The 56,475-nt window shown below is 54.6% G+C and carries 58 protein-coding genes; 35 read left to right on the top strand and 23 right to left on the bottom strand.

Annotation, left to right across the window (positions count from 1 at the left end; all coding sequences use genetic code 11):
- Positions 1–308 precede the first annotated feature (308 nt).
- Together WC598_RS13720 and WC598_RS13715 are read left to right on the top strand one after the other, a co-directional pair.
- On the top strand, positions 309–458 hold the full coding sequence (locus tag WC598_RS13720) for a hypothetical protein (RefSeq protein WP_372962072.1): 150 nt from the start codon (positions 309–311) through the stop codon (positions 456–458).
- A 30-nt stretch (positions 459–488) separates the two neighbouring features.
- The gene (locus WC598_RS13715; protein ID WP_372962071.1) at positions 489–644 is read left to right on the top strand and encodes a hypothetical protein; all 156 of its coding nucleotides are present in this window, start codon (positions 489–491) and stop codon (positions 642–644) included.
- 51 nt (positions 645–695) lie between these two features.
- Here the strand turns inward: WC598_RS13715 and WC598_RS13710 are convergent, their stop codons facing one another.
- The 12 genes from WC598_RS13710 to WC598_RS13655 all read right to left on the bottom strand — a co-directional run bounded on the left by WC598_RS13710 (position 696) and on the right by WC598_RS13655 (position 13,058).
- Positions 696–1,856 (bottom strand): TIGR04083 family peptide-modifying radical SAM enzyme, encoded by a 1,161-nt coding sequence (locus WC598_RS13710; protein WP_372962070.1) that lies wholly within the window; start codon positions 1,854–1,856, stop codon positions 696–698.
- Between the two features lie 139 nt (positions 1,857–1,995).
- On the bottom strand, positions 1,996–3,684 hold the full coding sequence (mcrA, locus tag WC598_RS13705) for a coenzyme-B sulfoethylthiotransferase subunit alpha (protein ID WP_372962069.1): 1,689 nt from the start codon (positions 3,682–3,684) through the stop codon (positions 1,996–1,998).
- 2 nt (positions 3,685–3,686) lie between these two features.
- Complete coding sequence (mcrG, locus tag WC598_RS13700; RefSeq protein ID WP_372962068.1) at positions 3,687–4,454, bottom strand: coenzyme-B sulfoethylthiotransferase subunit gamma; 768 nt, start codon at positions 4,452–4,454, stop codon at positions 3,687–3,689.
- A 7-nt stretch (positions 4,455–4,461) separates the two neighbouring features.
- Positions 4,462–5,097 (bottom strand): methyl-coenzyme M reductase I operon protein C, encoded by a 636-nt coding sequence (gene mcrC / locus WC598_RS13695; RefSeq protein ID WP_372962067.1) that lies wholly within the window; start codon positions 5,095–5,097, stop codon positions 4,462–4,464.
- A gap of 2 nt (positions 5,098–5,099) precedes the next feature.
- A complete protein-coding gene (gene mcrD / locus WC598_RS13690) occupies positions 5,100–5,570 on the bottom strand; it encodes a methyl-coenzyme M reductase operon protein D (protein ID WP_372962066.1) in 471 nt (156 codons plus the stop codon).
- Positions 5,571–5,586: 16 nt separating this feature from the next.
- Positions 5,587–6,900 carry a coenzyme-B sulfoethylthiotransferase subunit beta gene (gene mcrB / locus WC598_RS13685; protein WP_372962065.1) on the bottom strand — a complete coding sequence of 438 codons (1,314 nt, stop codon included), beginning with the start codon at positions 6,898–6,900 and terminating at the stop codon, positions 5,587–5,589.
- A gap of 576 nt (positions 6,901–7,476) precedes the next feature.
- Positions 7,477–7,938: a hydrogenase iron-sulfur subunit gene (locus WC598_RS13680; protein WP_372962064.1), complete on the bottom strand. Its 462-nt coding sequence runs from the start codon at positions 7,936–7,938 to the stop codon at positions 7,477–7,479.
- On the bottom strand, positions 7,938–10,067 hold the full coding sequence (locus WC598_RS13675; protein ID WP_372962063.1) for a 4Fe-4S dicluster domain-containing protein: 2,130 nt from the start codon (positions 10,065–10,067) through the stop codon (positions 7,938–7,940). The genes WC598_RS13680 and WC598_RS13675 overlap by 1 nt, the downstream gene beginning before the upstream one ends.
- A 10-nt stretch (positions 10,068–10,077) precedes the next feature.
- Positions 10,078–11,001, bottom strand: a complete 924-nt coding sequence (hdrB, locus tag WC598_RS13670) for a CoB--CoM heterodisulfide reductase subunit B (RefSeq protein ID WP_372962062.1) — start codon at positions 10,999–11,001, stop codon at positions 10,078–10,080.
- Positions 11,002–11,007: 6 nt separating this feature from the next.
- On the bottom strand, positions 11,008–11,589 hold the full coding sequence (hdrC, locus tag WC598_RS13665; protein WP_372962061.1) for a CoB--CoM heterodisulfide reductase subunit C: 582 nt from the start codon (positions 11,587–11,589) through the stop codon (positions 11,008–11,010).
- Positions 11,590–11,594: 5 nt separating this feature from the next.
- Positions 11,595–12,770: a 4Fe-4S binding protein gene (locus WC598_RS13660; RefSeq protein ID WP_372962060.1), complete on the bottom strand. Its 1,176-nt coding sequence runs from the start codon at positions 12,768–12,770 to the stop codon at positions 11,595–11,597.
- 21 nt (positions 12,771–12,791) lie between these two features.
- Positions 12,792–13,058, bottom strand: coding sequence for a 4Fe-4S dicluster domain-containing protein (locus WC598_RS13655; RefSeq protein ID WP_372962059.1), 267 nt, complete (start codon positions 13,056–13,058; stop codon positions 12,792–12,794).
- A 276-nt stretch (positions 13,059–13,334) separates the two neighbouring features.
- Here WC598_RS13655 and fhcD point away from each other — a divergent pair, with 276 nt between their 5' ends.
- The 10 genes from fhcD (at position 13,335) to WC598_RS13605 (ending at position 22,912) form a co-directional block, all read left to right on the top strand.
- Positions 13,335–14,219, top strand: a complete 885-nt coding sequence (gene fhcD / locus WC598_RS13650; protein ID WP_372962058.1) for a formylmethanofuran--tetrahydromethanopterin N-formyltransferase — start codon at positions 13,335–13,337, stop codon at positions 14,217–14,219.
- Between the two features lie 89 nt (positions 14,220–14,308).
- Positions 14,309–15,265: a tRNA(Ile2) 2-agmatinylcytidine synthetase gene (locus WC598_RS13645; RefSeq protein ID WP_372962057.1), complete on the top strand. Its 957-nt coding sequence runs from the start codon at positions 14,309–14,311 to the stop codon at positions 15,263–15,265.
- Positions 15,249–16,145, top strand: a complete 897-nt coding sequence (mmp11, locus tag WC598_RS13640) for a methanogenesis marker protein 11 (protein ID WP_372962056.1) — start codon at positions 15,249–15,251, stop codon at positions 16,143–16,145. Before WC598_RS13645 ends, mmp11 begins: the two co-directional genes overlap by 17 nt.
- Positions 16,127–17,095, top strand: a complete 969-nt coding sequence (locus WC598_RS13635) for a radical SAM protein (RefSeq protein ID WP_372962055.1) — start codon at positions 16,127–16,129, stop codon at positions 17,093–17,095. Before mmp11 ends, WC598_RS13635 begins: the two co-directional genes overlap by 19 nt.
- Entirely contained in the window at positions 17,092–18,363 is a 1,272-nt protein-coding gene (locus tag WC598_RS13630) for a thiamine pyrophosphate-dependent enzyme (protein WP_372962054.1), read from the top strand. Before WC598_RS13635 ends, WC598_RS13630 begins: the two co-directional genes overlap by 4 nt.
- Complete coding sequence (locus WC598_RS13625; RefSeq protein WP_372962053.1) at positions 18,344–19,471, top strand: homocitrate synthase family protein; 1,128 nt, start codon at positions 18,344–18,346, stop codon at positions 19,469–19,471. The genes WC598_RS13630 and WC598_RS13625 overlap by 20 nt, the downstream gene beginning before the upstream one ends.
- Positions 19,468–20,679, top strand: a complete 1,212-nt coding sequence (locus WC598_RS13620) for an aconitase/3-isopropylmalate dehydratase large subunit family protein (RefSeq protein WP_372962052.1) — start codon at positions 19,468–19,470, stop codon at positions 20,677–20,679. The genes WC598_RS13625 and WC598_RS13620 overlap by 4 nt, the downstream gene beginning before the upstream one ends.
- On the top strand, positions 20,679–21,149 hold the full coding sequence (locus WC598_RS13615; protein WP_372962051.1) for a 3-isopropylmalate dehydratase: 471 nt from the start codon (positions 20,679–20,681) through the stop codon (positions 21,147–21,149). Before WC598_RS13620 ends, WC598_RS13615 begins: the two co-directional genes overlap by 1 nt.
- Positions 21,146–21,943, top strand: a complete 798-nt coding sequence (locus WC598_RS13610; protein ID WP_372962050.1) for a hypothetical protein — start codon at positions 21,146–21,148, stop codon at positions 21,941–21,943. Before WC598_RS13615 ends, WC598_RS13610 begins: the two co-directional genes overlap by 4 nt.
- Complete coding sequence (locus WC598_RS13605; RefSeq protein WP_372962049.1) at positions 21,944–22,912, top strand: isocitrate/isopropylmalate dehydrogenase family protein; 969 nt, start codon at positions 21,944–21,946, stop codon at positions 22,910–22,912.
- Between the two features lie 46 nt (positions 22,913–22,958).
- Here the strand turns inward: WC598_RS13605 and WC598_RS13600 are convergent, their stop codons facing one another.
- A complete protein-coding gene (locus WC598_RS13600; protein WP_372962048.1) occupies positions 22,959–23,441 on the bottom strand; it encodes a YkgJ family cysteine cluster protein in 483 nt (160 codons plus the stop codon).
- Between the two features lie 136 nt (positions 23,442–23,577).
- On the opposite strand from WC598_RS13600, the gene WC598_RS13595 reads away from it, so the two are divergent.
- From WC598_RS13595 to WC598_RS13570, 6 genes are all read left to right on the top strand, one after another.
- Positions 23,578–23,949, top strand: coding sequence for a hypothetical protein (locus WC598_RS13595; protein WP_372962047.1), 372 nt, complete (start codon positions 23,578–23,580; stop codon positions 23,947–23,949).
- Positions 23,950–24,359: 410 nt separating this feature from the next.
- Positions 24,360–25,700 (top strand): hypothetical protein, encoded by a 1,341-nt coding sequence (locus tag WC598_RS13590; RefSeq protein ID WP_372962046.1) that lies wholly within the window; start codon positions 24,360–24,362, stop codon positions 25,698–25,700.
- 10 nt (positions 25,701–25,710) lie between these two features.
- Entirely contained in the window at positions 25,711–26,391 is a 681-nt protein-coding gene (locus WC598_RS13585; protein ID WP_372962045.1) for an ABC transporter ATP-binding protein, read from the top strand.
- Positions 26,388–27,596, top strand: a complete 1,209-nt coding sequence (locus WC598_RS13580; protein ID WP_372962044.1) for an ABC transporter permease — start codon at positions 26,388–26,390, stop codon at positions 27,594–27,596. Before WC598_RS13585 ends, WC598_RS13580 begins: the two co-directional genes overlap by 4 nt.
- 1,444 nt (positions 27,597–29,040) lie before the next feature.
- On the top strand, positions 29,041–30,627 hold the full coding sequence (locus tag WC598_RS13575; RefSeq protein WP_372962043.1) for a PKD domain-containing protein: 1,587 nt from the start codon (positions 29,041–29,043) through the stop codon (positions 30,625–30,627).
- A gap of 499 nt (positions 30,628–31,126) precedes the next feature.
- Positions 31,127–31,519 carry a hypothetical protein gene (locus WC598_RS13570; RefSeq protein WP_372962042.1) on the top strand — a complete coding sequence of 131 codons (393 nt, stop codon included), beginning with the start codon at positions 31,127–31,129 and terminating at the stop codon, positions 31,517–31,519.
- Between the two features lie 173 nt (positions 31,520–31,692).
- Here WC598_RS13570 and WC598_RS13565 read toward each other — a convergent pair whose 3' ends face one another.
- On the bottom strand, positions 31,693–33,669 hold the full coding sequence (locus tag WC598_RS13565) for a protein kinase (protein WP_372962041.1): 1,977 nt from the start codon (positions 33,667–33,669) through the stop codon (positions 31,693–31,695).
- Between the two features lie 52 nt (positions 33,670–33,721).
- The gene (locus WC598_RS13560) at positions 33,722–34,489 is read right to left on the bottom strand and encodes an FHA domain-containing protein (protein ID WP_372962040.1); all 768 of its coding nucleotides are present in this window, start codon (positions 34,487–34,489) and stop codon (positions 33,722–33,724) included.
- Between the two features lie 352 nt (positions 34,490–34,841).
- Here WC598_RS13560 and WC598_RS13555 point away from each other — a divergent pair, with 352 nt between their 5' ends.
- The 7 genes from WC598_RS13555 (at position 34,842) to WC598_RS13525 (ending at position 40,723) form a co-directional block, all read left to right on the top strand.
- Positions 34,842–35,000, top strand: a complete 159-nt coding sequence (locus tag WC598_RS13555; protein WP_372962039.1) for a hypothetical protein — start codon at positions 34,842–34,844, stop codon at positions 34,998–35,000.
- A complete protein-coding gene (locus tag WC598_RS13550) occupies positions 34,997–37,204 on the top strand; it encodes a glycosyltransferase family 39 protein (protein WP_372962038.1) in 2,208 nt (735 codons plus the stop codon). Before WC598_RS13555 ends, WC598_RS13550 begins: the two co-directional genes overlap by 4 nt.
- A gap of 93 nt (positions 37,205–37,297) precedes the next feature.
- Entirely contained in the window at positions 37,298–37,723 is a 426-nt protein-coding gene (locus tag WC598_RS13545) for a GtrA family protein (RefSeq protein WP_372962037.1), read from the top strand.
- Between the two features lie 339 nt (positions 37,724–38,062).
- Positions 38,063–38,638: a DUF2179 domain-containing protein gene (locus tag WC598_RS13540; RefSeq protein WP_372962036.1), complete on the top strand. Its 576-nt coding sequence runs from the start codon at positions 38,063–38,065 to the stop codon at positions 38,636–38,638.
- A 60-nt stretch (positions 38,639–38,698) separates the two neighbouring features.
- Positions 38,699–39,166: a peptide-methionine (R)-S-oxide reductase MsrB gene (msrB, locus tag WC598_RS13535; RefSeq protein WP_372962035.1), complete on the top strand. Its 468-nt coding sequence runs from the start codon at positions 38,699–38,701 to the stop codon at positions 39,164–39,166.
- A 54-nt stretch (positions 39,167–39,220) separates the two neighbouring features.
- Complete coding sequence (uvsE, locus tag WC598_RS13530; protein ID WP_372962034.1) at positions 39,221–40,129, top strand: UV DNA damage repair endonuclease UvsE; 909 nt, start codon at positions 39,221–39,223, stop codon at positions 40,127–40,129.
- Positions 40,130–40,165: 36 nt separating this feature from the next.
- A complete protein-coding gene (locus WC598_RS13525) occupies positions 40,166–40,723 on the top strand; it encodes a manganese efflux pump MntP family protein (RefSeq protein WP_372962033.1) in 558 nt (185 codons plus the stop codon).
- A gap of 161 nt (positions 40,724–40,884) precedes the next feature.
- On the opposite strand, the gene WC598_RS13520 is transcribed toward WC598_RS13525, so the two are convergent.
- Entirely contained in the window at positions 40,885–41,910 is a 1,026-nt protein-coding gene (locus WC598_RS13520) for a CorA family divalent cation transporter (protein WP_372962032.1), read from the bottom strand.
- A 293-nt stretch (positions 41,911–42,203) separates the two neighbouring features.
- Between WC598_RS13520 and WC598_RS13515 the strand changes: the two genes are divergently transcribed.
- From WC598_RS13515 to WC598_RS13505, 3 genes are all read left to right on the top strand, one after another.
- Complete coding sequence (locus tag WC598_RS13515; RefSeq protein ID WP_372962031.1) at positions 42,204–42,956, top strand: hypothetical protein; 753 nt, start codon at positions 42,204–42,206, stop codon at positions 42,954–42,956.
- A 204-nt stretch (positions 42,957–43,160) separates the two neighbouring features.
- The gene (locus WC598_RS13510) at positions 43,161–44,246 is read left to right on the top strand and encodes a hypothetical protein (protein ID WP_372962030.1); all 1,086 of its coding nucleotides are present in this window, start codon (positions 43,161–43,163) and stop codon (positions 44,244–44,246) included.
- Positions 44,236–44,718, top strand: a complete 483-nt coding sequence (locus WC598_RS13505) for a YkgJ family cysteine cluster protein (protein WP_372962029.1) — start codon at positions 44,236–44,238, stop codon at positions 44,716–44,718. Before WC598_RS13510 ends, WC598_RS13505 begins: the two co-directional genes overlap by 11 nt.
- A 184-nt stretch (positions 44,719–44,902) precedes the next feature.
- Here WC598_RS13505 and eif1A read toward each other — a convergent pair whose 3' ends face one another.
- Positions 44,903–45,238, bottom strand: coding sequence for a translation initiation factor eIF-1A (eif1A, locus tag WC598_RS13500; RefSeq protein WP_372962080.1), 336 nt, complete (start codon positions 45,236–45,238; stop codon positions 44,903–44,905).
- 181 nt (positions 45,239–45,419) lie between these two features.
- Between eif1A and WC598_RS13495 the strand changes: the two genes are divergently transcribed.
- Together WC598_RS13495 and dinB are read left to right on the top strand one after the other, a co-directional pair.
- A complete protein-coding gene (locus WC598_RS13495; protein ID WP_372962028.1) occupies positions 45,420–46,595 on the top strand; it encodes a hypothetical protein in 1,176 nt (391 codons plus the stop codon).
- A gap of 1 nt (position 46,596) precedes the next feature.
- Complete coding sequence (gene dinB / locus WC598_RS13490; protein WP_372962027.1) at positions 46,597–47,727, top strand: DNA polymerase IV; 1,131 nt, start codon at positions 46,597–46,599, stop codon at positions 47,725–47,727.
- A gap of 46 nt (positions 47,728–47,773) precedes the next feature.
- Here dinB and WC598_RS13485 read toward each other — a convergent pair whose 3' ends face one another.
- Positions 47,774–48,514, bottom strand: coding sequence for a hypothetical protein (locus tag WC598_RS13485; RefSeq protein WP_372962026.1), 741 nt, complete (start codon positions 48,512–48,514; stop codon positions 47,774–47,776).
- A gap of 56 nt (positions 48,515–48,570) precedes the next feature.
- Positions 48,571–48,951 (bottom strand): Fic family protein, encoded by a 381-nt coding sequence (locus WC598_RS13480; RefSeq protein ID WP_372962025.1) that lies wholly within the window; start codon positions 48,949–48,951, stop codon positions 48,571–48,573.
- Positions 48,952–49,118: 167 nt separating this feature from the next.
- On the opposite strand from WC598_RS13480, the gene WC598_RS13475 reads away from it, so the two are divergent.
- The 3 genes from WC598_RS13475 to WC598_RS13465 all read left to right on the top strand — a co-directional run bounded on the left by WC598_RS13475 (position 49,119) and on the right by WC598_RS13465 (position 50,649).
- Positions 49,119–49,631 carry a DUF6125 family protein gene (locus WC598_RS13475; RefSeq protein WP_372962079.1) on the top strand — a complete coding sequence of 171 codons (513 nt, stop codon included), beginning with the start codon at positions 49,119–49,121 and terminating at the stop codon, positions 49,629–49,631.
- 137 nt (positions 49,632–49,768) lie between these two features.
- Positions 49,769–50,047, top strand: a complete 279-nt coding sequence (locus tag WC598_RS13470; protein ID WP_372962024.1) for a DUF1294 domain-containing protein — start codon at positions 49,769–49,771, stop codon at positions 50,045–50,047.
- Between the two features lie 116 nt (positions 50,048–50,163).
- Entirely contained in the window at positions 50,164–50,649 is a 486-nt protein-coding gene (locus WC598_RS13465) for a cytidine/deoxycytidylate deaminase family protein (RefSeq protein WP_372962023.1), read from the top strand.
- Between the two features lie 666 nt (positions 50,650–51,315).
- Here WC598_RS13465 and WC598_RS13460 read toward each other — a convergent pair.
- Both WC598_RS13460 and WC598_RS13455 read right to left on the bottom strand, forming a co-directional pair.
- Entirely contained in the window at positions 51,316–51,498 is a 183-nt protein-coding gene (locus WC598_RS13460) for a CxxC-x17-CxxC domain-containing protein (protein WP_319376743.1), read from the bottom strand.
- Positions 51,499–52,015: 517 nt separating this feature from the next.
- A complete protein-coding gene (locus tag WC598_RS13455; protein WP_372962022.1) occupies positions 52,016–52,522 on the bottom strand; it encodes a hypothetical protein in 507 nt (168 codons plus the stop codon).
- Between the two features lie 140 nt (positions 52,523–52,662).
- On the opposite strand from WC598_RS13455, the gene WC598_RS13450 reads away from it, so the two are divergent.
- Positions 52,663–53,079 carry a tellurite resistance TerB family protein gene (locus WC598_RS13450; RefSeq protein ID WP_372962021.1) on the top strand — a complete coding sequence of 139 codons (417 nt, stop codon included), beginning with the start codon at positions 52,663–52,665 and terminating at the stop codon, positions 53,077–53,079.
- A gap of 57 nt (positions 53,080–53,136) precedes the next feature.
- Here WC598_RS13450 and WC598_RS13445 read toward each other — a convergent pair whose 3' ends face one another.
- On the bottom strand, positions 53,137–53,859 hold the full coding sequence (locus WC598_RS13445; protein ID WP_372962020.1) for a hypothetical protein: 723 nt from the start codon (positions 53,857–53,859) through the stop codon (positions 53,137–53,139).
- 947 nt (positions 53,860–54,806) lie between these two features.
- On the opposite strand from WC598_RS13445, the gene WC598_RS13440 reads away from it, so the two are divergent.
- Positions 54,807–55,220: a hypothetical protein gene (locus WC598_RS13440; RefSeq protein ID WP_372962019.1), complete on the top strand. Its 414-nt coding sequence runs from the start codon at positions 54,807–54,809 to the stop codon at positions 55,218–55,220.
- Between the two features lie 239 nt (positions 55,221–55,459).
- Here the strand turns inward: WC598_RS13440 and WC598_RS13435 are convergent.
- Positions 55,460–56,475, bottom strand: a 1,016-nt coding sequence (locus WC598_RS13435; protein WP_372962018.1) for a hypothetical protein, incomplete at its 5' end; no start/stop codon positions are given.

Below are 56,475 nucleotides of genomic sequence, written 5' to 3'. Positions count from 1 at the left end.
ACCCGTCCACGCTGCATTTCGCGTGGAACCCCCGGCGTGAATCCCTGTTCCCGCCCGCTACCCGAAAATGAGTAGGGAAGTCCGCCGGGTCCGACCGGGTGGGGGGGTCTCCCGCATACCTCCCCCCTGCTGGGGGAGGGGGGTCCGGTTGGTTTTGAAAAAAATGTGAGGGGGGGTAGGCCGGGGACCCCCCCCTCTTTTTCCCGGATCGCGACCGGTGCTCCCGGGCAATGGATGTGAGTGGCGCCCTCACTCTGAAAACTATACCATTAAGTGGGGACACGGAACACATTCAATTGGATCGATCTATGGCAGTCAAATCCAGAAAACAACCAAACGAGTCAGACGCTCCGGAATCCCCCTGCGGGAGCAATTGTCCGGATTTTGAGGAAAAGATCTGTCCCGGCGAGGACAGCGGGTGTGCCATCTACTGGCGGTTTACCCAGGGCCTCAAATAAAAAACGGGAACCTGCACCCCGGTCCCCCGCATGAAACAACCGGACCCGGCCGGGTGCTCCCGTCCGGAAAATAACGGTTTTTATCGGTCCGGTAATTACCGGGCGATCATCATCATCCTGCACCACCGGCTCATCATCGATGTGATTCCGTCCGAAGAAAAAAGAGCCGCATGGATGGGCTTGTGAAGAGGGATACCGGGCCGCTTTTTTGTCCTGTGCCCGGAGTCCCGGCGCCGCTCACTTCTCCACGATAGCCCGCATCAGCGCCATCACGCCGGGCTTGGACGGTTTCTTTGGCGCCGGCATCCCGAACCCGCCCATCCCCGGCATCGGGGCCTCGAACATCTCCTTGTTCAATCGCTCGTTGAGCTCATCGAAGATCCGCTTGTAGGCCGTACAGTGGGGGTCTACCCCGTCGAGCGCTCCTCCCGAGGGGGCAATCGCGTTGTACGGGCATCCCCCCCGGCAGTACCGGATGTGCGCACAGTCCTTGCAGGCCGTATTCACGTATTCCGCAAACGCCGTCATCCTCCGGCCGGGTCCGGACTGCATCAGCTGCTCCATCGTCGGACGGTCCCGCACGTTCGCCATCACCCACTCGGGCATCCCCACGAAGCGGTAACAGGGATAGATGCTCCCGTCGGGTCCCACGGCAAACGTGCTCCCCATGCAGTCCACGTACGTGCAGACCGATCCCCGCCGGGTAAAGACGCACCGGCAGAGATCGTTGATGTTCATCACTTCAACGCTCCCGATATTGTCGAGCGCCTTGTCGAGCAGGAAGACCAGCAGCTCCCCGTACTCGGCCGGCTCAAGCGCCCACTCCTTCGGGTTCTCGGAGCGGAGCGATGGCAGGGCCGGGTGGAGTTTTAAGACGAACCCTTTCTCCTTGAAGAACCTGAAGATCTCCTCCCGGTGCTTCACTGACTTGTTCGTAAACGTGCAGATGAACCGCACCGAAAGACCGGCAGATTTTGCTACCTCGTATCCCTTCATCGTCTTTGCGAAGTACCCGTCTCCCCTCTGGGAATCCGTGATCTCCTCCGGGCCGTCAATGGAGGAGCCGATAGGGACATGGTATTCCGCAAGCACCCCGGCAATCTCCGGAGTCATCCGCCAGAGATTGGTCTGCATCGCAAATTCCGGGGTAAGGTCCGCGAGTTCTCCCGCGAGCAGCGGCAGTGCCTCCCGGTAAAAGTCAGCCCCGGCAAGCAGGGGTTCTCCCCCATGGAACGTGAACGTCACCCGGTCCTTCCGGAAATCCTTAAGCCACGCAACAACCTCCTTCACGGTCCCGATGCTCATGACAGGCGACCCCTCCTCCGAACTCCAGCAGTACTTGCACCTGCCGGGGCAGCCCAGCGTCGGGATGATCATGATGTGGAAGGGGTTCTTCATCGTACTTTTTCTGTTTCTCCTGTCAGGGTAAGAGGATTACGAAACAGCAAATCCGGAAATCAGGCTGTGTAAAACCAAAACGGTAGTTGATCGGAAGAAGCAGGTGAAAAAAGAAAAAAAAATTTTGTGGGGGATGTGCTTACCTTGCGGGGATGATCAGTGAGCGCTCGCCGGCTGGCATGAACTCACGGATTGCACCACGTGCAAACTCGCGGCGGGGTTCGGAGAAGTCGAACTTGAGCGACGGGTCTGCGAAACAGATCTTAATGAGCGGGGACAGGGTCCAGGCATCCTGGCGTCCATAGTGGGCGGCAGCGGAAATTGCTGCATATTCTCCCTGGTGTCCGACGTTCATTGCGTAGTTGGGGTAGTTTGGTCCACGGAGTTCGCCGATACAGCCTTCGTCGGGTCTGATCGACATTGAGTTCGCGGAACCGCACTGGTCCTGCAGGTCGTAGCCGAAGAAGCCGAGACGTGACCAGCCTTCCTTGTGGGCGAGCATGGACATGTACCAGCCGTTCAGGCCAGCATTCGAGTTTGCAGTAGCGAGTGAACAGGAGATACCTGATGCTGCTGCAAGGACGGATGCACGCTGTGAACCGCCGAAGTGGCTCTCGAGGGTGGTGGGGTACTGTTCGTACTGTTCCATACCGTAGAGGGTAACTTCAGTTGCAATGTCGTTGACAACTTCCTGGGTCTGCTTTGCCTTGCCGAGACCGCCGTGCTTGGACTTGATGTAGTCAAGACCATAGTAGCAGTAGTCATCGAGGATGTTGTCGGTGTATGCAGCGGTTGCATACTGGGTGAATCCGACACCACCGGACATGTAAGATCCGAGCCAGATCTGGTCGAAGAGCATTGCACCTGCACCGACGACTTCAAGGGTTGCCTTGACGGGGTCGTTGGGGTACTTGCGGTCTCCCTGGATCATGTCTGCGAAGTGACCGAACTTGATGCCACCTGGCTCGTTCGGGCCACGTGCACGGCGGGCGGGCAGGATGTCTGCCATCTGGATAACACCGGCGTGCTTTGCTGCGAATGCGAGGTCAGCGACTGCTGCTTCGCCTGCGCACATGTGGTATGCACCGATGAAGGACATACCGATCTGCATTGCAGACCAGCGGGAGGTGGTTCCACCGTCGCAGGTCCTGCTGACGGTCGTGGGGATGTGCACTGCCTGGAACATCGACTTGCCAACAGCTGCCTTTAAGGCTGCTGCGGACTTTGCCGGGAAGAGCTTGTCGAGGTTGAGGAGGAACTGGGGCTCGATGTCATCTGCCATCTCGTCGTCGCCAGTGAAGATCTTCACGTAACAGTCGTCGACAAGGGACGGGTGGGTCTCGACCATGTGTTCCTGAACAACTGCGCCGCCTGGCATTGCGTGGTTCAGCACGTGGAGGTACTCGTTGATGGTCTCAGGGGTAACTTCCTTGCCGAGACGCTTCTGGAGGGTGTTGTGGGCGAGGTCAAGACCTACGATGATGGTCCTGCGGATGTCGTCCCACATCTGCTGCATTGCAGCGTTGTTGACGAAGTGGAGGTCGTCGCCTTCTACAAAGACGTTGGTTCCGCTGACTTCGTAGGTCATCAGCTGGCGCTGACCGAGCGGGATACCACCGAGGTGGCAGCGCTTGGGGTCGTAGCCGGAGATACCGCGGTCCATCTCGACCTTTTTGCCGGCCTTCATGAACTCGACTTTGCGGGGGGACTGCTCAAGACCTTCGCGTCCGAAGACGGTTGAGGTTGCCTGGGGGTCCTCTGCAAACTTCTCCTTCATTGCCTTGAGGAAGAGCTTCTGGGTTCTCTCGATTTTTGCTGCTTTTGCCATAATTATGCCTCCTTGGGCATGAAGCCGTATTTCACACGGAGCGAGTGGATGCGCTGGATGTATTCGATTGCTTCTGCATCGTCACGGTAGGCAGTTCCGACAAGCGAGTGGTAGATGGTGGTGTTTGCCTTGAGCCACTTGCTGTCCATGGGCTTGCCGACCTTGACTTCTGCGTCGAGGGGCTCTCCGATCTGGTTCTTGACGTACTTGACAACGCCGGCCTTCTTGTCGAGGACACAGCGCTGGAGCATGTCGAACATCATACCGTTCTCATCGAGACGGAGGGAGTGGCCGTGCACAGTTGCACCACGGATACCGCAGAGTGCGGGGTCGAAGAGCTCGGTGTTGACGAGGTCCTTGGCGTATTTCTCAAGGTCTCTCTCACGGCACTCGATGATCTGACGGCCGGACAGGGTACCTGGGTCGATACCGCGGAAGCGGTATGCCTCGAGGTATGACCTGAGGTAGGGCTGGCAGGGTGCATTGTACATTGAGTCTGCAAACTGGATGTAACGGACGCGGTCGCCGGCCTTTGCGCCGTCGGTCGGGGTCACGATCTTGCGGACCGGGCAGGCTGGTTCCTGCTGCTCGGAGAGCGGGGGGTGTGCACTCTTGTAGGCTGAGCCGGGTGCACGGTGTCCCATGATCAGGACAATGTCCTTGTCGGTAATGTCCCGAAGCTTCGAGAGCTTGTGTGCCGGGTCCATCTGCTTGCGCCTGTTGTCGGCAACAATGCTCTGGCCTGCACAGTACTGGGGTTTGTATGCCATTTTTTTATCACTCCAATAATTGCTTCTTTTTCAAGAGTTTCATGACTGACGAAATAACTTCTGCCATCTTTTCACGCGTGGGGGTCTGACCCCGGGTTACACCGCTCACAATGGACATGACCGTACCTTTGGTGCGGATCTTATCTTCAGGCGGCATCACTACCGATGTCTTCACGCCCTCCCGTGCGAAATCCTCATAATCCACCGGGGACTGGGAAACCACGATTGCCTTCACATCACAAGCCTGAAGGATAAAACGGACCTTGTGCACCACGTGGGAACGTACATTCCCGTGGTGGAGGATGGCAACCTTGTGTTTCTCAATCTGCACGATCTCCTTCGGAGTAAGCCCAAAATAAGCGCCGAGGACAGAGCCACCGATCTTCGGTGCGTCCGGCGGTACGCCACTTCCGGCATTCAGTACCAGCGTGCTGATACTGTATTCAACGCCCTGTTGTCGCAGACCTGAGGTGATATCGCACACCGGTTTTGTCACGTGGCGGCGTCCGGGAGACATCCCGACCACAATGACATCCGGGTACCGGCATTCGGAGATGGTACCACGCTGGGCGATACCGCCTCCTTTACCCATGCCCATCGCCTCGCGGCAGTCAACAACCTGGGTTACTCGTCCAATCGGCATGATTATCTTAAACCCTGGAGGATTATCGGCTTGGACTTGCTGCTAGGATCGGCAAGGCCGAGCATCTCTTTGTCCGCATTCGGACCGTACTTGCAGTAATCCACAAGTGACGGCTCGGTCTTCATGAATTTACCCTCCTTGATACGGAAGGAAAACTCGGTGAAAACCGGTTCGACTGCGGCTTTCAGTGCGGGGATGACATCGCGGTTCTCGATCTCGAGAAGAACGGTGCCTACATGAACCTGAAGGGGGATCTCCTGCTCGCCGACATGGATGGTCTTCCTCATAGGATGAGGATTGGCCTGTCCTCTGGCCGGCCCGTAGGGGATCGTTACCGGGAGGCGTTGTCCGTTAAGGACCATACGCCGTACTCCGGGAACACTCACAATCCTGTTCAGTAGTTTCTCCGTTGTCTCTGGATTCATCAGACGCTCTGAATCAATCCTGCACTGGGGGAACGTGGCTTCAGTCATTCGTATCCGATGGGGCTTAGATGCCCTTTGCAATTGCCTGGATCGGCTTCTTGAATGCGTCAAGCTGTCCGAAGGTGTCCTGGTAGATCTTCGACGTGTGTTCTGGGCCGAATATCTGGGTTCCTGCGTCGAGTGCACAGGCTGCAGCAATACAGGGCATGCCTACACCGGCTGCGTGCCTGGTTACGACGTGGTTACCGTTGAAGATACCGGGGCCGCCGCCACCGTAGATCGAGTGGCTGAAGAACGAGAAACCAACTGCGACACCCATTGCACGACCGAAGTCGGAGCCTGGGAGACCGGTCTCGTGCTCGAGCAGGTCGTTGAAGTAGAGCAGGGTTGCTGAGACTGCCTGGGCGAAACGTCCGGCACCGCAGTTGACCATGGTTGCTGCAAGGGTACCTGCAGATGCGTAGGCGTTCCAGAGCATGGGGTCCTTGGTCTCGTAGAAGATGTAGCCGCTCTTGCCCTTCTTGCCTGCCTTGATGACCTTGTCTTCAATGGCACGCTCGACGAGGCTCTGCACGACGGTACCGATGGTACCGGTCTTGCCGTTCTTCTTGACGAGGTCGCAGACGATGTTGTTTGCGTTGAGTCCCTGGTATGCGTAGAGAAGGAGCTGGGCGCGCTCGAACGGGCCGACTGCGTTACCCATCTCGAACTGACCTGCCTGTTCGAAGGTGGCCATGAGGGTTGCTGCCTGCATTGCATTCCGGTGGGTCATCATGACCGCGTGGTTTGCGGGGATGTTACGGAGTGCATAGCCGAGGCCTTCGTTGAACTGGGGGATCGACAGAATCGAAACAACGTTGCCGCCCTGCATGTCCATTGTCTGCGGGTAGGTACCCCAGACTGCTGCCTTGACGTAGGAACCGTCGAACATGCCAACCTTGTACTGGTCGATGACCGCGTAGGTGGTGGCTGCTGCGACTACGGTTGATGCAACATCGTAGGTGGATGCTGCGTCCATACGGGCAGTTGGGATCTCGACGAGGAGCATCTTGCCGCCGCCGACTTTGGTGATCTTGGTGTTGTCACCGTCAGCTACCTGCACCATGTCCTTGATCTTGGCTGAGATTGCGTCACAGTCCTTGACACAGCTGCAGTTCATGCTGCGGCCGAGGATCTGGTTGGACTTGCCGCCGACCTTTCCGGTCTTGAGTGCGTCCTCGATACCTGCAAGGTTGACTGCTACGGTCCTCTTGGTCAGGTCGATAACCTGAAGTGCACCCTTGTTGGTCAGGGGGCTGATCTTGTCAAGAGTGACATTGCTCTTTAAGAGCTTACCCTCATCGTCGTAGAGGTCGATCGTGTCTTTGTATTTTGCCATTTGAATTCCTCCAAATTTTTTCGTTTAACCGCGGTACAATACAGTCGCTGAAAGTGAAAGTGTCCTATACAAGGAACACTGGAAATGAGTGAAAGTCGCTATTGCACGTCCCCTAAGATGGGACATTGAATAATTCCCAATTTTGCCATATAAGTATTGCTATTTTATGTCGGAACAATGATATATATTAATATATGAATACTTACTAAAAAAGAAGCAATGTTCAAATATTACATAACTACAGGGATTCTTTTTTTTACGCAGTATTAATATTGTATAGGAAAGTGGGACATATTGTTATGACGACCCTGTAAAAAGCCTACTTTCAGGTGCGCTCTCTATAAAAAATATCGGGTTGGGGACCTTCCGATCCCCGCACAACTTCCGGTTTTTTTGTTGTCGATGCATGCGTGACATGGACTGTAAATCAGACTGTTGCTTTTTTTTTAAAATCTCCCAAAAAAGGATTGCGTGCTGATGTATCCCCACCCGGTCACATCAGATTCTTCCTTGTGACAATGGCCGGTGCCTGTGAATATAAAATGGGTGGGGATCGTGTTCAGCACATACGCTGAATCACTTGGTTTTGAACTCTGTGAGGGGGCTGGGTCCGAGTTCGCGGATGGTGTTGACCACATCGGTAACTACGGCACCCCACTTTGCGCCTTCAGATGCCGATACAAAGGTCATCCTGAAGCGGCGGTCGTCAAGGCCGATGCTCTTCATTAAGCGCTTGACCATGAACATCCTTTTCGCTGCCTTGTAGTTGCCCTCAAGGTAGTGGCAGTCACCGAAGTGACAGCCTGAGACGAGAACGCCATCAGCGCCATCGGCGAAGGCCTTGAGTACGAAGAGGGAGTCGAGACGTCCTGTGCACATGACACGGACAATCCGGATGTCGGGCGGGTACTGGATACGACCGCCGCCGGCAAGGTCCGCACCGGCATAGGAACACCAGTTGCAGACGATACCCTGGATCTTGGGCTGCCAGATACCGGGGCCTCTTTCAGGGATTGAGAAATTTCCTGGTGCAGACATTACTGTTCACCTCCGAGCAGGAAGGCATCGATCTGTGCCACGATCTGTGGCGTTGTGAAGTGGTTCATCCAGATTGCACCGCCGGGGCAGAAGCCACCGCAGGTACCGCAGCCTTTACACTTGGCCTCGGTGACATTCATGACAATCCGTCCGTCTTTCTCGACAAGCGCAAGTGCGCTGTAGGGGCAGAGGTTGACACACATGCCGCAGCCTGCGCACTTCTCCTCGATACAGGTGGCGAAGTAGGGCTCGAGCTCGACTTCTCCCATGTGGATCGGGATGCTGGCTGCTGATGCTGCACCTTCTGCTGATGCTACGGTGTCAGGGATATCCTTGGGTCCCTGGCAGACACCGGCAAGGAAGACACCGGCTGTGGTGGTTCCGCACGGGTTCAGCTTCGGGTGGGCTTCAAGGAGCCATCCGTCCATTGAGCAGGAGACTCCGAAGAGCTTGCGGGTCCGGTTGGTATCCGCTGCTGGCTGGATTGCAGCTGCGAGCACGACCATGTCGACTTCCACATCGACCGGGCGGTCGAGGAGCGTGTCGTCCGTCATGACATGGAGGTTCTTGGTTTTCTTGTCCTCGATGATGTTGGCGACACGGCCGCGGATAAACTTCGCGCCTTCGTCCTGGATACGGTAGTAGAACTCTTCGTACATCTTACCGAACGACCGGATATCCATGTAGAAGATATAGGGGACGCATCCCGGGATCTTTTCGATGATCTGGTGGGCGTGTTTCAGCGAGTACATGCAGCAGAACCGGCTGCAGTAGGGCTTGCCGGTGCCGGTGTTGTCACGGGAACCTGCACAGAGTACGAATGCAACCCGCTTCGGGGTCTCGCCATCGCTCGGGCGTACCAGGTGGCCGCCGGTTGGACCGGATGCACAGATCAGCCGCTCGAACTCAAGGCTTGAGATAACGTTCTCGTACCGCTTGTATCCCCATTCCAGTTTGTTCTCGATGGGGAAGATGTCGTACCCGGTAGCGAGGATGACCGTTCCGACCTTGACCTTGATGAATTCGTCCTTCATCTCGAGGTCGATTGCCCGCTTCTCGGGACCGCAGGCGGTGACACAGATGCCACACTTGACACAGGAGTCGAAGTCAATGGTGTAGATGAGGGGGACGACCTGTGGGTGGTTGACGTAGATGGCCTTTCTCGGTTTCATGCCGATTTCGAACTCGTTGGGCTTGACAACCGGGCAGGCTGTCTCACAGTCACCGCAGCCGTTGCAGCCACCGCCGACAATACCCTTGGCTTCGGCTTCCTTGGGGGTCATCACACCGCGGGCTTTCTTGCGGATGGTGACATCGAAGTTACCGATGTAGCCTTCGACTTCATGGACCTCGGACCAGGTCATGAGATCGATCTTCTCGCTCCTGCCGACATCCACCATCTTTGGTGTGAGGATACACTGCGAACAGTCGAGGGTCGGGAAGGTCTTGTCGAGCTGGGACATACGTCCGCCGATGCTCATGTCCTTCTCGATGAGGTAGGTCTTGATCCCTGCTGCTGCAAGGTCAAGGGCTGCCTGCATACCGGCAACACCGGCACCGACAACCATGGCTGCCTTCTCAACCGGCACTGACTTCGGGTGGAGATCCTCAAGGAGTGCTGCCTTTGCAACGGCAATCTTGATGGCATCGATTGCCTTGTCCGTTGACCCAACGCGGTCGTGCATGTGCACCCACGAGTTCTGGTCACGGATGTTTGCCATCTCGAACCGGAACGGGTTCAGGCCGCCATCCTTGGTGGCTGTCCTGAAGGTTGGCTCGTGGAGACGCGGGGTACATGCTGCGACGACAACACCGGTCAGCTTGTGTTCCCTGATTGCCTTCTGAATGACCGTCTGCCCGGGCATCGAACACATGTACTTGTAGTTGTCAACAAAGGCTACATTCGGGACGGCCTTTGAGGCATCCTGTACGGCATCGATATCCATTGACCCGGCAATGTTGGTACCGCAGTGACAGATGAAGACACCGATACGTGCCTCCTGCTTGGCGGTGCTGCCGACGGCCGCGGGTGCCTGTTTCTTGACTTCCTGTTTCACGGGAGCTACCTTCTTGGTGTCCTCTTTCTTGGACTCGGTTTTCTTGGTGGTTGCTTTCTTCTTTTCTACCATCTTTACCACCTCAAAGCACCTTCTGCAGGAACGGCTCGCAGCTGATCCCATGGAGATCAAGCCCGAGATCCTGCGGACTCATTCCCTGTGCAAGACCGAGGAGTTCAGCGAAGTGAAGAACCGGCAGGTTGTAGGTAACGCCGAACTTCTCCTGAATCTCGATCTGACCGCGGTCAAACTGGAGCTGACAGAACGGGCAGATATCGGTGAGTGCATCCACCTTCTCTTCCTTTAAGTTGATCAGCTTCTCGTTGGTGATATCGAGTGCATGCACGATATCGTACCCGCGGACACCGCCACCGGCACCGCAGCACTGCATCTTGTTGCGGTATTCCACCGGGGTTGCGCCAAGGGCTGAAACGAGTTCTTCCATCCACATGGGGTGCTCGGTGTTGAGCATGACTTCCTTCTCGAACTCCCGGTCCTTGTGGGGCTTGACCAGGTGGCAGCCGTAGTGGACGGCGATACGTGCACCGGTAAGCGGGTTTGTCACGCTGTCGCGGACCTTTTCAACGCCGATAAATTTGTCGTTGTAAAGAAGCTCAGCGGTGTGGTAGACATTGATAGTACCCTTGTACTCCATGTCCACTTCCTTGAGGACTTCGTTGACGGCATCGCGGAGATCCTTGTTGTGCTTGAGCTTGTGGTTGACTTCCCAGATCGACTTGTAACAGCCGTTGCAGACAAGGGCGATGTCCATCTTCATCTGCTCGGCAAGCACGAGGTTCCGGGCTGCCATTGCATAGAATACGGCGAGATCGATCGAACCGAATGCACCGGGTGCGGGGCAGCAGCTTGCTCCTTTAAGGGGAACGAGCTCGACGCCGAGTTTCTTCATGGCCTTGATGGAGGCGGATTCGACACCGGGGTACCGGTTCGGGGCAATGCATCCAAGGTAGAATGCGAACTTGTGGTTAGCGCCTGATTCAGACATGGTATCTTATCCCTCCCTCTCCTTGATGATCCGGTCGGCATTGGCCTTGAGTTTGTAGTGGTCAAGGATCTTCCGGATGCCGGGCATATATTCCGGATACATGTGGGTGGTTGGCGGGTCGCGGGTGAGTCCGAGTTTCTCGCGGGCTGCACGGTTGACATCGTTGTTTGGCACACCGTGGCCTGAAGCGTAGATAGCCGTAACGGTCTTTAAGAAGTTGACCGGGACGATATCTCTCTTGAAAGCGAGGTTTCTCATGGACATGATGACATCGGTTGGGATGATGTCACGCGGGCAGCGGTCTGAACAGCTGTAACAGGTTGTGCACAGCCAGAGATCCGGGTCGGTGAGTGCTTCGTTCTCAAGCCCGAGGACCGCTCTCCTCATGAACTTGCGGATGCGGTAGGTGCTCCGGGGAGCTGACGGGCAGGAGCCGGTGCAGGTACCACACTGGTAGCACATGTGGGCAATGGTGCGTGAGATAGCCTTCACATTCTTGGTGAATTCGGGGTTTGAGTCCTCGCGGAAGTATCTCTGATCATGGAGTTTCTTCTCCAGCGCTTCGGGGTAACCTTTTGTTCGTGCCATACTGCTCACGCCTTCTCCATCACTTTAAGGTTGACCTGTCCGGAGATTTCCTCTTTAACTTTCGAGGTTCTCTTGGTGCAGAGTTTCGCCTTGATCTTGTTGAACAGGTCGGTCTCCTTGCCCTTTATGCGGATACCGGTCCTGTTCAGGACAATAATATCCTCACCGGGACATGCATTGACACAGGCGCCGCAGAGGATACAGTAGTCCTTGTTGACGGCGATGTTCTTTTCAATGCTGTCCAGTTTCATGTCTGCAGCGGGGATTGAAGAGGGCAGGTAGATTGCATTGGCCGGGCAGATGTCGGCACAGGTGGAGCAGCCGCCGGGGCACTTCTCCGCGTGGAACTCGATATCGCCCTCAAAAATCTTCTCAACGGTGATAGCTTCGGTCGGGCAGTTCTTTGAGCACCATGTACAGGTGCAGCAGTTGTCCTGGATTATGCTGACCTTTCCGTCAACCTTGTCGGAAATGATCTCGCGTTCGACGGTGATACATTCCTCGGGGCAGGCTTCAACGCACACCTTGCAGGCATCACATTTCGTCTCGTCCCAGACCACTTCACCTTCAACTTTACCGGTTTCGGCGGTGAATTCCTTGTGTTTCACCACGATTGCGGGGCAGAGTGCACCACAGAGGCCGCAGAGCGAACATTTCTCCTTGTCCACGGTAAAGGTTGTCTTCTTCTTCATTGCGGCTGCTTTGGGCTTTCCGCCTGCAACCGGTCCCTTGTAGGTTCCCTCGTAGGCAGGGACATTGCGATCAATTGCATCCCTCGGGCATACCTCTTCACAGATGGTACACTTGACGCATTTCTCGTCATTTATCTCCGCCTTCATATCATATTGCGGGAACCCTTCCTTCTCAAGGATTGGGAGTCTCTCCTGTCCGTCCACCTTCAATGTCAGCGCATTGAACGGGCACATGATGACGCAGACACCACAATATGAACACTTGGTTTCGTCTACATCAATAGGGGCAGCGTAATTGATTGCGCCACGCCTTGTCGCACCGACAAGCCCGAGAACGATTGCCTCCTCAGGACATGCCTCGACACATATACCGCATCCCGTGCAGGTTTCTGCATTGAGAATAAGGTTGCTAACGTTCTGAAGGAGTTTCTGCTCCATCACTACGTTAACTCCATCCTTCTTTTTAGAAAACTTTGGAAACAATGCCATGAAATAACCCTCACGTGGTTTTTATTGTACCTTAACTGCGGACCTGGACTCCCAAGGGCCTCCAAGTCTGATAAGACTGTACGGGCATGCATGAACACAAACGCCGCACCCGGCGCAGAGCTTCCCCCTGAAGTCCAGGACAACGGATTTCCCGTCCCTGACATTGTAGATCTTGTCTGTTGAAACAGGATCCACCGTGTGAAGCTCTAATGCGTCCACAGGACATGCAACTACACAATTATTACAGCCAGTACAACGTTCCATGTTTATGTGCACTGCAAATGCCATTCAGCTTTTCACGCACCAGCTATGATCGATTCTAAAATCGACTAACAAAAAGTGGTAGAAGAATGTAGATAAATGTTCTGAAATTTACCGTAAAAATTGGGCAATTTATTGAAGTTTTTTAATTTTAGTTTATATACGGTTTATAAATATCAATCATATCTGGTGTACTTTTTTGGGGATATTATATGCGCTTACGTGCGCTCTGATCCCATAAATCAAATTAGAAAATTTATTCAACCACCATCATGGTACCTTTGTAGTACCGGAGGTTATCATATGGAGATCAACGGCGTTACAATCGACGATACCTATGCAGAGGCATTCCCCACCTGGGTGTGCCGTATTATTATTACTGCAGTTACGAAGGAATGGGCAAAGAAAGCAGCAACCGAGGCAACCGGCTTTGCCACATCTGCTATCGGCTGCCCGTGCGAGGCAGGCATCGAAGGCTATGTCCCCGCGAGCGAGACTCCCGACGGGAGACCCGGTGTTGCAATCCTGATCTGTGCGAGCAAGAAGAAACTCAAGGAGCAGGTAGTTGAGCGCCTTGCAGAATGTGTCCTTACTGCACCGACAACGGCTGTCTTCAACGGCATAACCACTGCCGAGGAAAAGATCCCGGTCAAGCTCCACTTCTTCGGCGACGGATACGAGTACCAGAAAGAGGTAGGCGGACGCAAGTGCTGGGTCATCCCGATCATGAACGGTGAATACATTGGCGAAGAAGAGTTCGGCATTGTCAAGGGTGTTGCCGGCGGTAACTTCTTTGTCATGGGCGAGAACCAGATGGCTGCTCTCATGGGTGCCGAGGCGGCAGTCGGGGCAATCGATGCCGTCCCCGGTGTCATCACCAGTTTCCCGGGTGGCATTGTCGCAAGCGGCTCGAAAGTTGGCAGCCTGAAGTACAAGTTCATGGTTGCTTCAACAAACGAGAAGTACTGTCCGACCCTTCGCGAGAAAGTTGCGGATACTAAGATACCTGCCGGTATCAAGGCAGTGTACGAGATTGTCATCGATGGTGTTGACGAGAAATCCGTGGCAGCCGCAATGGGAGCCGGTGTCAGGGCAGCCGCAATGGTGCCCGGTGTCAAGTTCATCTCGGCCGGTAACTTTGGCGGCACGCTCGGACCGTTCAAGATCGACCTTCACAAGGTCCTTTAACTTTTTTTTGTGAAAATTTTCTGAACGTTTCGATTTCTATAAATAGAGTTATTGCCGATTATTTTGTTAACGAAATTTTCGGCGATAACATGATCACCCTGACTCCCGACGACGTGAAGAAGCGGTTCGGTCCGCTCTTTGCCCAGAAATTTCTCGTGATGGTGGACGAACGTGCCGGCAGGGCCGAGATTCTTGAACAGTGCAGGGCCCGTGGCCCCATTGAATGGGATGCCATGAACCGGCGCCGGGCCGGTGGAGCCGTGAGCGGGGTTGTCGTAGAGGGGGCCTCCATGACGATCCAGGCACGGCTGGGAAAGCACCCGGTCAATTTTGGTGCAGCTGCAGGTTCTATCGGTGGCCAGGCTCTTGAGGGTGTCGAGGTTTCCGGAGACGAGGTCATCACTACCTGGTCCGGCATTGCCGGAGCCGGTGTGGGTGTTGCGGCCTGTCTCCCCCAGGCCCCCGGCGTGCTGCGGGCAGAGTACCCCACGGAAGATGACCTGAAGATCGGTGGTGCCCGGACCAACCACGTCCGGATCGTCACGCCGCGATACGAGAAAGTATGTATCGGGATCGATGATACCGATACGAAAACCGAGGGGGCGACCTGGGTTATGGCCCTCAAATGTGCTGGCGCCTGTGCCATCGAAGGCGTTGAATTTTTGAATATGCGCCTCGTCCAGCTCAATCCCGAGGTTCCCAATAAGACAACCAACTGTGTTGGATCTGCCCTGAACTTTGCGGTGAGGCCGGGAAAAGTTTCTGAACTGTTGGAATTTGTCCGGACGTTTGTGGAAAAGAATACCTTTTCCCAAGATACCGGTATATCGGTGTACCGGGGCCTCTCCTTTCCTGTTGAGTCGCCTGCCCGCAAATGGGTGAAGACTGAGATCCTGACCCTTGAGCAGGCGGAGCGGGAGGCAAAGGCTCTCGGAATTATATTCATCGACCGCAATGGCCGGAAAGGGCGCATCGGGGCTCTCGGGGCCGTGCTCTGGGGTAATGAAGGGATCGAAGCGGCGGGGTTGTATGGCGAACATCTCTGAACCGTACGTTATCCATTACCCGAAGATCGTTGCAGTAGCCGATGCGTCCGGTAAAAATGTGGAACTGGTGGAGTTCTTTGAATGTGTCGGTGGTGCGATGTGGACGCAGCACCACTATGCCCAGAGTCCAATCGTCAAGGATGTCCGCTGCGTTGGATCGACCACCCGGTACCGGATCAGTCCCGGTTCGGTGAATCTTGCGCTTGAAGGTTCCCGGTTCCCGGCAGGCATCTCTGCCTGCACGGTAGATTCCTCCGAGATTGCGATTACCTATATCGGCATGGGTGGCGGTGGCGTGGGTGCTGCTGCCTGCCGGTCGGATGCCAAAGGTGTCCTGCGGAGCAGGAGCGACCCGGCCGGGGGAGGAAAAGTTGCCGGTGCCACCCTCTGGCTTCCCCGCATGCAGCGGGTGCTCATTGGCGTTGACGACACCGATACACCTGAAGAAGGGGCGACCTGGACGCTTGTCCATAATATCGCAAAAGCCGTGGAGGACGAACAATCCGTGTACCTCTCGCACACGATTGTCCAGCTCTATCCGGTTCCCTACCGTACCAAGAACTGCGTGGGCCTTGTTGCCGAGTTTGCAACGTCCGATCCTAAAGGGCTGGTTGACCGGTTCCATGCCCTGCTGGAACGGTACACACTTTCAAAGAAGACCGGTATGGCCGTGTATACCGGGTTTACCCCGTCCGAAGAACTGCTTGCATTTGGCAGGAACGTCAAACGTGGGGAAGTGGAGCCCGGGCTCCTGGATTCTCTCAGGGATGAGAACCTGGAGATCATCATGAACGGGCGGGGAATTATCGGAGCGGTTGCTGCCATCCCGTTTTACACGAACTATCAGGAGGCGCTGGAACTATGCACTGGAAAGATCTGAAAGCAGAGTTGCTTGCCGTGGGATCGGCCCGGCTTACCGGTGAACCTGCCGGGGAATACATCGCAAAATCGACAGCCGGCCCCGGCGCCGGGGGAGCGGGAGCTGTCTTCTTTGCCATGGGCAGCCACCGGGTAAAATTCGGCCTGAATCCAAAAAGCACCATCGAGATTGCCCACCGGGGAGACGGGGTTGCGGATCTGTATTATCTCGGAAACCTGATTCCGGGAAAGCTCCTGAAGCCAGGGTGCCATTGCCCCGACCAGGCATTCATCACTGTTACGGGATGCTGCATATTCAAATGCCGTTACTGCCCGGTTCCCGGAGAGAACGGGAGGCGCAAGACCATTGAAGAAATAATGGCAATGGTCGAGGCGGTGCGCCACAGGATCAGTGCAATCTCCCTCACAAGCGGCGTCCTTTCGAGTATTGAAGAAGAGGAGGTCTACGTGCTCGAAGTGGTGAAACATCTCCTGTTCTTCGGCCTTCCCATCGGTGTCTCCATTTACCCCACGGATCAAACTCCCGACCGTCTCAAATCTCTCGGGGTTACTGAAGTGAAATTCAACCTGGAAGCCGCGACTCCGGATCTTTTTAAAACCATGTGCCCTGGACTGGATTACGACCAGATCTGGCGGGCCCTCGACCGGTCCGTGGAACTGTTCGGTAAAGGTCGTGTCTTCTCCAACGTCCTGATCGGCCTTGGCGAGACCGACGGGGAACTGGATGCCTGTATTCGGAAACTGGCATCCCATGGCGTGATCCCCGTAATCCGTCCGCTCAATCCGGTTGCCGGTATGACCGGGACGTCCCGTCCCTCCGCAGAACGGCTGAAGAAAGCGTTCGGAATGCACGAACGGGCCCTTGCCGAAGCAGGGCTCGATGCACGGCAGGCACTCACCATGTGCACGAACTGTGCAGGCTGCGACCTGGTGCCCGGGAGGGATGCATGAAAGGGATCGATGCCCTCGTGGACGCCGTCTGCAGGTATACCGACCGGCAATATACGGTCCCCGGGTTTCCGGTCACGGATCTCGGCCGGCTGACCGGATCAGAGATGGTGATCAATGAGAAGACCGCTCTTGAATATGCGCTGGGCGACTCGCTCAGCGGGAAGAGGGCAGCGGTCATCATCAAGAACGTGGGTGTCAATGCCTGTGCCGATCCCCTTCTCCAGGCCGCAGCGCAGGGACTTATAAGTGGAGTCGTAATCGTGGCTGGTGACGATCCCGATGCGGCCGGCTCGCAGACTGCCCAGGATTCCCGGTATTACGGGGAACTTGCCGAACTTCCGGTTATCGAACCGGACGAGACCACCTGTTATGCCGGTATGGAAGCAGCGCTCGAGGCCTCGGAACAGTTTTCCCGGGTTGCACTGCTCCGCATTACGCCTGCAATCCTTGATGCGGATGTCTGCCCTGATGTTGTTCCAAGGCTTGACGGGAAAGGGCGGCTCTCCCCGCGAACCTGGACCATGAACGGCCGGGTGACTGCGTCCGAGGAGTTGTACCGCACAATGTTTGACTGGTCCAACAGGTCGACCCTGAATACTTGGAACGGCGAACCCCTGGGAGCCGGGCCCGCCCCGGGAAATTCCCGGGTCGTGACGGTCCACCCACTTCCTTCCCGGGCAGCGCAGATGAGCACGGTCAACGAGTACGGGAGGACATTTGTCCGCGACCATCGCGGGCTTTTGCCACCGGTACCGCAGAAGCGGCCGGAGGCCATGGAAGACCGGGGATTTTACCGCACGTTCTGTTCCAACTGCCCGTTCAAGGGCATGATGGATATCCTCAGGGAACGGGACATGCTGATGATCTGCGATGCCGGGTGCTCGGTGCTGGGGATGACTCCGCCATACGAGCTGGGGGTTGCCAGTTATGGTATGGGTGCGAGTATTGCGGTTGCCGCCCGGAGTACAGGTGTTGCCCTTATCGGCGATTATGCCCTCCTGCACTCCGGCCTCAATGCCCTGATTGATGTGTACGAGAAGAGGCTCCCGCTGTTGTGCATCGTGATGAAGAACCGCTGCACGGCGATGACCGGGAAACAGCCCACCTGCGATCCGCTTCCCTACTTGGCGTGGGCGGACCCGGTTGTCTGCAATGCACTGGATGTAACGATGCTGAAAAAAGAGCTCGTGGCCGGGGACAGGCCACGCACGCTGGTTGTTGAAGGAACCTGTCCCGAAGGATGCAGCCATGAAACCGTGGAATGTTGAGATCTGCGATGTAACGCTGAGGGACGGCGAACAGACACCGGGAGTTTCGTTCTCCTGCGAAGAGAAAGTGGACATTGCCCGGACGCTGGATGCCATTGGCATCGAGGTCATTGAAGCCGGTTTCCCGGCAGTCTCTCCGCATGAGAAACAGTGCGTGAAGACTATCGCAAACCTGGGGCTCGATGCCAGAATCTGCGGTTTTTCCCGGGCCCGTAAACCCGATATCGAGACCGCAATCGACTGCGATGTTGACATGGTGAGCATCTTCATCCCTACTTCCGAACTCCATGTCCGGCTCAAGTTCAAGAAACCCCGCGAACAGGTGCTTGAGGACGCCCTGAAAATGATCGACTTTGCCCGCGATCACGGCGTGCAGGTGAGGTTTGCCGCTGAAGACGCATCCCGGACCGATCTTCCGTTCTTAAAAGAGGTGTACCGAAGGGCGGCTGAACACGGGGCCGTGCTGCTCAGTTTTGCCGATACCGTGGGATGCCTGATCCCGACCGAGATGCAGCGCATCATGACCGATCTCGTTGCCTCGGTGGACCGCCCGTTCTGCGCCCACTGCCACAATGACATGGGATGTGCGGTGGCAAACACGCTCACCGCTGCCGAGGCCGGGGCGTTCCAGCTCCATACCACGGTCAACGGGATCGGCGAGCGGTCGGGAAATGCCTCGCTCGAAGAGGTGCTTGTTGCCCTTCGTATGAAGGCCGGCATCGAACGGTACGACCTGACCCAGCTGACCGCGTTGTCACATAAAGTAGAGAAATACTCCGGAATCACACTCCCCCGGAACAAGCCGGTAACCGGTGAACTGGCATTCTCGCACGAAAGCGGCATCCACATTGCAGCAATTCTTGAAGATCCCTCCACGTATGAGTATTTCCCTCCCGGCATGGTAGGCGGGGAGCGGCACTTCATCCTTGGGAAGCACACCGGCAAAAAAGCGCTCGAACACGTTGTGGCATCCCTTGGCTGCGAACTTACCGACAAGCAGATCTGCCGGGTGCTCGATCTCGTCAAGGACCAGTCCGAGCACAAGTGCAGCATCACGCCGGAAATCCTGCGGGGCCTGATCCGGCAGGCAAAGGAGTTCCCTGCATGAGCACCCTCTCCGAACGTATCCTTGGTGCGTCAGCCGGTGAATATGTTGACCGGAAGGTTGACCGCGCCTTTGCCTGCGATGGCACCGGTCTCCTGGCACTCGAGGCCTGGAAGAATATGGGTGCAGGCCACCTTGCCGAGACTACGGAATTATCTATCTTCTTCGACCACATCGCACCCGCGAACAACGCAACGACCGCCGCCCTCCAGCGCGAGCTCCGCGGGTTTGCAAAGAGTTCGTTCATGCAGTTCTCTGATGTCGGCGGGGGCATCTGTCACCAGCTTATGAGCGAAGGTGTCGTTCTGCCTGGTGAGATCGTTGTCGGGGCCGATTCCCACAGCGTTACGCTCGGGGCATTCGGTGCGTTTGCCACCGGTGTCGGTGCAACCGACATGGCTGCCATCTGGCTGACCGGTGAGACCTGGTTCCGGGTCCCGGAATCGGTGGGACTCCACATCACCGGGAAATTTACCGGTGCCGCCGAGGCAAAGGATCTTGCCCTCTCCTATGTAGGAAAACTGGGAACTGATGGTGCAACGTACCAGGCGCTCGAATTTGTGGGTGACGGGATGAAGAATCTCGCAATGGATGACCGTCTTGTCCTTGCCAACCTCTCGGTGGAAGCCGGTGCAAAGGCCGGCCTCTGTTATGCGGACGAGACAACCGTACGGTATCTCAAAGAACGGGGCCACGATGTTGTACCACAGGTTCCGGAACCCTGCGCCTATGTGCAGGATCTGGACTTCGATCTTTCCGATATTGTCCCGATGGTTGCCATCCCCCACCGGGTGGATACGGTAAAGCCGGTGGCTCAGATTTCCGGCCTCCCGATCGACCAGGTCTTTGTCGGCACCTGCACCAACGGGCGGTATTCCGACCTGGAACGGTTTGCCCGGATTGTCAAGGGAAAGAACGTTGCGGTGCGCACCATCGTTGTTCCTGCCTCTGCCGAGATCCTTGCAAAGACGATCCGGACCGGCGTGCTTGCCGATATCGTTGAAGCAGGCTGTACGATCGGCACCCCCGGGTGCGGTCCCTGCCTTGGCTACCACCAGGGCGTAATCGGCGAAGGGGAAGTCTGTCTCTCCACGGCGAACCGGAATTTCAAGAACCGCATGGGTGTCGGCGGGGAGATCTATCTCTCCTCGGTTGCGACAGCCGCTGCGAGCGCTCTCGAAGGCGAGATAACCGTGCCGGAGGTGGCCTGATGCAGGGCGAAGGCCTCGCGGTCTGCCTGCCGGCGGATATCGATACCGACCTCGTGATCGCGGGGCGGTACCTCCGGACCAAGGACCGGAGCATCTGGGCAGCCCATGTCTTTGAAGATCTCGATCCCACCATTGCCCCCCGGCTGAAAGGCTCCGTGATCGTTGCCGGGAAGAATTTCGGCTGCGGGTCGTCCCGGGAGCAGGCCACCGTTGCCCTCCGGGAAGCCGGAGTTGTTGCCGTGATCGCACCCACGTTTGCCCGGATCTTTTTCAGGAACGCCATCAATGTTGGTCTCCCGCTCATTGAATCGGACCTGAAATGCAGTGACGGGACGAAAATTGCCTTCAATATCCGGGACGGCTGGGTGGATGCTGCCGGAAAACGGTATTCAGTCCGCCCGCTCTCGCCCCGGATGCAGGAGATCCTAGCAGCAGGCGGCCTTGTGGAATACTGGAGAGCTCACCCATGATCTTTCCCGACCACTGCAAGTACGTGGGCCTCGCCTCCACCAAACCCTGTGACGACAAGGTCTACTTCCTGAGCCGGTATCTCCTCCGGGAAACCCCGAATGGGACAGAATTACAGGAAGTCGTGCTGGATCCTTCCGAAAAAGGGATGATGCGGGCCATCCTCTCGTTAAAGGTTCTTGCCGGACCCCGGGATGTGTATCATTACCCGGAGAAAGTCAATATCCATAACCGGACAAGGCTCCTCGAACTTGCCCGTGACTCCGGGTACCGGTGCACGGTCTTCACCAGTCTCGATGAGAACCGGACCTTTATCCTCGATCCGGATCTCTCCGGTCTGTTAACCCTCCACGTCTATGACGTGACCCCCCCACGGCCAAGCCTGTCGGCATGTATCCGGGAACTGGAATCAGCCGGCCTTTTTGGCAGCCTCTCAGTCCGGTTCTGCCACCATGTCCGGGACATTTCGGCCATTCATGCCGATGTCTATCCCTGCCGGGCGTCGGGGTTTTCAAAAACCCTGGATGCCGATCCCATGCACGGGGGGGAACAGGTTGCCGGCTGCCTTACCGCATCCCAGTTCTACACGGAATGTTACGGCACCAATTTCCATCTTGAAAATATCTGCCCCCTCGAATCCGTGCAGGAGGAACCGTTCATTGCCCGGTGCTGCCGCTCGGAGCGCGAAGGCATGACTGGCTGGCATGGGAAGACGGGTTCCATAGTCCACTGGGGTGCCGACCCGGTCCAGATCTACCGGTCGGTGACAGAACTGGTCTTTCGCTGGAGGAACTGAATGACAAAAATTGCGGTTGTCGAAGGAGACGGCATCGGCCACGAAGTGATCCCGGTTGCCCGCTCGGTACTTGAACTGCTGCACCCGGAGTTCGATTTTTTCCCTGTCGAAGTGGGGTACGGCATGTGGGAGCGGACCGGCTGCCCGTGCGCCGACAAGGAGATCCGCGAACTCAGGGAAGCGGATGCGATCCTGTTCGGGGCGATTACAACCCCTCCGATGAAGGACTACCAGAGCGTGGTCCTGCGGATCCGGAAAGCGCTCGATCTCTATGCGAACCTGCGGCCGGTCAAAGGAGACGGGTTCGACATCATGATTGTGCGGGAGAACACGGAGGGGCTCTACTCCGGCATCGAAGAGACCGGGCCGGACCGGGCAACAACGCTGCGGGTGGTCAGCCGGCACGGGACTGAACGGATCGTGCGGACCGCGATCCGGCTGGCACAGGAGCGGGTGGGTCTCCTGACCATCGGCCACAAGGCCAACGTCATCAAGTCCGATGTCTTTTTCCGGGACATCTGTCTTGCCGAAGCCAGGGCAGGCGGGATCGCGTATAACGACAAGTTCATCGACGCCCTCTCGCTCGACATCCTCCAGCACCCGAAGAATTACAGCGTTGTCGTCACGACAAACATGTTCGGTGACATCCTTTCCGATGTTGCCTCGTATCTTGTCGGGGGGCTCGGTCTTGTGCCGAGCGCAAACATCGGCGATCACTATGCCCTGTTTGAACCGGTGCATGGCAGCGCACCCGATATTGCCGGGAAGAATATCGCAAACCCGATAGCTGCAATCCGGAGTGCTGGAATGCTTCTCGATTACGTGGGTGACAAAGCCGGTGCCGTACGGGTGGAATCTGCAATTGAGACCGTTCTCGACCGGGGGTTCATGACCCGCGATCTCGGCGGATCGGCCGGGACACGGGAGTTTGGTAATGCGGTTCTCAATGTGCTGCAGCAACGGGCCTGAACTCTTTTTCAATGATTGACACCGGGTTATTCTCCCGGTCTCCCCCTCATTTTATTATCCGGTACCCGTTGCGGACAAGCACGTCTTCAGTACATTTTTCCCAGACCGACTCATCTGCGATCTGCACATCGCGTATTTCCCGGTCCCAGACCTCCCGGAGGCCGTGGTCCATGGTCCTGAGGAACCGGGTGGATTCCATCACCTTTCCGATCCGGTTTCCTTTGGCGTCCAGTACAAGTATCCGGAAGCAGGAATACTGGCGGCACAGGTCTGGGCGTGACAAATGGACGGTGCAGATGATCCGTCCCTGGGAAGCCTCACAAAGGAACGGGCATGACAGGGAACGCGTTGTGGTTGCAGCCCGTCCCAGAAACAGATCCCTTTTATCCGGATCAACTACAACCTGCCGTTCCTCACCGGTTGTTGTGTAACCAATCCGGAAGTGCAGGGGTGTCGTTTCCTCGAGGATCTCGATGACCTCCCCCATGGTGCTGCAGCACTCCCCACACTGCTGACAGGTAAATGTCACAAACCCACCTTTGTGATCCATCTCTTGTGGGAAGGTGAATAAATTGAACGATATGTGCGGGGACTTTTTTCCCCTCAATCCGGAAAATGGCGCTCCTGTACCAACTCTTATTACCGCCCAAAGTACATTTTTTCGCATGACACAAAATGAAGACCGGGATGAACGAAGACAACATGGCAGGCACTTTCTCATTCCTGCGGGGATACTCCTCGGTCTTGGTGTCGGGCTGATCGTCGGTTACCCGGCATCCGGGGTTCTCATCGGTCTTGGTCTGGGCTTCCTTGCATCAGCTTTCGTAAACGCCGCTGGAGGTTCCGGACAGGGTCAGGGCATATCGTGTTGCGGTAATGGCAGCCACTGGATATCGGCCTTTATCGGATTGTTCATGATCATTATCGGTATCAGTTTTGTCTGGGCACCGGTTCAGTTCTGGCCGTACATCTTCGGTCTTTTCCTGATCATCTTTGGTCTCTGGTTTATTGCGAAAAATTTCCGGAAATCCGGATGAACCTCTCCTTTTGGGTAACATCCTGGACCCGCGAGGAATTTTAAAATCTTCTTGTATCGCTTATTCTTAGCCGGGAACGTTCGTGGAGCGATGGCTGATGGAATTACTGCCTCATGGATTATCTTATCCTGCGCAACCCTCTTTTGTATTTCCAGGGTAACGAATGGATGTTGGAGCAGGTTATCCCGTAAAAAACCCTCTGGAACAGGTTCCCTCCCTGTTTTTCATATATGTAACCGCGAGGTTCAATTATTCCCGTTTTGAGGCAATATTTGGCGTACCCTCATGGTGCCAATATATGAGTTCCTCCTGACATCGTGATACAGGCAACGCCGGCACCGGCATGATGAACCCCTGTACGGGTTCCCTTGTGCACAGGAAAAGCCGGTCTTTGAATCAATGGAGGAACCATGAAAATAAAAACCATCTTTGCCAGTTGTATCCTGGTGCTGCTGATGGTATCGGCAGTATCGGCAGCAACTGACAGTACATCAACAACCTCGTCTACTTCGACATCATCCTCGACTTCGGATTCATCGACATCCGTTGATGCAGCAGCGCAGGTCTGCGTCACCAACGTGACTTTGGATCCGGAAGTGTTGTACCCGTACGAAGAATGTGCTATCTCGGTTACCCTTACCAATTCAGGGACTTCGGCTGTTGGTTTGTCTCATCCGGATCTCCTCAGTGACAAGATCCATGTAAAAACCCTCGACTCGTGGGACACCATGAGTTACATCGGGGCAGGAGCAACGATGACCTATACCTTTGTTGTCACTGCTGATCCCCCGGATGGAACCGACTATGCACTGTTTACAGTTGGAACCAAGAGCGGGAACTCTATTCATTACCCAATACGGATCAAGGTGGATTCCCGCGAAGTTCAGTCAACCGTATCCGGAAAACCAACAACGTTCTCCCAGGGTGAGGATGAGGCCGTCAACTTAACGCTCATCAACGTCCGGTCCGGCACCCTGAAAAACATCCTTGTCACCCCGTCAGGAAACAGCCTTGAGGTACAGCCCTCCCAGCAGTACGTCTATTCGCTGAGTGGACACGACTCTGTTGATGTTCCTTTCACGGTCAAAGCCGGTCAGGATTCCAACCTCACATTCCATGTCAGCTACATGAATGGAGATGTCGAACACACTCTTGATACGGTTCTCCCTGTAATTATCGACCATGATACGACATCGGTAGTGCCCGTCATCAATAACCTCGCCCTTACATCCAAAGGGTCTTACTACGACCTTACCGGCGATATCACCAACTCGGGTGTCACGGATGCAAAAGGCCTTGTTGTTTCGGTTGGTTCCCCTGCGAAAGGTACTGAAACCTATCCCGAATACGCCATCGGCAGCCTGGCCTCCGATGATTCCGGTAGCTTCGAACTGACGTTTACATCAACGGATCTGTCGTCAGTTCCGTTAATTATCAGCTGGAAAAACGCTGATGGAAAACTCTACAAGCTCACAAAAACCCTGGACCTCACCACCTCGTTAGGATCTCTGAGTGGCAGTACAAGCGGAACCGGCACGACAACTGGATCTTCCGTGAGTTCCGGGATGATGGCCGGCGGCCCCGGTGGAATGGGTGGCCCCGGTGGCCAGAGCACCAGTCTGTTCAGCAGCAAAGGCAACGGCCTCAGCTCGTTTTACCCGGTGATTGCCGCGGGGATCATCCTCGTTGTAGGGATCGTCCTGTATAAAAAACGAAAGTGGCTCCAGTCAAAGCTGAAGAAACAACAGTGAGGGGTCCAGTATGACCGATACCCCTCTTATCCGGCTCGCGGATGTATCCAAAGTATATCATCTCGAGGCCGGTGATTTCACTGCCCTGGATCATGTCTCGCTTGACATCCTGGACAATGATTTTGTTGCCATCATGGGACCTTCGGGTTCCGGCAAATCAACCATGATGAACCAGCTCGGGATCCTTGATGTACCAACGTCAGGAGAGCTTCACATTGCCGGGAGGAATGTGGCACAATTAACCAGCCTTGAGCGGACCCACATGCGCCGGGATATCATCGGGTACATCTTCCAGAAATTTTACCTAATCCCGCTCCTCTCGGCGTACGAGAATGTGGAATACCCGCTCATCCTGAAATACAAGAAAAGGGACACCAGCGGAAAAGCCGCTTCTCTCCTCGAAGCCGTAGGAATCAACCGGGAAATGAGTGCCCACCGACCCACCCAGCTCTCCGGAGGGCAGCAGCAGCGCGTGGCGGTTGCCCGTGCCCTTGTCAACGACCCGAAGATCCTTCTCTGTGATGAGCCGACCGGCAACCTTGACCGGAAGACCGGTGCCCAGATCATGGAGATCCTCTGTGGCCTCCACAAGGAGGGAAAGACGGTCATCATCGTGACCCATGATCCCAAGATCGCGGAATATGCACACCGGACAATCAGGCTTGAAGACGGGAGGATTGCAGAATCATGAAAGATATTTTCTTCGACCTGTCGGTCCGGAGTGTACGCCTGAATTATCTGCGTTCAATTCTGGCCTCAATCGGTATTGTTATCGGGGTAATAGCCATCTCCACAATGGGAATGCTCGGGACCAATATGCAGCTCCAGACAAAAGACCAGCTATCCGCCGGGGCAAATACCATTGTCATCACACCGGATGCGGTCCGGATGGGCCCACCGGGATCCAGCCCGTCCTCCTCCTCCGCATCATCGGTAATAACCAAGGCCCAGCTGAGCAAGATCAAGGTTGCTGCCGGAACAAATGCCAGTCATGTCATCCCCATTTATTCGACAAATACGGAATTCACGTTAAGCTCCACTCCGGGCAGGGGAACGGTCTACGGGATCGACCCTGCGGACATAACCGCGTTCCTCACGATAGTGGACGGGACGAATATCGAAGGGGCGAATGACGCTCTTGTAGGATCAACGATTGCATCGAGTTTCAACCTGAAACTCGGGAGCAAGATTAAGATCGGATCCGCCCAAACCGGACGTTCGGAAGTAAAGATCGTCGGGATTCTCGAGGAACGGGGACAGGCCGCGGACAGTGTCAGGACCGACAACGCCATCGTAGTTTCCGATGAATGGTACGTCAAGGAGTACGGCGGGGAATACGAGTATCCCCAGGTCAACGTGATCGTAAAAGATGTTGACACCATAACAGGAACCGAGCAGGTAATTGACGCGAAGCTCAACACCAATGAGAAAACACCGGTCGTGCGTGTTTCTGATGCAAGTACCATGCTCTCAAGCATCACCTCGACCCTGAGCACCATGACCACGTTCATCCTTGCAATAGGGGGCATCTCGCTCCTAGTCGCGGCCACGAGTATCTTCAATGTCATGATGATGTCGGTCACGGAACGGGTGCAGGAGATTGGTATCCTGCTCTCCATAGGAACAGAATCCGGGGAGGTGCGCCGGATGTTCCTGTACGAGGCATTCATCCTGGGTGTCCTCGGGGCCGTTATCGGAGGAATCGGCAGTCTCATCATCGGGTATTCGGTGGTGAGTTACATGATCGGAACAACCGAGTATTTCTTCCTGCCGGACAGTATTATTTACATCCCCGCAGGTATGCTAATCGGGATCGTTGTCTGTGTGATCTCCGGGTTATACCCGGCCTGGAGGGCCTCGAACATGGATCCGATTGATGCACTCCGAAGTGAATGATGCGCAGGCCGGACAACGCAATGCCGGGGGCAATGTCCCCTCCTGTCCCATAACCCCGAGAACCGTAACCGGTTCCCGGGGCCGGCTCTTTTTCCCGGAGCGGGCAGGGTCCAACCGGTGCCCCCGGGGGTGTCGGAGATCTTGAAATTATCTCCCTATGACACATTTTCTTCTGCGGGAATCTATGGGATTGCGTGTCCGTATCGCAATGAGTGGCGCAGATTTTTGGATCGCAATCGATCTCCGGCAAATTTTTTTCAATCGACCCCTCAGCCCCTGCCTGAAATTTTTCAATCGACCCCTGCTTGAACGGCCGGCCGGCTCACCCCGGAGAAAATGATTTGCTGTTGGATAAATATCCTACAATAGGATAATTATCCAACTGTAGGCAGGTTTACTAACACCCTTTGATCGCGATGAAAAATTTTTCAGCAGACCCTGGCTGAAAAAACGGTCTGGAGAAAACATCCGATGTGTTGTTGCATAATACCGATATCGCATTATTACATGCCCTGTGTCTTCACATTGCAAAGTATCCGTATCACGGGACCGGTATCCTTGAAAATACACCTCTCATGGTATGATGACGGGAACTGAAGCCCCCCCACCCCCGTGGCGGATCCGTGACGAAAGATCCTGTTTCTCCATGCTGATTGTCTATACTTCCGTGTTCAATTAATCCCGCCGGGGATTCATTATTACACGATCACCATACTGCGAATATAACATACCCCGTGCCTATCGTATCTCATGGTGACTGCCACGGACTGGCAATCATCCGGATGAGGAGGTGATGTGAAAAGTCCCCCATGTGGGAAACCGTACCTTAATACCCGCCGTCTGACACAGCATCCGTACCAAACCCTTCCTGTGACCGGCGCGTGGGTATCAACGATGACTAACGGCCCGGATGTACCGTAACGGGCGGGGGTCAGCACAGATACTATCAAGACTGCACAGAGATACAGGAGAGAAGAGAACCCAGATGAGGATAAAGGCACAGATCTCATGAGAGGAATGCAGAATATGGCATTATTCCCTTTGGAGGAAAGCAGGTCAGACCCTGTCTGGATTACCCGTTTTCCCAAGACCAGAATTCTGCATCAGTTCAATCCCTGCTACCCGGTGTTCTGACCCCCGCACCGGTAGCTGAATCCTCTTCTTTGAGTAATCTTTTTTCGCCCCGGTCTGTTGGGCCGTCTTACCATGATCCCTAAAACCGTGCCGGATCGCTTGCGCCCGTGTGATAAAAAAGGGAAATGCGACAGACTGGGGGTGTCCATCACTCAGGAGTTCAATTATTCACCATTCCGGCATATTATATCCCTTTCCTATATTCCGATAATAAATAACCTCGTGAAGAACAGGTTTTCATGAAAGAGCCTGTATTACCCTCCATACATCCCGGATTTGTTGTACCATTACGGTCTTTGGGAGCGATCCCATGAAACCGATACCGGTCTGTGCTGGTTGCCTTGTTATTCTGGCCGTGCTTCTCGTCCTGCCCGTGTCAGCGGTGTCAGCACCAGCCGCGTCATTTGTCGTGAATACTACCTCGGGGACCCTCCCCTGCGGCGTCCAGTTCATTGATACAACCACGAATACGCCGACTGCCTGGATCTGGTCCTTTGGGGATGGAGCAACATCTATGGAACAGAACCCCTCGCATGCCTACACCACTGCCGGAACCTATACGGTGACCCTTACCGCAACGAACGCGGGGGGGAGCGATACGGTGACCAGGACGGGGTACATCGCGACAATCAAGGCGTCAACCGCGCCAACGGCCACATTCGTATCAAATATCTCTTCGGGAACTGCATCGCTTGGGGTCCAGTTCGTTGACGCGTCGACCTACTCTCCCACCGGATGGGCCTGGTCTTTCGGGGATGGTGGTACATCGGCAGAACAGAATCCCGTGCATACCTACACCACTGCCGGAACCTATACCGTGACCCTGACTGCAACGAATTCGGGGGGGAGCGATACGGTGACCAGGACCGGCTTTATCACGGTAAGTGTATCGTCATCCGAACCTGTTGCATCCTTTGTCCCCACGTCCACAACCGGAACAATTCCCCTGGCCGTCCAGTTCGTTGATACCTCGACAAATTCCCCGGTAAGCTGGGTCTGGTCCTTTGGGGACGGCGGAACCTCTTCTGATAAGAACCCCTCGCATACCTACACCACTGCCGGAACCTATACGGTGACCCTGACTGCAACAAATACCGGGGGAAGTAACACGTTCACGCAGAGCGGGCTCATAACCGCATATTATGCGGTCCCGGTTGTCTCATTTTCCGCAAATACAACAACCGGTACAGCCCCTCTTGCGATCGTGTTCACAGACACGTCAGAGAATTTGCCGACATCCTGGTACTGGTATTTCGGCGACGGTGGCACCTCGACCGACCAGAACCCGACATATGAGTACACCGATACCGGCACGTATTCAGTCAGTCTTACTGCCACGAATTCTGCGGGAAGCAACACAACAACCAAAACCGGGTCTGTCACGGTCACCTCAATTACCTCACCGGTCGTGTCGTTCACATCGGACGTTACCACCGGGACGTATCCCCTGACTGTGCAGTTTTCTGACACCTCCTCGTACTCCCCGACAAGCTGGCAGTGGTCCTTTGGCGATGGGATCTCTTCGACCGAACAGAATCCGTCCCATACCTATTCCACTGCCGGCTCCTACACGGTCATCCTATCAGCAACCAATGCCGGGGGCAGCCGGACCAAAACGGTGAATGATTATATTGTAGTGTCCGGAAAGGCAGCCACGACCCTGCCGACAACCGTGCCAGTTTCCCTCGCAGCAACGATCGCACCTGCAGCAACAAGCACAACCACTCCCCTCCCGGTTACCGCCGCTGTAAACCAGAGCGTATCCGGATCCGGTGAATCCTCCGGTTTACTTCCCCTTATCGGGATCGTATTTGTGATCCTTCTGTGTGTCGGGATAGTAACCCTCAGAAGGAAACCCCCCCGGGGGCCCAGGAGATCCCGGGGCCGGGAGCTGTAAGTCATGCAAAATCCCCTTATGGGGATCCTGCCATCCCCTTTCAGTTGAATGGGAATGTACCTCTATCCTGTGATGGCTGGCTTACCTACGTCGAAGTGAAAATACGGATGATCGTCACGCATTCTGGATGTAAAAGGGGTTTTCCCTCTGGACCTCTGGTACGAGATTGTCTGGCATAATGTATACTCCCCGGTTCAATTAATGCCGTCAGGATTGCATTATATCACCCCCCTTATGCGTGGAATATAATACGGTCCCAATCGATTGGGATTCCGGATAATCCTCCTTTCAGGAGATCATTACCCAAAGACGATAGAAAAAATCACCATGGCTGAAGTATCCATCGCATGTAAGACGGAAACGCAACCGGCATTTCCGGGTGCACTGACACATTGCCTTCCAGAATCGGGAAAAACCGGATCTGACTACAGGCAATGCTGAAGTGTTCACGCGGATTACCGAAATTTTTACCGCGGTGATATTTCGGGAGACGAATTCTATGAAAAAGAGCAGTATACTTATGCTGATCGCATCAGCAATTCTCATCGCGGGAATCTTTGTCACGGGTTGTACCCAGGATTCCGGAAGTTCAACTACCCAGTCGAGCGGTAGTTCAGCATCAGCGAATGCCCAGGCACAGATTACAAAAACCGCCCAGGCAGAACAGCCTGCCAGCGGATCAGCCGCAGGGTCATCTGACCAGGTAAAGAGTGGCGACAAACCCCAGCTCAACCAGTCTGCCAGCGCACCCTCCGGGACACCTCCCGACGGTATGCAGATGAATGGCACACGCCCGTCCGGGACTCCTCCGTCAGGTACCCCGCCAGCCGGTGGCGACGGGTCAGCTCCCTCCGGCACTCCGCCTTCAGGCACACCCCCGTCCGGATCCTGATGCGGTACACCTTTGAACACTAAACCATTTTTTTAATCCAGCCCCGCATGATCCGACAGGTTTCATAACCCGAGAGGGTGATGCGGGATCAGTATCCATAAAACCACAGAGACCGGAGCACCGGTCCCTGAAACCCTCTCATCCCTTGTATCTGTCTCTCGTTTCAGAGAATCTTAAAACCGGATCTTGTCCAGGTCTGCGATGATCTCCGCAACTGAAGAATACCGGTCACCTGGTGCTTTTTTCATACACCTGAAAATGATTGCCTCTATCTCTGCAGCATTCGGATTATCCATCGTGAGCGGAGGCGGGCTGTCATGGAGGATAGCATGGGTGACTTCTCCCATCCCCCCACCCATGAATGGCACCCTTCCGGTCATCATCTCGTAAAACAGGACTCCCACCTGGTAGATGTCGGTCCACGGCCCCGGCTCGCCGTAGAGATTCGGGGCCAGTTGTTCCGGTGAAGCATACTCCAATGAAAACCCGATGATGCCTGATTGTTTTGTACCTTCGGCCTTGGCAAGACCCCAGTCCGTAATTTTTGGTAAACCGTCTGGTTTGATAAGGATATTTCCGGGTTTTATGTCCCGGTGGGCTATCCCCTGTCCGTGCGCATACCGGAGTCCCTGTGCCACACCTCTGATGATTGTTGCAATCGTCTTCTGTTCGAGAGGGAATTTCATGGATGCAAGGGACGATTCAACGAATTCCATCTCGATGTATGGTACCGGGAAAATATTAGCTCCATAGATCTCGACAATATTCGGGTGGTGGAGGCTCTGCCAGACGTGAAGTTCCTTGGTGAACTGCGTGCCGGTAACCTCATCGAACCGGATCGGCACTTTCACCGCAACGTCCCGCCCTTCGACCGGATCCCACGCCCGGAAGACCCGGCAGGCCCCTCCTTCAGCAAGGTATTCTGCCCCGGGATATTTTTTCTCCAGGGCGGGAGGCAGGTGGGCCGCGTAATGGTGGAGCCCCTCTGAATCATCCCGGGCTGATGGCACCGTTTTTTTCACGACCGTTGTATTGCCCCCCGTGTTTTCTTCGCGCTCCTGTACATATGTCTCGTTTCTTTTTCGTTTTCGCTCGTACCAGATACCGGCAACAGCGGATATGATCAGGGCTATGGGGACAATCCACCAGAACTGGACGAGATTTACGGGGAATGGGGGTGGACCGATATTTGTATTACCCGGGCCTGAAGCCGGGAACGGATTACTCTCCGGGATTGTCGCACCTGGTCCTGTGCCAGGTATTGTAGGTAGAGATCCTGCCACTGTTGGCACAGAACCGGGTACTGAACCATGTCCTGCATTTGGGACTGATTCAGGTGCTGTGCCCGGCTGCTGCTCTTCTCTCCCGATAACCGTATACATCCCCGGCGGGCTGATCAGGGGGGCCCTGTCGATCAGGGAGCTTTTACTCATGGAGTCCTTTGCGTCCAGAAGGCTGGTGATATTCCGCTGGACTGGATGGGGAACCGATCCGATCCCGTTGCCGGTTGTGGAACTCCCGGTATATTTCTTCCAGTAATTCCCAAGCGAGTTGATAAATGTCTTTCCCTCGTACTGGTATTTCGATGGCCGGCCGGACCAGGTTGTATCCCCAGACTGGCTTTCAACATCAACGGGATTATCCAGGTAATTGAGAGAAAACACATTTACCTGCGATTCCTGATCGAGAACAATACCAACCGTGTTGTTGACAAGACTGTTCCTGACAAACTCGTTGTTGACAGCGGATTTTAGGAGAATTCCCTGCTCAAAACCGCTGATACTGACATTGGTGATCTCATTGTTGTCCGACTGGACAAGTATGCCGCAAAGTCCGTTCCCGGTGAGAATCATCCCGTCTATGGTAATCCCTTTTGCAGTAAGGTTGATCCCCGTCCCGCCCCGGTTCACGACCAGATTCGGGGGATTGTTGGTATCCAGCGCACGCACGGTAAGCGGGCGGTCTATGACCAGGTTCTCGTAGTAGGTTCCCCCTTTTACAAGAATGGTATCGCTTACGTTGGCAGCATTAATAATACTCTGGAGGGAGCTGGCGGTGCTGTTTCCGTCATATACAACAACCGCAGCGGTTACCGGCAAAACAAAGATGAGCAGGCAGGTCAGGATGAGTATGCCTCTGGAGACTCTCATTCCCGATCCCAATCCATTTTTCTGATCTGATACCGGCTCTTTTGCCATCGGCTCACTCATTTACGATGAACAGGAACCGTGCGGCGTCCTCACCCATTGCAAGGTCGATGATGTCACCGTTGTTCAGTGCGGTCTTGTGCATGGGAGCGATAAGTTCTGTATTCACGTAGGTTCCCCCGGAACTTCCCCGGTCCTCGATCTGCCAGCCGGTTCCCGACCGTATGAGGATTGCGTGGGGTTTTGTTATCCTTGTCACCGCCACGTACTCTTCCGGCAAAACGATGTCCCCTTCGCTCGTCTTCGACGGGGCATTAGCATCTGCCCTGCCAAGAAGGATTCGCTCTTTTTTTAAGAGGAACGTGTGGCCTGCCCCACGACCTTCAATGAGATGGAGCGCCGGGCAATCCTTCCCGGACTCCTTCAAAACTGCAGCCCGCACGTCGTTGAGACGACCCTGGATCTCCCCATATCCTATCGGGATATTGATGCGGGAGAATACGCCCATGTTCTTGATGAGTGTCTCAAGGCCTCCTTCAGCAAGGGAGAATTTCCAGACCGGGTGGATACCCTTTGCGGTCTCCCGCCCGAAGCCCGCTTCTTTTTTTACCAGGCCGATATTGACCAGCTGATCGATGTGTTTTTTTGAATTTGCGTAACTTGTATCAATGCGGGATGCGATCTCGCTTATCTCTTTTGGCTCTTTTTCTATGACTTTGAGTATCTTCAACCGGACGGGATTGGACAGCACTTCCAGGTACTCTGATAACTCCTGCAGGAATGCAGGATCTGTTGAAATGCAGACAGTTGCTTTATCGGCCATTATCGATACACCCGTTCTTGGTTATCCTACACCCGACTATACGGGGTGTCCTTAATCATACTATCATTGTGCGGGATAAAATAGGTTGGTATTTCCCGCCTCCCTGATATGGTTTTTCCGGGAGTAAGGGGGTTGCTTCTCCCTGATATGCCGACGATATATGATCCGTTCGGGTTCAATACATCCCTTCCCGGTTTCATCATCTCACCGGGACTGTATCAACAATATATCCGTCTGTACCCTGATACGGGAGAACCACTCTTTGAGACACTGGTGATAATGGTATGGGAATCACGATATTTGCGGGAGCCGTTTTCCGCAGGAAAAACCGGGAACCTGGGGAGCGACAGGTATGACTCACAACAATCCGTGGTTCCTTATTACGAACGAGGAGATCGAAACAATACGGAACCAGTTGCAGTTTTTCAGAAAAGACCTTTCCGGCTCCGGCCTGAACCGTGTCCAGGATATCGATAACCTGCTCCGGGACATACGGGATCGCCGGCCATGACCTGTATGGCCTTTATCCGAAAAAACCGGGCTGAGCTGGCTCTTACCGCGATCCTCCTCCTGTCCCTCCTCCTCAATCTCTGGAATCTCTGGAATCAGGGGATCTCCAATGAATACTATGCAGCTGCCGTAAAGAGTATGCTCGAAAATCCCCGCATCCTTTTTTTCAACTCGTTCGACGCGGCAGGTTTTGTCACGGTTGACAAACCTCCCGTAGGACTCTGGGCCCAGGTTGCCTCGGCCGCACTTTTTGGGTTCTCCGGCCTCGCTCTTGTCCTTCCCCAGGCACTTGCCGGTGTCGGGTCTGTCGCCCTTGTGTACCTTATCGTTTCCCGCCCGTTCGGAAAACCAGCCGGGCTCCTGTCGGCGCTTGCCCTTGCGGTGACACCGATTTTTGTTGCGGTCTCACGGAACGGGACCATGGATGGGCTGTTGATTTTTGTTCTCCTCCTTTCCCTCTTTGTGGCCCTGAAAGCGGCGCGGGAGCAGTCCCTGCCGTGGCTTCTTGTGTCCGTGGGGCTTATCGGTATCGGGTTCAATATCAAGATGATCCAGGCTTTTATCATCGTGCCTGCGGTCCTTTTCCTCTACCTGATGGGAACCCGGAGCCTTCCCCTGAAAACCCGGGCGCTTCATCTTGTCCTGGCAGTCCTGGTTCTCCTCATCATCTCTCTCTCGTGGACGGTTGCCGTCGATCTGATCCCCCCGGCCGAGCGCCCCTATATCGGGGGAAGTGGCGATAATACCGTCTTTGGTCTTATCATCAATTACAATGGGATCCACCGGCTGGAAAACGGTATGACCGGACTGGGAGCTGGGCCGGGATCTGCACCTCAGCTGGGTGGGATGATCCCCTCCCAACAGGATGGATCTTTCGGTATGCAGATGCCGGATAACCGGACTCCCACCCGAACCTTTGACCCTGCGTCACAGGTTGGCCGGGGACCTCCGGATGAGGGTGCATCACCGTTTATGGGGAGCAGCCTTTCCAACGCACCCGGCGCACCGGTATCTGCCATCAGGGGCCCGGGTGGGATGATGGGAGATAACGGGACACCCGGCCTATTCCGGCTCCTGTCAGAAGGTCTTGCCGGCCAGATCAGCTGGCTTCTCCCCTTTGCCCTCCTCGGGCTTCTTGCCCTGTGGCGGCGGCCGGCATCGCTCTCGGTTGAAGGAGTCGGGGATGCAGGGCTGTTTACTGACCGGGGGCTGACCGTTACTGCGCTGTGCCTCTGGCTGGTCCCGGGACTTCTTTATTTCAGTTTCACCACCGGTTTCTGGCACTCCTATTATCTCGCTACTATCGCTCCACCCCTTGCAGCACTGGCCGGGATAGGTGCCGTGGCAATGTACACGGCCTATCGCGGGGAAGGGTTGCCGGGATGGATCCTGATCGCCGCTATCCTGATCACGGGGATTGTCCAGACCTGGATTCTTCTGTACGATGCTGAATGGTCGGGGGCACTCATTCCCGTGGTTGCCTTCGGGACTCTTGTCCTCACCCTCGTACTTGCCGCCCTTAAACTGCGGAAGACTCCCCGTGACGGTTCGTTGCCCAGAGTTGCTGCAGGTATTGCCGTAGCCCTGCTCTTTGTTGCACCCACTGTCTGGGCCTGCACACCGATGATTTATGGAAGTGGTAATTTCCTCCCGTCGGCAGGTCCTCAGCTTGACCAGGGAAGCGGTGGCAGGGCCGGGGGTGTCAGTCTTCCCGGGCAGGGAAGCAGCATATCGCAGCTTGCAGAATACCTGGAATCCCACACAACCGGCGAGACCTGGCTTGTGGCGGTGCCAAGCAGCCACGAAGCGGCCTCCCTGATCCTTGAGACCGGAAAACCGGTCATGGCCCTGGGAGGTTTTTCCGGTTCCGACAGTATACTCTCGGTTGAAAATCTCACATCCCTGATCCATGCGGGAAAAGTCCGCTATTTTTACACCCCGTCCACTGCGACCGGTGGGGATCGGACATCCGGCAATTCCGAGATCTTTACCTGGGTGAGCAGCCACTGTACGGCTGTTTCCTCTTCAGAGTATGGCGGTACCGGCACCACTCTGACCGATGATATCAAGGCCATGTCAGGATCCATCACACTGGACACTCGTTCCGCAACAGCGGGGATTACCCCTCCTTCCGGCTCCAGCGGAACTATGGCCGGGCCACAAGGCACCCGGAACACCCTGTATGACTGTGCCGGTGCGTTATGATGCCGGAAGTTCCTCGAAGAAATAGACGGAACCCGGCGGGAGTCATCTCATCTCCCGAACACCCGGGGGTATCTTCACCAGGGGAGTGATCCTGTGTCCACGAGGTTAACCCTGTTTCCTGCAGGGGGGATAACGCTGTTTCGAAACGAGAGGATTATCGGGTTCTTTCTCATCGGTGTCATAGCCTCGCTGATCGACATCGGCCTTTTGTACTTTTTTACCTCCTGTATCGGAGTATGGTACCTTCTTGCGGCAACGCTCTCCTACTGCTGCGGGATTGTTGTCAGTTACCTCATGAACAAGTTCCTTACGTTCCACGATAAAAACCGGCATTATGGTATCCAGTTCACGGCGTTTGTTATCATTTCCTTCAGTTGTCTCCTCGTTAACATCTGTATCATCTGGCTTGCGGTAGCGTTTTTTTCGGCTGATTACCTCCTGGCAAAGGTGTTTGCCACCTGTTGTGCATTTTTCTGGAATTATTACGGGCAGAGCAGGATCACGTTCTCTCCAGCATAAGGATCAGGTCTGCATCATGGAATCCGGGAATTCTGCAGGAAACGAAGAAGACATCCGGCTCCGGATATCTCACCCCAGAGAAATCACCGGTCCCGCATCAGCAACCAATAAAATCCGGGCCCGGATTTACCAGGACCTGAAGGATGAGGCACGAAACCAGACCCGGATTGCCCAGAAATTAACCCGGTTATACGCCATAGATGGTTGTTTATCTTCACGAGAACGATAGCCTGTTCAGATTGCCGGAAATCTGCCCTGTTTTTTCCTTTAATCCGGAACTATTCCGTAAGGTATTCAAGAGTAACGGTGAGATTATTCTGGTTAGGAGCGTGACAACTCATGGGATCGACCGCCACAATCATGGCAGCTGCAATGGTGCCTCTCATTATCCTCATCGCCAGGATCTTTGAGACCAGTCTTGAGACCGTCCGTACTATCTACATTGCCCGGGGGCATGCAAACCTTGCATCCTGCATGGGCATTGTCAAGACCGGGATCTGGCTTCTCTCAACGGGACTTGTCCTGACCAACCTTACGGATTACTGGAATATCCTTGCGTACCTCGCGGGGTACGGGATCGGAACCCTGCTGGGTATGCAGATTGAGAACATGATCTCGATCGGTGATGTTATTGTCCGGCTGATTACCCCGAACGATCCCCAGCCGCTCATCACTGAACTTTCGACCCATGGGTACGGTATGACCCGGCTTGAAGGCACCGGGACGTTCTCGCACACCGTAAGTGTCATTCTCATGATCGTCCCCCGGACCGAGTTGTCCCGGCTGCTTGGCATCCTGTCGAAAGAATACCCGGATATCCTGTATACGGTCGAGGATGTACGGAATATTAAGCAGGGCGCAAAGATCTTTTACAAGGATCCCAGGAAGGGGATCCTTGGTTTTTTCGGGATGTAGTGCCTCGAACAGAAGCTCTATAGCCACATCCCGCCATCATCTCCATCAGGAGAACTGGTGATGGCAGAGAAAAATAATCCGACCGGTGCCCTGCTTTCAATCTTCAGCGTGCGGACCGGGGAGGTTGAACAGGTCCTGCCGGTAGTAACATCTGATGAGATCTGGAAAACCCTGTTGCCCCCCGAACAGTTTGCCATTGCCCGTGGCAAAGGAACCGAATATGCCTTCACCGGCAAATATCATGCCTGGAAAGAGCCCGGGATTTACTCCTGTATCTGCTGCAGGACCGATCTCTTCTCTTCAAAGGACAAATTCGATTCCGGTACCGGCTGGCCGAGTTTCTCTGCACCGGTCTCCCAGCTCAACATCCGGACCCGGACCGATCGATCGGGTGGGATGGAGCGCACTGAAGTCCTGTGCGCCCGGTGCGGTGCCCATCTCGGTCACGTCTTCGATGACGGCCCCAAACCCGCCGGCAAACGATATTGCATGAATTCGGGAGCTCTGGATTTTTACCGGTATCCCTGATCCGGCTGCTATCAGTACCCCCTCCTGAAAACCCCGACCCCTGAGAATTCGTCTATGCGTATCGGCTACCCCTGCATCAACCGTTCGATCGGCTGTTCCCCCTCAGGTACCTTCCGTCTTGCCTCGTATTCCCCCGAACGGCTTGAAAATACGGTGGAGAGAAACCTTGCCTGCGTTTCAGAAACGCTCCGGTATAATGTCCGACATGGTCTCCTCTTCTTCCGGATCTCGTCTGACATGGTCCCGTTTGCCTCCCACCCGGTCTGCACGTTTCCGTGGCAGGAGCGTTTCAAAAAATCCCTCTCGGACATTGGGTTGTTCATCAGGAAACACCGCTTCCGGATATCAATGCATCCGGACCAGTTCGTTCTCCTCAACACGCCAGACTGGGATGTACTCGCCCGGAGCATCGCCGAGCTTCGTTACCACGCGGAAATTCTCGACCTGATGGGTCTGGATGAGACGGCGAAGATCCAGATCCATGTTGGGGGAGTCTATGGAGATAAACCCGCAAGCATGGAGCGGTTTGTGAACAATTACGATCTTCTCGATGCCTCCATCCGGTGCCGACTCGTTATTGAGAACGACGAACGATTGTATTCCGCAGATAACTGCCTGGCTCTCCATGATCGAACAGGAGTACCGATCCTTTTCGATTCATTCCACCATTCCCTCAACAACAACGGAGAACGCATTCCTGACCTGCTGGAACTGATCCGTACAAGCTGGAAAGAACAGGACGGGATTCCTATGGTTGATTACAGTTCCCAGCAGCCAGGAAAGAGGGTTGGTGCCCATACAGAGCATATCGATGCCGGGAATTTTTCAGCATTTCTTGCGGAGACACGTGATTTTGATCTCGATATCATGCTCGAGATCAAGGACAAGGAAGCGAGTGCCCGGACCGCCCTCTCCCTTGCCCGGGATGATCCCCGTCTTATTCCCAGCCCCGGCCCGGAATGATATTATCCATATTCCCCTCCAATGGGTATACCACCCATGGATATCATCACCATCCTCATTCTCGGCATCGCTCTCTCGATGGACTGTTTTGCGGTCTCTCTCGCTCTTGGTACAACCACGAAGTCCCGGCTTGCCTATACTGCCGCGTTCATTGCCCTCTTCTTCGGCATATTCCAGGCAGGTATGACCGTTGCCGGGTGGGCTGCGGGAGCCGCTTTTATCGGGTTCATCTCCATTTACGCACCATGGATCGCGTTCATCCTCCTGGGATTCATCGGCTGTAAGATGTGCTGGGAAGGCATCAGTGGAAACGGTGAATCTCGCCTGGGCAACCTGCACCTGGTGCCGGTCATTATCCTCTCCCTTGCAACGAGCATCGATGCGCTTGCAGTCGGGGTGACTTTTGGCATTCTGGGATCCGCCGTTCTCATCCCCGCCCTGATTATAGGATCGGTATGTTTCCTCATATCGTTTGCCGGCGTGATGCTGGGCGAGCGTCTGGAAGATCTTCTTGGCAACCGGATCGAGATCGCCGGTGGTCTCATTCTGATTTTGATCGGTATCAAGATCCTTGCCGAGTCAGTTTTCTTCTGAATCTTTCACGCGGCATTTCCCATTCCTCCCGTTACTGGGTTTTTCCAATGGGAGTGGAATGCTATCCTTATGATAATTGCGTGGGGGTGTTGTTGGTACGATGAACTATCCGGCAAGCACCTTTGTTCATCAAAAAAGAGGTTATGCGGGCATTCACTCCCTCAATCATCTTCCTTCTTCTTCCAGACATGGAGCACCCAGAGAAGGGAGGTCATGGTTGCGACTATGGTTGAAAGGATAAGCAGTGGCAGGTACCACCACTGTGCTGCCATCGTACCTTCCATGATCCCGCTTCCCGCAATTGTTGCAATTGTATTGGGGACGAGAAAGGCCGTTCCGAGCACCGTGAGGTAAGCGGTCACAAGGGCAAAGCGGTTGTTTAAGCTCTGGAGCTGGTTATTGTAGATGCTCTGCATGACTTCAAGACCTGAAGAGAGCACATTGGACATCTGCTCCGTAAGCTCGATGTGGCGATCAATGTTGTCCGAGAGGATGCCTATCCTGCCGAGCAGTTTCTCGTCATTGGTGATCAGGTCGGCATCCCCGTACCGGAGCGAATCGACCACGTCTTTTGATGCCCAGAGCACGTTCAGGTAATCGATGAGTACGTGCTTCATGTGATAAATATCGTGGGCGATCTTCTTCTTGGCTAAACTCTCTTCAATGAGCGATCTGCTGATCGCATCCCCGTGCATCTCGATCTCCCGCAGGTACTCGAAGTTGCGGTCATTGTTCTCGTCAATGATCCGTTCAAGCATGAGGGTGATCTTATCCATCGTGCTTTCGGAGGCGATGCGCTTGAAGAACTGCTGGGCGTACCGGGAGAACCTGAGCAACCGGTTGATCTCCTCGGAATGAATGGTGATGACGAGGTTTTCGCGGATAAGGATGAAGAGGGGGTGAACGGTCATCTTCTCGATTTTTACCGTCACTGAAGGGAGCATGATGCCAAGCTCAGTATCGTAATCCTCGTATGCAGAGTAAAAGCCGGTGGTCAGTTTGGGGATGGGAATCTTGCTGAATCCGGCGGTCTGGGCGATTAGTTCTATCTCGTGTTCATCATCATTGGTACTATAATCGATCCATGCAACGGAGGCTTTGCGAACCGCTTCGAGGTATTCTTCAAGCGGTCGATCTACCAGACGTTCGATCCTGCCATCCTGATTGAGGATGATGCAGAAACTCAACGGTAAGGGTCCGGCTGGGGGGGATTGTTGCGGCGTACTCTGCATTTTCATATCAGTGCCTCGTGGATCGCGTCCTCTCTGATAACTATCGTACGAATTATTGATGCAGGAAGTGTATAATAAGTAGCCTGAATGGTGTCTGGCCTTTTCGCAGGGACCGGTAACTGACTGCTCTTATCCTATTGGCAATACCCTGTCTCTCGTCTCATTCGGCCATGATCCTGTAACCGCTGCTTTCTATCTGCCGAATACAACCCATAACGCTAATATCGGATACCGTCTCATCATCCCGTATGAATACATCTCGTTCAAGCGGCCTTGCCGCGTGTGCAGTCCTCTTGGTAATTGCCTGTCTGGTATTGCCGGTGTCGGGTGCTGTCAGTGTCGGAGCAGCACCCGCATCAACTACTGCTGCCTCGACAACAACCGCAGCAGCGGTTGCCACTGTCACCTCTGCAAAGCCGTTCATCTCTGCAACGGTTTCCCCTGCGGATCCTGTGGTCGGGACACCAGTAACTATCAGTGGGGTAACCTCCAATGCAAATCTCTCTGCAGGGGTCCAGGTCTGGATCTTTGCCGGCAGCTATGTTAATGTCTCAACAGTCCCGGTCAATGCTGACGGGACATTCTCGAAGACCTATAGCACCACCGGTTTACCCGCGGCAACATACTATGTCTTTGCCCAGAGCCCCGGAACTGATGGGATGTTCGGCATTACCATGCAGTCATCCGGGCAGTATGCCGGCCAGGTCGTGAACACCAAGACCGGTGCAGCCATCTTCACTTTTACGGGAACGGGCAGTGTCCAGGATGCAGCTGCGGCAGCTGCACTCTCCGATGCAATCAACCTGCATGGCGGGGATGATGTTTATACCAAACTTACGTTCAATCTCGTTTCCCCTCCTGCTGCACCCGTCACATCCACGAGCCTGCAGACCATCCCCTCCACAGCCCCTGCCACCACCAAATCCCCCCTTCCTCTGGAACTGACCGGGATTGGCCTTATCATCGGTATTCTTGGGGCAGTGCTTGTTACCAGAAAATAATTTTTCCTCTTTTTCCTTTGTTCCCAGCAGGCGCCTTCAGGTTATGAACCTGGCTTCACGGCTCGTTCTAAAATTGCCCGCTCACCGGAGTTCCCTGGCCTGTGTCATGCATCTCCTGTTCTTCTGCTGGGAATGGTTTATCATCTTCATGGTTCTTCATTATTGCAAGACACATAAAAGATCGTGCCGGAAGGAGGCAAAATCATGATAAATCTTCGTTTTTACCGGATCTATGATATTGGGCGGGAAATCGATCTCGACTGGCTGGAGCGGGCCCTTGCCCAGAGCTATTTCACGGCAAGGACAAGTTTTGTACGGGTCAAGCCCAAATCCATCATGCTCGAAGATCCGCCGCTCATGATCCAGATGCACCCGATCCGGGTGGAGCGGGACGGCAGACCCTTTGAATTCAATGTTGTTGCCCGGGTGTATGATATCGGGGCTATCAGTTTCTGTTTCGTGTACGACAACACGGACGCGGATTTTACCGATCTTGAGGAGATCGCATTCCTGTTTGCAGGCCAGGAAGGGCTTGCGGAGTTCTATGTCCAGTACCTCAAGACCCTGGGCGAGATCATACGCCCGCATATCAAGAACTTTGCCATCAATCCCGATTTTTTCGAGGACTATTCCATCTACGTGACGGACCGTCGCGACGACTCCATTGACCCGGTTGCCCTGCTCATCGGGGAAAAGAGGGCCATATCTCCTCAGATCCGAGATGAGATCCTCAAAAACTCGCTCAGTTATACCACAGATGACCTTGCGATTCTCTCCTGGGACTCGGCGCTCCTCTGCAACCCGGAGAGCCCCACCGATCTCATCGATCTCATCGAGTTTGCGAACGTGCAGGTGCTGGAGCTGCGGTATTACGACCGTGAACTGACCCGTGAGATGGAGAAGATGTACGACGACATCGAGCATGCGGACCGGCAGTCGCAGTTCCGCAAGAGCCGCCAGTACCACGCGATCATGGCAAAGCAGATGGAGACCTATGCAGAGGTATCTGAGATCATTGAGAAGGTGAACAACCTCATCAAAGTGACCGAGGACGTCTATTACGCCCGGGTTTACGCAACGGCACTCAAGGTTCTCCGAAGCGGCCTCTGGAGCGAGAGCGTGAGCCGTAAAATCGATGTGATCCGGGAGAACTACTCGATGCTTTCCGATGAGGTTCGCATCCAGCACTCCAATTTCCTCGAATGGGTAATTATTATCCTGATCGCCCTTGAGTTCGTGCTGGCAATCTGGCAGACGCTCCGGTTGGGGGCAGTTATCGGTGCCGTTTGAGTGTTTCCGGTGTGGTGAGTGCTGTCACCACCTCGGGCACGTTCATTCCATTTTGGAATCGTACGGGAATTATCGCTTTTTAATCTACAACCAGTACACCGGGGAAGAGATTCCGGTTGAAGTTGATCCGGACAAGCGGGAGATCTTCGAGGACAAGAGTATTTTCTCAACATTGCCGGATGCCTGCCCGTTCTTCCGATACCAGCCTGGAAGCAAGCTGGCGTACTGCACGGTCCACCAGACCCGCCCGGAGATCTGCCAGGATTACCGGTGCTGGCGCCTCCTCATCCTCAACCATAATGGACGGCGCGTCGGGCGTATCAGGTATATCCGGACACTCTCTTCAGATGACCCCCATTTAACCCGTGTTTGGGAGCGCTGCATTGAGAACGATGCGGAACCGGATGATGCGGTCTGGGAGACCGGGATGATACGGATACTCACCCGCAACGGGTTTACCGTGCTGAAATAACTCCCAGGATCCGGATATTAAATTCTCCTGTTTTATTGTGAAGGAATCAAGCATGGAATTTCCTGCCTGTCGACCCCAGTATCGTTCATCCTGTCCATGGATGAAATGATACAAACAGAACCTGCCAGGGCAACGGTGACCTACCGTGAGGAACGATGCATATCGAAAAAATCGTGAAAAAAGTTCAGAGATACCGGTTTTTCCTCAGCCAGTCTGCCTGGGGGGGGAGGTACCGGTAAATGATATCGCATTTCTCGTCCTGGAACGACCACGGGGTGACAAGGACAATGTCCCCTTCCCGGATCCAGGCGCGCTTTTTGATCTTACCCTTGATCCGGCCCATGCGGGTTACACCGTCATGGCATCTCACCCGGATATGGTTTGCACCCATCATGAGTTCTGCCATAGCGAACTGCTCGTTAAACCGTTTCCTGGGCAATCTGACCCTGACGACCGGTGAACCGTCTTCGTTTACTGCGTTCGGGTCGGCTTCTTCATCATTATTAGTATTATTCCTAATGCAGACAACTCCATTGCACTATTTGAATGATGTCGGATACAATGAATGTATGTATTACCGGCCCCGTGCACCGGGCCGGAGTACCTCTTCGATTTGATCCCCTCCGCCCGTTGCCTGTTTTCACTTTCTCCCCGCACGCTCCACCCATTAAACCCTCCCTGCTCCTCAGAACCTCACAGGAATGATCGGGAAAGGCGCGTATCTCCGCGAGCTCACTGCAGCCACCCTGCAGATGAACTCTGTTACTGTCGGGAAAGAACTGGAAGGCAGTTCCCCGCCATCGGTATTTATCGGGAGCTGGAATTACCCGGACGTTTATGCGGGGCCCATGATCGCTCCCATGCACGGGGATACTTCGGTGATGGATATGCCCGAATCCTGGATTTGCGGCAACAAGACCCAGGAGGAGATTATCGGGTACCGCCTCAACCTTGTCCGGGGCAAGCACCAGGTCAATGCCCGTAATCTTGATGATCGCTTTATTGAGAAACTCCAGGAGATTTCCCTGTCAGACTCGTCTTTGGAAAGTGAGATCCAGTTTACGAATGTCCCTACAGGGCAGTCGTTCTCTGAGGAGCACACCCCGTTCGGGCCGAGTGCCCCGGTCGAGCGGTTCGATATCGAGACCGGGAGGTGGGACCGGAACCTCGAGAAGGTCTATTACGATACGGATCTGAATGCGCGGGAGGCGGTGACCGATCTTCACCGGAAAGGTCTCCCGTTCTCCAGCATCCAGAAAGCGTTCTCCACCGGCGTTATGGGGCGGGGGCCGGCCCGGCACCTGGTTCCTACCCGCTGGTCGATCACCGCCTGCGATACCCTGATCGGTGATAACCTGCTCAAAGAGGTGAAAAAATGCCCGGTCATTGACTCGTTCCGGGTGCACGAGTTCTCCAGCCTCAACAACAATTATGCGGTCATCCTGATGCCGACCGGCTGGCAGTACGAGTGGTCGGAGGCGTTCCTCCACGTTCTCGCCAGCGAGGAGTATGTCTTCTCGGATCATGAGGGTACCCGGAAAAAAACAGAGTACTCCCCGCTTGGCGGCTGCTACTATTCCTGCAAAATGGCAGTCCTCGAAGCCCTGGCACAGGAACAGAAACAGGCAGGTGCAATCGTGGTCCGGGAAGCCCTCCACGGGTATGTCCCGCTCGGCGTATTCAATGTGCGGGAGAATGTCCGGGCTGCCCTCCGCCAGACTGCGACCGAGTTCGAGGATATCCGATCGGCCTTAACACATATCTCTGAAACATTCACGCTCCCGGTGCAACGGTTCATTGATGAGGGTGAACTGCTCCGCACTATGCTCCGGCAACGGCAGAGCACCCTGAATGACTTTCTTCCCGCAGCCCGCTGACATGACTCCGGTACCAAAATCCCCCGCTTATCTCAATCCTGCGATGGTTCCTGGTTCCCTGGACACGTCCCTTCAAAGAATCATCCTGCACCTGGATATGGACAGTTTCTATGCCTCTGTCGAGATGCAGAAACGTCCCGAACTCCGGGGGAGACCGGTGGTCATAGGTGCAGACCCGAAGCAGGGATCCGGCCGGGGCGTTGTCTGCACGTGCTCGTATGAAGCCCGGGCGTTCGGTGTCCATTCTGCACTGCCCATCTCGCGGGCCTTTGCCCTCTGCCCCCATGCGGTCTTTCTCCGTCCGGATTTTGCCCTGTACTCCTCGGTCTCGGAATCGGTGATGGAGATCCTCCGGTCCTTTGGGTTCCGGCTCCAGCAGGTCAGTATCGATGAAGCCTTCCTGGACATCAGTTCCCTCGGCGGGTATGCCCGGGCAGAGGATCTCGCCCTGGAAATAAAGTCAAAAATCCTCTCCCGGCTTGGCATCACGTGCTCCATCGGGATAGGGCCTGGCAAGGCTGTTGCAAAGATCGCTTCGGATTTTAAGAAACCCGACGGGCTGACGATAGTTCTTCCGGAGCATCTGGAGGCGTTCCTTGGGCCGCTTCCGGTCCGGAAGATCCCGGGGATCGGGGAAAAAAGCGAAAGGGAATTATCGGTGCTTGGGATCAAAACCATAGAAGACCTCATGAGGGCCGATCCACGGATACTGGTATCCCGGTTCGGGCGTGGGGCGGTCTCTCTCCTCAACAGTGTCCGTGGAATTGACGAACGCGAGGTCTGCGAAAATACCGGGGCCCGTTCCCTCTCCCGCGAGACAACGTTCGAGTCGGATACGGATGATATCCTGGTGATTGGCGAAACGTTTGGCAAGCTTGCAGAGGCTGTCAGCCGGACCCTTTCAGAAGAACATCTCCGGTGCAGGACCGTGACCGTGAAGGTACGCGATCAGGGTTTTATCACCCGGACAAAAGGCCGGACCCTGTCCCATTACACTACGGATCCCGCGGCTATCAGTGCCTGTGCACGGATGCTGTTCCAGGAAATATACGATGGGGGGAAAATCCGGCTCCTCGGCATCCGGCTTTCCTCTATCGACAAGCCGGATGCCTGCCAGATGACCCTTTTTTAAGGAACATTCCGGACCGGTGAGGGATACATTCCTTATAGCAAAATAATCAGGTTTCCTTCTGTCCTGTAATCCCGACAAGCCCAAGAACGATGAGGGCAAGGCCCGCAGTGACGAATGTCCCGATCACCGATAACAGGGGGTTTGCCGTAAAGAACATCTCCCGGACCGGGTAGATCATGAACGCGACGGCGAAAAGAACGGTTCCCGAAAACAGGAACGGGTGGCTGGAGTATCCACGACTGAGCGATGTGATTATGAGAGACCCGCACGCGAAGAAATACAGGAACGTGACCAGTGTCTGGCCCGTGAAACCCCGGGTAAGGATGATTCCTGCCGGAATGATAAGGGAGATTACCAGAATTCCCAGAATGTATTGGGGTGCACAGGATTTTTTCGGAAGCCCGTTCTGGTATGCAATCATCAAAACCAGGATCGAAGCAATGATTCCCATATCGATCAGGCTCGGGAAGACCTCGGCCCGAAGTCCCATGGCTACATTGAAGTACCAGGCAATGTTCGCTATGCCCCAGAGAGCAAAGGCTCCAGCGGCATAGGGCATGACGCTGTGACGCCCACACCGGAAATAGAGGAAGCAGATGACCCCTGCCCCCCCGCAGGCTGTGATGATCTGCAGGTAGTTGCTGATTGCAAGGAAAACCTGCTGGGGAAGGAGAAGGATGAGGATGGTGAGCATTGCCGCAGCGGCAAGTATCATCCAGAATGTGCCGGAGATCAACCGGTATGAACCAGGGGGGCAGATTCGGGGATTAGTGACCGGTTTATCCATTATACGTTTTTTTATTATTCCCGTATGAAGATACCTGCAGCTCCATGTCCGGGGGTTCAGGTACTACCGGATCCCTGCACCGGTTCTGCGACAGTCCTGATGTAGTGCTCAATATCCTCTGTCTCGACCGTAAAATCCATGACTCCCTGCAGCAGGGCAATACCGCGTGGATCATCTGTCGGGAGTGCCAATCCCTCCTCTGCCAGTATCACTCCTGCAACCGCTTGTGCTGTCCGTTTATTCCCTTCGCGGAATGCCGGATACGCGCACAGGAAATACATGGCAGAGGCTGCCCGGGCGAGCGGTTCCGTCAACAGGTTTGCCTGGAAGACCATCTGGTGCAGGTTTCCTTCGGAGAGTACACGGGCATCACCGCCATCCCGTGTCATGATCCCGGCATGGATAGCAAGTAGTTGTTCAACGGTGAGATCGTGCATCCGGTATCCGGTTGGGGGGGCGTGTTATGCAAAGGTTGCGGTTTTTCCCGGTAATCTGCCCTCCGTCCCTGCGCAAAGGAAAAATCCCCGCATGAAAGCATCAATCTCATCATCTTTGCCACCTGAACTTTCAGTATATTACCTGTTGAGGAGATCCTGTGAACGGAATGAATCTTGAGATCTTTGATGCCATGACCGATGAGGAGAAACACCAGTACCTGGAGTTCCTTCTCTGGCATTACCGCGTTGTGGATGCGTTCTGGTTTATCGATGTCACGGAACACTATGGCCAGCCGGTGGCAGAGAAGATCAATGAACAGGTCTGGGGCAAGGTTGCAGGAATGGCAGCAAAGGACATCGTACGCCGGTTTTCCATTACTGAACAGGGACTAGCCGGTTTTGTCCGGGCCCTGCGCCATTTTCCCTGGGCCATGATCGTGGGGTACACGATCGAAGAGCGGGAGGACGAGGTCATCATCTCGGTGCCGTCCTGTCCCACGCAGGAAGCCCGCCTGCGCCGGGGCCAGGGAGAATATGTCTGCCGCGAGATGCACCGGGCTGAATTCACGTCATTTGCGCAGGCAATCGATCCCCGGATCCGGGTGGAGTGCCGGTTCGCGCCGCCGGATCCTCACCCAAAGGAGATGTTCTGCCAATGGCGGTTTTTCTTAGGTGAATAGGGATCCGAAGGCGATCTCCACCCATTTTTTTCACCCCTTATCGCGCCGGATCCCGGTAACCACTCTTTCCCTCAGGCAATACGGTGCTTCGTATTGGGAACAGACTATTTCATGGTCGATCCCATGTATGATGTGACATGATTCTGCTCTCTGACCTCACTCTGTTTCTCATCGCGTACGCGGTTCTCAATGTCATTGTTTTCTGTATCTACGCCCGCGACAAGTACCAGGCAAAACGTAACGCGTGGCGGACCAGTGAGACGATGCTGCTCTCTCTCGCACTTGTTGGTCCTTTTGGGGCATTCGCTGCCATGATCCTCTTTCACCACAAGACCCGGAAGCTCAAATTCTGCCTTGTTCCCCTCTTCCTCTTCATCCATCTCACCATTGGCTGGTATTTCCTCTCCGGGAGGTAGCCCCGCAAGAAACCCCGGGTTCTGACCCGTCGGGATGGGAGCCGGTGGCCTGAGGATGTGCCATCTGAACTTCAGACCATGCCTCTTTTATACCGGGCTTTTCTTATGTTCCTAAGATGAGAACCAACAGACACCGCTATTTTCTCGACCTTGCTGCCCGGTGCGCCCGCCAGGGGACATGCCTGCGCAGGAACTTCGGCGCAATCATTGTCGATGAATTCAATACGATCGTCTCCACGGGCTACACCGGTGCCCCGCGCAAGCAGATGGACTGCACGGAACTGAACCGCTGCTGGAGAAAAGAGCATAATATTCCCTCCGGGTCCAATTACGAACGGTGCCGGAGTGTCCATGCCGAGATGAACGCTCTCCTCCAGGCCGGGAAGAGTGCCCGGGGCTGCACGCTCTATCTCTCGGGATTCGATGTCGAGACCGGTGAGACCACCCTGATCTGGCCCTGCTTTCTCTGCTCGAAGATGATCGTGAACAGCGGTATTACAAACGTGATCATGCGGACCGGTGAGGAGACCTATAAGGAAATGGACCCGATGGTCCTCTACCAGATGCGGAGCCGGGAATCCCTTGGCGAGGATACAAAGTAACTTTTTTACCGTACGTGATCTTTCAAAAGAGTTCGGCACATCTTAAAAAACATCTCTGTTCCTGTACGTTTGCATCAGCATCGAGCCGGTCCGTACTGGAATTGTAAAACCCGTATAATCACCAGGAGGGGGGTAGCCCCCCTCCCCCCCACAGCAAAAGACTGATGATGGGGGTATCCCCCCTGCCTCTTCCGGAGCAGGGAGGGGGTCTGCCCCCCCATCCCCTCGCAGGAAATCCGGGCTGCTTATCATTTCTGGGTATCTCAGGAAAATCGTTGTCACGCCGGAGTCTCCATGCAACGTTGTGGTGGTCCCGCTGAAAACCCGTGTGGGCACTCATGTATGAGAAGGGGGAGTAGCCCCCCCTCCCCCCTGCCACAACAACTGATATGGGGGATACTCCCCCCACCTCTTCCAAAGCAATCAGGGGGTCACCCCCCTCCGTGATCAAAGTGACTGGGGGGTATGGGGGTGTCTTAAAACGTAATCGCGTTTCTGGTTGTCATTCCGGTCTGAATAACGATACCAAGGCGGATCTTCAATTGTTTCCACCGGTTTTTTTAGTGAATCCCATGCGGCTGCTGGTTGGGAATCAGAACAGAAAAGAGCGGTTCCACTCGCAGGTAAAGGTAAAAACATCTTAACGTGAGAAAGAGTGTAAAAAATTTAGAACCGGGGTTTCCGGTGCTTCGGGAGGCAGTCACGGCAGTAAACCGGGCGGCCTTCGGTTGGCTTGAAGGGAACTTCACATTCCTTTCCGCAGTCTGAACAGGTGCATTTTGTCATTTCACGCGGGCCGCCGAAGTCTCTAGGACCTCTGCTGCCACCAAAATTATTCGATCCGAACATGGTTATTTCTCATACAGTCGTTTGTATAACTGTGTTACAATAGATGACGTAAGAGTATAATAAGCAGTGTGTTGGTGCACAGGAAAACTCCTGGTATGGGTGGGTTCAGATCCGGTTTTCCCGTCCCCCGAACGATCCCCGATGACCCCTGCAGCAATGACCATTGCGGGAATCCTCATGTAGCGCACCCGATCTGGATGAAATAATCTGAAGGCGGCATTACGGGTATGCCGGCAAGCCCAGAATCCCGGGCCCCCGGTTCATGAAACGCCAGAGCGTTCCCGTGATAACGGCCCCGCGCGCATAGGGTGGGGAAGCGCGGGAGAAGAACCGGATCATGAGGATGGCCGCAGGGAATGGGATACACTATGTCAGAAATCCGGCTCCGAACCGGTGGATCCAGATATTTCCCGCTCAGACTTTTATAGGTACTTCAGAAGTTATTGCAGATCTTATATCAAGGGATCATGTCTGATCCAGTTGGGATTTGTACTGGTCTTGCCCATGAGATTCCCGTTCATGCCCGCGTGCGCCGTATCTCGGTGTAAATCGAGACGAGCGAGAGGCTGATCAGGTTGAGGGTGGTTGCAGCGTACCACAGGATCGACTCGGCCGGGGGAAGCCGGGCAATCCACCCGGACCAGAGCATGGCACAGATGAGGGCGAACGTAATGAGAGTGTCCACCCCCAGGAAGACGAGCGGCATTTGAAAGAACCTGCCCAGCTGCGCGAGCGTGCAGTACTCGAACCGGGCTGGTACGTGGAGGAGGTCCAGCGTGGATCTCCCGACATTCATCAGGAGATCGGCAGTTGCCCAGAGAACGATCACCGCCCCAAGCCCAAGGATTATGCCTCCCTCCTGCATCCCGCTTCGCAGGGCCGTGATGCCAAACAGGAGCTTGAATGCACAAAACGGGATGCCTATCGTGAAGCTTAAAAAAAACGGTCGTAAAAAAAACCGCTGGATCGTATCCAATCCGTCGGTAATAGTTCCAGTCTCTTCCGTAATTTTCTCCCGGGACATGATCGGACAGCCGTGATCAAGAAATACTGCCGCGGAATGTAATAAGGGAATCGGGTCCCTGCTCAAGCCGGTCTTCAATCTGGAGCGAAACAACAATTATCCCAGCGGTGAAAATACTAGAGACCTTAAAGGTGAATTACATGGGAATTTTTGACAAATTAACCGGAAGCAAACCCGTAACGCTCAACCCGAAATCAGCACTCGTCCTCTCGGCCATCACGGTCATTGCAGCAGACGGTGTCATCGATGAAGCGGAGATCAACGACCTTGCAAAGATCGTCCGCGGCGACCGCAAGTCCATCGAGACGGCAATGGCTGTCTTAAAGGCAAACAAGTTCCCCGGCGTCATCGACATGGTTGCTGCGGTGCTCGACGAGAAGCAGAAACTTGCAACCCTTGCAATCCTCTGTGATCTTGCCATGTCCGATGGTGTCCTTGCCGGCGAGGAGAAGCAGATCCTCCAGATGTACATGGACAAGTTCGGCGTTCCGGAAGCAACCCTCAAGCCGATCATCGAGGCCATTGCAATCAAGAACGATTTCTCAATCTTTTCATAACTTTTTTTTAATCCCGAAAATGGTTGGTCCGTATCCCCGATTGCCGAACCTGAAACGTTAGTTCTTCCTGCGGATCGCCCAGAGTCCTGTGCCGATAGCGATCAGAACCATCACGGGCATGGGGTTTGCATGGGTGGCTGGCGGGACCGGTGTTGACGGAGGAGTTGTTGCGGCCGGGAGCGTACTAATTCCGGTCGGTTCCGGCGTCAGTTGGACCGTGGGGGTTGCGATGGGTGTTGTGACTCGCGGTGTTGCCGGGGTTGTCCGGGAATACACCGTTTCTTCCACACGGTCATTTCCTCCGGACGGGGAGTCCGGGTTCTCGGTTTTCACGGAAAAGGACCGTGTTGCGGTGGCAGATGATGTCAGGAACGTGACAATCGCCTGCCCATTCGTACCGGTTGTGACCCGCCCGTAATAGCTGGTGTTTGGCATTATGGGAGTTGAGGCTGCCACATCATCGAGAATCGTGCGACCATTGCCATTGTAATAGGCATAGGAACCTATGGGGTATGGTCCTCCTGCGGGGTCCTGCTCAACATTGAGCTGGTTTGCCTGGACAACGGGCGGCTGATCGCCCGGCTTTCCGCTCATGGAATAGGTGCGGGCCAGCCAGAAGTAGTAGGGTGTATTGGGTGTACCGGTGATCGTGATGGAGAACCGTCCCCCCCTCGTCAGGGCATTCCCGGTCGATCCCGTGTCTCCCGAGACCGGTAATGTCACGAGGATAAAACAGGCAATGATGAGAAGGATCAGGAGCCGTGCCGGCCGGTGGGTCATGAGGTTATCATCTCTACTTTAGGGTGATCCCGCGGAGAGATATTTCCTTTGGTATCATGAACAACCCCGGGTTTGGGATCTGCATGTGATGTCAACTGTTCTGCTACAGGAACGATAACGTGTCATGATAGTGCACAGCTGAACCGGGTATCTGCAGAAAAGCCGGTCATTGTATTATTTTTATAGAATTTTTTAAATCCCGGGAGGTGATTACTGGTTATGTCGCCCCGAGTTCTGACTCCAAAAGAAAGTACTACGAAGAAAACCCCTCTGAAGAAAGGGCCCGGCATGGACCGTGACCGCCATCTCGAAGATGCCCGGCACCATCCCCTTGATCACCCGTTGCCGCATCCGCCTCACAAGACTCTTAAAAAGCCATTACTTCCCCCGGACCATACCACCCACACTCGCCCTCATGAAGATGCACTGGGTCCCCATACGGATAAACCGGGCCCTATCACTCCCGGAAAACAGACGATAAGGACCCGGATAAAAAAATAACGGTGCCTGTTCTTCAAAAACCGCCGGATGAGATCACTTTTTTTCCCGGTTTTTCCGGGCTTTAGTCCACCTCACGGTTTTATTGTCCACGTTTTGGTACGAACCTATGGGTGGCGATGCTGTTGGATCCGGTCTTTCCATAAACCTGCAGAGCGTTTATAGCGATCTTCCGGTGTCGTTTTCTGTTCCCTGATGCCCGCAATGCAGGGATAACGAGCACCTTTTTTTGATAGCTCCTCCCAAATGCCATGCATCCGGAAATGTTTAAATGAGAATTCCTGGAGAAATCCCCCCATACTGGATAAAAAAGGCGTAAATTAACGAAATCATTCTGGCATGAATGGTGAGTTTTCAGGAATCCACGGAAATTCTTCTGGCCGTCATCAAATCCGGCCAATTGAGAATCCTTTTATACCCCTTTTCTTCCACTGGAAAACGGGGTTTTTATGTCCCGATGCGGCAAAGAAAACGTTTCATGCCTTTTTTTTCTGGTGCGGGATCCTGATGGTTTCCGGGCGTGCGGACAGGAAACGATGGCAAGAACACATGGAATGATCCAGAGCCGCCTGTCAGCTCTTTCTGATGAATGGCAATCGATTCATGAATTCCGCTTCGGTATCCCGGCACGGCCGGATGGAATCCCCATCATGTCCGCAAATCCCGGTACTTCTCTAACCATTTTCACCATGGATCCTGGATTGTCAACAGCCTTCTCCCCTCCGGTCGCCTTATATTTCGTAGACAGAAACAAATGTAACAAACTTGAGTGTCTTCCGAATGCATTCCCAAACGAGCAGCCGGAAGAGATCAAACCGGAACAAATCTTCATTGATGGCTCTTGGTCCTCGTTGAACCTTTGAGAAGAACATCCATTGAAGATCCACCCACATATTCCTGAAGAGGAACGAGATTATTGTCAAGAGGAATTGGATTGGACCGGTTCAACAAATCTGTAGCCCGTCAGTCAATATCCGGATAGTATTTCCGGTACAATGCCTTCTGTTCTTCCATAATTTGTCGTAACAACCACTCCCGGGAAAAACCAGGAGTCTTGAAAACCGCGCTGAAAAAAGAGAATGAAAAATGAGGGAGTGGAAGGTTACTGTTTTCTGCTGACAACAAAGTATCCGACAAGTCCGACAATTGCAATAACCGCTATTGCGGGAACGAACGGGCTCTTGGGTGTTGTGGTCGGGGATGCTTTAGCAGCCGCCTGGGTTGCCAGAACCGTGGGGGCAGATACTGTTGTCGGAGTCTCCTGGATTAAGGATCCGTAGGTCTGGGCTGACGTGCTGTCGGGGGCGGTTTCATTCGTGACAAAGACCTGGAAGACGGTGAAATGCGTGGTTTTTCCGGAGATCGTGCGTGTTGCCGGGTCCACTTTTAACGAGGGGAGAGTGATCCATCCTCCTTTAGTGGTATCATAGTAATCGATAGCAACATTTGCAGGGTTGCCCCTAGCTACCTTCATCATGATATCCCATTGTCTTTGTGACAGGGTGAAGGTGATGGTAACCGCATTGCTGAATGTTGTACCATCAGGTGTACATTCAATGGCTAAGTCTCTTACTGAGAAACCTCTCGGATTCGCAGGAATCGGGTCGCCAAGACGGTTGGTACGATCTGAAACAGGTGTGATCGTTATCTCACCCTGAGAAAGACTAGAACCCGATGATGGCGTATGGACCGTAGTGTCCTGGGGGATAAACAGATCCGCGTTGACAGGCGAGTCCGTTCCGGTTTGGATATCATAGGGTTGCAGGGTCTGACCATTCTGGTTTAACAGGAGATTTTGTGTAACCTGGCCTGGAACTGCTGGGGCAACTACTCCAGCAGTTTTGGTACCTGGAGAAACACTGCCACCAGAGGTGCTGTCGCCACCATTGATCGGTGCTGGGTTCGGGCGGGTTCCCCTGAAGGTAAGGGTTTTATCGAGCACGGTAGAAGCACCGTCTTTGACCCTGATCGTGAGGAGCCCGCTGTTGATGTTGTTGACCGTAAAGGTAAGGTCCGAGGGATTGACACCGGCATCTGCAACCGTACCCCGTTCTGAGAAGTCTACGGTCACTGCCTGGGTGGGAGTGACTGGATAGCCAATGATTGAGATATTCTGAT

Origin of the sequence: Methanoregula sp., from assembly GCF_041645475.1 — an archaeon.
Classification (GTDB): Archaea; Halobacteriota; Methanomicrobia; order Methanomicrobiales; family Methanospirillaceae; genus Methanoregula.
The sequence above is the reverse complement of the archived record's forward strand: the minus strand, read 5'-3'. Positions and strand labels throughout refer to the sequence as shown.

Excerpts from the sequence above, each read along its gene's own strand:
- WC598_RS13720 (WP_372962072.1), top strand. The coding sequence starts at position 309 with ATGGCAGTCAAATCCAGAAAACAACCAAACGAGTCAGACGCTCCGGAA.
- WC598_RS13715 (WP_372962071.1), top strand. The coding sequence starts at position 489 with ATGAAACAACCGGACCCGGCCGGGTGCTCCCGTCCGGAAAATAACGGT.
- WC598_RS13710 (WP_372962070.1), bottom strand. The coding sequence starts at position 1,856 with ATGAAGAACCCCTTCCACATCATGATCATCCCGACGCTGGGCTGCCCC.
- mcrA (WP_372962069.1), bottom strand. The coding sequence starts at position 3,684 with ATGGCAAAAGCAGCAAAAATCGAGAGAACCCAGAAGCTCTTCCTCAAG.
- mcrG (WP_372962068.1), bottom strand. The coding sequence starts at position 4,454 with ATGGCATACAAACCCCAGTACTGTGCAGGCCAGAGCATTGTTGCCGAC.
- mcrC (WP_372962067.1), bottom strand. The coding sequence starts at position 5,097 with ATGCCGATTGGACGAGTAACCCAGGTTGTTGACTGCCGCGAGGCGATG.
- mcrD (WP_372962066.1), bottom strand. The coding sequence starts at position 5,570 with ATGACTGAAGCCACGTTCCCCCAGTGCAGGATTGATTCAGAGCGTCTG.
- mcrB (WP_372962065.1), bottom strand. The coding sequence starts at position 6,900 with ATGGCAAAATACAAAGACACGATCGACCTCTACGACGATGAGGGTAAG.
- WC598_RS13680 (WP_372962064.1), bottom strand. The coding sequence starts at position 7,938 with ATGTCTGCACCAGGAAATTTCTCAATCCCTGAAAGAGGCCCCGGTATC.
- WC598_RS13675 (WP_372962063.1), bottom strand. The coding sequence starts at position 10,067 with ATGGTAGAAAAGAAGAAAGCAACCACCAAGAAAACCGAGTCCAAGAAA.
- hdrB (WP_372962062.1), bottom strand. The coding sequence starts at position 11,001 with ATGTCTGAATCAGGCGCTAACCACAAGTTCGCATTCTACCTTGGATGC.
- hdrC (WP_372962061.1), bottom strand. The coding sequence starts at position 11,589 with ATGGCACGAACAAAAGGTTACCCCGAAGCGCTGGAGAAGAAACTCCAT.
- WC598_RS13660 (WP_372962060.1), bottom strand. The coding sequence starts at position 12,770 with ATGGCATTGTTTCCAAAGTTTTCTAAAAAGAAGGATGGAGTTAACGTA.
- WC598_RS13655 (WP_372962059.1), bottom strand. The coding sequence starts at position 13,058 with ATGGCATTTGCAGTGCACATAAACATGGAACGTTGTACTGGCTGTAAT.
- fhcD (WP_372962058.1), top strand. The coding sequence starts at position 13,335 with ATGGAGATCAACGGCGTTACAATCGACGATACCTATGCAGAGGCATTC.
- WC598_RS13645 (WP_372962057.1), top strand. The coding sequence starts at position 14,309 with ATGATCACCCTGACTCCCGACGACGTGAAGAAGCGGTTCGGTCCGCTC.
- mmp11 (WP_372962056.1), top strand. The coding sequence starts at position 15,249 with ATGGCGAACATCTCTGAACCGTACGTTATCCATTACCCGAAGATCGTT.
- WC598_RS13635 (WP_372962055.1), top strand. The coding sequence starts at position 16,127 with ATGCACTGGAAAGATCTGAAAGCAGAGTTGCTTGCCGTGGGATCGGCC.
- WC598_RS13630 (WP_372962054.1), top strand. The coding sequence starts at position 17,092 with ATGAAAGGGATCGATGCCCTCGTGGACGCCGTCTGCAGGTATACCGAC.
- WC598_RS13625 (WP_372962053.1), top strand. The coding sequence starts at position 18,344 with ATGAAACCGTGGAATGTTGAGATCTGCGATGTAACGCTGAGGGACGGC.
- WC598_RS13620 (WP_372962052.1), top strand. The coding sequence starts at position 19,468 with ATGAGCACCCTCTCCGAACGTATCCTTGGTGCGTCAGCCGGTGAATAT.
- WC598_RS13615 (WP_372962051.1), top strand. The coding sequence starts at position 20,679 with ATGCAGGGCGAAGGCCTCGCGGTCTGCCTGCCGGCGGATATCGATACC.
- WC598_RS13610 (WP_372962050.1), top strand. The coding sequence starts at position 21,146 with ATGATCTTTCCCGACCACTGCAAGTACGTGGGCCTCGCCTCCACCAAA.
- WC598_RS13605 (WP_372962049.1), top strand. The coding sequence starts at position 21,944 with ATGACAAAAATTGCGGTTGTCGAAGGAGACGGCATCGGCCACGAAGTG.
- WC598_RS13595 (WP_372962047.1), top strand. The coding sequence starts at position 23,578 with ATGACACAAAATGAAGACCGGGATGAACGAAGACAACATGGCAGGCAC.
- WC598_RS13590 (WP_372962046.1), top strand. The coding sequence starts at position 24,360 with ATGAAAATAAAAACCATCTTTGCCAGTTGTATCCTGGTGCTGCTGATG.
- WC598_RS13585 (WP_372962045.1), top strand. The coding sequence starts at position 25,711 with ATGACCGATACCCCTCTTATCCGGCTCGCGGATGTATCCAAAGTATAT.
- WC598_RS13580 (WP_372962044.1), top strand. The coding sequence starts at position 26,388 with ATGAAAGATATTTTCTTCGACCTGTCGGTCCGGAGTGTACGCCTGAAT.
- WC598_RS13575 (WP_372962043.1), top strand. The coding sequence starts at position 29,041 with ATGAAACCGATACCGGTCTGTGCTGGTTGCCTTGTTATTCTGGCCGTG.
- WC598_RS13570 (WP_372962042.1), top strand. The coding sequence starts at position 31,127 with ATGAAAAAGAGCAGTATACTTATGCTGATCGCATCAGCAATTCTCATC.
- WC598_RS13565 (WP_372962041.1), bottom strand. The coding sequence starts at position 33,669 with ATGAGAGTCTCCAGAGGCATACTCATCCTGACCTGCCTGCTCATCTTT.
- WC598_RS13560 (WP_372962040.1), bottom strand. The coding sequence starts at position 34,489 with ATGGCCGATAAAGCAACTGTCTGCATTTCAACAGATCCTGCATTCCTG.
- WC598_RS13555 (WP_372962039.1), top strand. The coding sequence starts at position 34,842 with ATGACTCACAACAATCCGTGGTTCCTTATTACGAACGAGGAGATCGAA.
- WC598_RS13550 (WP_372962038.1), top strand. The coding sequence starts at position 34,997 with ATGACCTGTATGGCCTTTATCCGAAAAAACCGGGCTGAGCTGGCTCTT.
- WC598_RS13540 (WP_372962036.1), top strand. The coding sequence starts at position 38,063 with ATGGGATCGACCGCCACAATCATGGCAGCTGCAATGGTGCCTCTCATT.
- msrB (WP_372962035.1), top strand. The coding sequence starts at position 38,699 with ATGGCAGAGAAAAATAATCCGACCGGTGCCCTGCTTTCAATCTTCAGC.
- uvsE (WP_372962034.1), top strand. The coding sequence starts at position 39,221 with ATGCGTATCGGCTACCCCTGCATCAACCGTTCGATCGGCTGTTCCCCC.
- WC598_RS13525 (WP_372962033.1), top strand. The coding sequence starts at position 40,166 with ATGGATATCATCACCATCCTCATTCTCGGCATCGCTCTCTCGATGGAC.
- WC598_RS13515 (WP_372962031.1), top strand. The coding sequence starts at position 42,204 with ATGAATACATCTCGTTCAAGCGGCCTTGCCGCGTGTGCAGTCCTCTTG.
- WC598_RS13510 (WP_372962030.1), top strand. The coding sequence starts at position 43,161 with ATGATAAATCTTCGTTTTTACCGGATCTATGATATTGGGCGGGAAATC.
- WC598_RS13495 (WP_372962028.1), top strand. The coding sequence starts at position 45,420 with ATGATCGGGAAAGGCGCGTATCTCCGCGAGCTCACTGCAGCCACCCTG.
- dinB (WP_372962027.1), top strand. The coding sequence starts at position 46,597 with ATGACTCCGGTACCAAAATCCCCCGCTTATCTCAATCCTGCGATGGTT.
- WC598_RS13485 (WP_372962026.1), bottom strand. The coding sequence starts at position 48,514 with ATGGATAAACCGGTCACTAATCCCCGAATCTGCCCCCCTGGTTCATAC.
- WC598_RS13480 (WP_372962025.1), bottom strand. The coding sequence starts at position 48,951 with ATGCACGATCTCACCGTTGAACAACTACTTGCTATCCATGCCGGGATC.
- WC598_RS13475 (WP_372962079.1), top strand. The coding sequence starts at position 49,119 with ATGAATCTTGAGATCTTTGATGCCATGACCGATGAGGAGAAACACCAG.
- WC598_RS13470 (WP_372962024.1), top strand. The coding sequence starts at position 49,769 with ATGATTCTGCTCTCTGACCTCACTCTGTTTCTCATCGCGTACGCGGTT.
- WC598_RS13465 (WP_372962023.1), top strand. The coding sequence starts at position 50,164 with ATGAGAACCAACAGACACCGCTATTTTCTCGACCTTGCTGCCCGGTGC.
- WC598_RS13460 (WP_319376743.1), bottom strand. The coding sequence starts at position 51,498 with ATGTTCGGATCGAATAATTTTGGTGGCAGCAGAGGTCCTAGAGACTTC.
- WC598_RS13455 (WP_372962022.1), bottom strand. The coding sequence starts at position 52,522 with ATGTCCCGGGAGAAAATTACGGAAGAGACTGGAACTATTACCGACGGA.
- WC598_RS13450 (WP_372962021.1), top strand. The coding sequence starts at position 52,663 with ATGGGAATTTTTGACAAATTAACCGGAAGCAAACCCGTAACGCTCAAC.
- WC598_RS13445 (WP_372962020.1), bottom strand. The coding sequence starts at position 53,859 with ATGACCCACCGGCCGGCACGGCTCCTGATCCTTCTCATCATTGCCTGT.
- WC598_RS13440 (WP_372962019.1), top strand. The coding sequence starts at position 54,807 with ATGTCCCGATGCGGCAAAGAAAACGTTTCATGCCTTTTTTTTCTGGTG.